The organism is Luteimonas vadosa, from assembly GCF_039543545.1.
Classification (GTDB): domain Bacteria; phylum Pseudomonadota; class Gammaproteobacteria; order Xanthomonadales; family Xanthomonadaceae; genus Luteimonas; species Luteimonas vadosa.
In genome coordinates this window covers 57,672-113,029 of record NZ_BAABJY010000003.1, presented here as the reverse complement: position 1 = coordinate 113,029, position 55,358 = coordinate 57,672, and the positions used below count along the sequence as shown (strand labels likewise).

Below are 55,358 nucleotides of genomic sequence, written 5' to 3'. Positions count from 1 at the left end.
GCCACCGAACTTCTCCGCGCCGATCTTCGTCAGCGCCGCCGTCAGCGTCGTCTTGCCGTGATCCACGTGACCGATCGTTCCCACGTTCACGTGGGGCTTGGTGCGCTCGAATTTTCCCTTGGCCATGGCTGCTAAGTCTCTTTTGAACTGTGGGTGGCGGTGGTTGCTTGCTGTTTGCCCGGATCGAGACGCTGGATCCAATCCGTCTCGGCCCAGGCCTGGTTGGTGCTCACGAATGGAATCGAACCATCGACCTCCTCCTTACCAAGGAGGTGCTCTACCGACTGAGCTACGTGAGCGGCGTTACATGTTGTCCGGAACGACCGCGCTCCAGCGCGGCGGCCCGATGCCCCGGAGGCCAGGCCTCCGTTCGCTGCCGCGCGCCGCCTTCGCGTCGCGCGACCGGCGCGTCCTGCGCCGGTGACAGCATTCGAGTTGTTGCCGGGCCTGAAGCGAGTTGTTGCCGGGCCTGAAGCATTTCAATGGAGCGGGAGACGGGAATCGAACCCGCACCATCAGCTTGGAAGGCTGAGGTTCTACCGTTGAACTACTCCCGCACCGTGCGGAACCGTTGGTGCCTTTCGGCGTCGTCGCAATTCAGTGACGCAATGCAAAGTGGTGGAGGGAGGTGGATTCGAACCACCGAAGGCGTAAGCCAGCAGATTTACAGTCTGCCCCCGTTGGCCGCTTGGGTATCCCTCCGGTGTGCCTGATCTTGCCCGAATCCGTGAAACAGCCCGCGATTTTGACCTGCGCGGGATTTCCTGTCAACGCGGCGTGCCGCCGGGATTGCCCTGCCAGGGGCCTTCGCGGGGCGGCAACGCATGTTCCCGGAGCGCAGCCCGGCCAAGCGCGGCCGGACGCTCCCCGGTGGGAGGATTGACCGCCGGGCCACCCGCAAACGCCCCAATCCGGCCTAGACGTTGAACCGGAAATGCAGGACGTCTCCTTCCTGAACGCGATACTCCTTGCCTTCCAGGCGCAGCCGCCCCGCGTCCCGGGCGCCGGATTCCCCCTGGTAGCGGAGGAAATCGTCGTACCCGATGGTCTCCGCGCGGATGAAGCCCTTCTCGAAGTCGGTGTGGATCACCGCGGCGGCCTGGGGCGCGGTCGAGCCCGCCCGCACCGTCCACGCCCTGACTTCCTTCGGCCCGGCGGTGAAGTAGGTCTGCAGGCCCAGCAACTTGTAGGCCGCCCGGATCACCCGGTTCAGGCCCGGCTCCTCGAGGCCCAGGCTGGCCAGGAACTCGTCGCGGTCCGCATCGTCGAGCTGGGACAGCTCTTCCTCGATGGCGGCCGAGACCGGGACCACCTCGGCCCCTTCGGCGACCGCACGCGCGCGCACCGCATCCAGGTGGAGATTGCCCTCAAACCCGTCCTCGAGCACGTTGGCCACGTACATGACCGGTTTCAGGGTCAGCAGGAACAGGTCGCGCAGCTCGCCCCGATCCTCGTCCGATAGCCCCAGGGCGCGGGCCGGCTTGCCGGCGTCCAGGCCTTCGCGGACCCGGGCCAGCACCTCGGCCCGCGCCTTGGCGTCCTTGTCCCCGGTCTTGGCCGAGCGCTGGGCCCGGTCGAGGGCGCGTTCGACGGAGTCCAGGTCCGCCAGCGCCAACTCCGTGTCGATGGTCTCGATGTCGGCGATCGGATCGACCCGGTTGTTGACGTGGACCACGTCCGCGTCCTCGAAGCAGCGCACCACGTGCGTGATCGCATCGACCTCGCGGATGTGGGCCAGGAACTTGTTGCCCAGGCCCTCCCCGCTGGCCGCGCCGGCCACCAGGCCGGCGATGTCGACGAACTCCACCGCCGTCGGGATGACCTTCTGCGGCTTGACGATCGCCGACAGGGCCCCGAGGCGGGGATCGGGCACCGGAACCACGCCGACGTTCGGCTCGATGGTGCAGAAGGGAAAGTTGGCCGCGGCGATGCCCGCCTTGGTCAGCGCGTTGAACAGGGTCGACTTGCCGACGTTGGGCAGGCCGACGATGCCGCATTTGATGCCCATGTGTACTCCGGTTGCGGGGATGGGGCAGGCGGGGGTCGGATCGGCGATCCCGCCGCCTCCCCGTTCCGGGTCACTGCCTGCCGGTCACCCGGCGCGTTGTGTGTGCAGCCGCTTCATGGCCTCGTCGAAGTTGCCTTCGACCGCCAGCGGCAGGACATCGATCGCGTCGTCGATGGCGCGATCGATGAGGATGTCGTCCGCGGCACAGGCCCGTCCCAGCACCCATCCCGTGACCCGGTCCTTGTGCCCGGGGTGTCCGATCCCGATGCGCAGGCGATGGAACCGCCCATGGCCGAGCAGGCGCATGGTGTCGCGCAGCCCGTTCTGGCCGCCGTGCCCGCCATCGAATTTCAGGCGGGCAACGCCCGGGGTCAGGTCGAGCTCGTCGTGGGCCAGCAGCGCCTGCTCGGGTTCGACCTTCCAGAACCGGAGCGCGGCGGTCACCGACTTGCCACTGAGGTTCATGAACGTCGACGGCTTCAGCAATCGGACCGCCTGCCCGCCCAACTGGACCTGGGTGGTTTCGCCGAACAGCTTGGCATCCACCTTGAACCGCTCGCCCGCCTGCGCGGCGAGCGCATCCACCACGCGAAACCCGGCGTTGTGCCGGGTGTGCGCGTGCTCGGCGCCGGGATTGCCCAGCCCGACGATGAGGCGCAGACCGTCCATCCCGGAACCCATGACGACACGCCCCGGCGCGACCTGGCTGGCCGCGCCGGGACGCCGGCGTCACTTGTCCTCGCCGGTCCCTTCTTCGCCTTCGGCTGCCGCCGAATCCCCGGTGTCCTCGTCGTCGTCGGACACCTTGGTCGCCGGGACGTCGGCATCCAGCTCGCCCTCTTCCGCGGCCGGCTCTTCCTCGACGCGGCCGTGGCGCGCGACCACGATCGCGACGTCGTGCTCCTTGCCCAGCTTCAGCTCCGGGATCTCGACGCCTGCGGGCAGCTTGATCTCGGACAGGTGGACGGTGTCGCCCAGCGACAGCTCGCCCAGGTCGACCTCCAGGTACTCCGGCAGGTCCTTGGGCAGGCAGCTCACCTCGACCTCGTTGTGCTCGTGGCTCACCACCACGTCGGCGGCCTTGCCGGCGGGCGAGGCGTCCTCGTTGAGGAAGTGCAGCGGCACCGAGACGCGGATCTTCTCGCCGGCGCGGACGCGCTGGAAGTCCAGGTGCATGATCTGCTGCCGGTAGGGGTGGCGCTGCATGTCGCGCAGCAGGACCTGTTCGGCCTTGCCGTCGACGTCGAGCGAGAGGATCGACGAGTAGAACCACTCGTTCTGGCTGGCGAGCCAGGTCTTCTCGTGCTCAAGCTGGATGCTCTGCGGCTCGGCGCCGCCGCCATAGATGATGGCCGGGACCTGGCCGGCATGACGCAGGCGGCGGCTCGCACCCTTCCCCTCGTCCGTGCGGCTGGTCGCCGTGATCTTGTGTTCGGTTGCCATGGTTGTTTTGCTCACTGTGCTGCTTGTTGCGATGGACCGCCTCGCGGCGGCGTTGGTGACTCCCCCGCGACCAGGGGAGCCGGTGTTCCCGGGAATCGGGAATGGGGACCCGGCGGCCGGAAGAGCCTGTCTGCTCGACCGGAGCCGGTTCCGGCACACGGATGCGCCGGGGCGGCGGGCGCCAGCCCGTCGCGGCACCGGACTGCGGCGGTGCCGCTGGCCGGTGCTTGCGGGGCGGGCAGGATGCCCGATCCGCGGTAGAACGCCTAATCCACGTAGAGCGAACTGACCGATTCGCCGAACGCGATCCGGCGGATCGTCTCCGCCAGCAGTTCCGCGACGCTCAGCTGGCGGATCTTGGAGCAGGCCTGCGCCGCGTCCGACAGCGGGATGGTGTCGGTCACCACCAGCTCGTCGAGCTGCGACTTCGCGATGTTGTCGATCGCCGCGCCCGACAGCACCGGGTGCGTGCAGTAGGCGACCACCTTGGTGGCCCCCTGCGACTTCAGCGCCGCCGCCGCCGCGCACAAGGTGCCCGCGGTGTCGACGATGTCGTCGACCAGCACGCACGTCTTGCCCGCCACGTCGCCGATGATGTTCATCACCGTCGCCACGTTGGCCTTCGGGCGGCGCTTGTCGATGATCGCCAGTTCGGCGTCGTCGAGCCGCTTGGCGATCGCCCTGGCCCGGACCACGCCGCCGACGTCGGGCGAGACCACGATCAGGTTGTCCGTGCCGTGCGCGCGCCAGATGTCGGCGAGCAGCAGTGGCGAGGCGTAGACATTGTCCACCGGGATGTCGAAGAACCCCTGGATCTGGTCGGCGTGCAGGTCGACGGTCAGCACGTTGTCGGCCCCCGCCGCCGTGAACATCTTCGCGGCCACCTTGGCCGTGATCGCCACCCGGGACGACCGGGGACGCCGGTCCTGTCGCGCATAACCGAAGTACGGCACCACCGCGGTGATGCTGGAGGCCGAGGCGCGCTTGAGCGCGTCGATCAGCACCATCAGCTCCATGAAGTTCACCGCCGTCGGCGCGCAGGTGGACTGGACCACGAACACGTCCTGGCGGCGCACGTTCTCCTCGATCTCTACCTGCACCTCGCCGTCGGAGAACGTCGACACCAGCGCCTTGCCGAGCCGGATCCCGAGTTCGCCGCAAACCGCCTCTGCCAGCGGTTTGTTGGCGTTACCCGAGAAGATCAGCAGGTTTTGATCTTCCTTCATGGTGTCTCCGCGTCGCTCTGACTTCTGCGGTGGGGCGCTGCAATGGGAGGGAGCCCGAGGACGGCGCGTCCGGATTGGCAGGGGCGGCAGGATTCGAACCTGCGAATGCCAGGATCAAAACCTGGTGCCTTAGGCCTCTTGGCGACGCCCCTACGTAAGACCGCGGCGGTCGGGCTTCGGCGCTCCATCGGCTGCCGTCGTCCCGCTGCCATGTACGCATTGCGGCCAGGCCGCAATGCACCCTCTAACCACGAGGGCTGGTGGATCCCGTTTCGCTCCACGCGTCCAGCGCATCCAGCAACGGCGATCGCGGCGCGCCGCCCGCCACCCAGGCTGCGATCCCGGCCGGCAGCGCCGATCGCGCGGCTTCGGCGGCCCCGCGCTCGGCGAACTCGACGAAGCAGCCGCTGCCCGATCCGGTCAAGCGCGGCGAGCCGAAGCGCGACAGCGCGGCGAAGGCGGCCTCCACGGCCGGTTCGCGGCGGCGCAGCACCGGTTCGAAGGCATTGCCGAGCGGAGCACCTGAAACGAAGTCGGATATTGTCGCGGGCGCGGCATTACGCGTCAATTCCGCATCCTGGAAGAGCTCCCCGGTGGGCGCGCGCACTCCCGGGTCGACCAGCAGGTACCAGGCGGGCGGCAGGTCCAGCGGTGCCAACTGCTCGCCGATGCCCTCGGCCCATGCGTTCCGGCCATGGACGAACACGGGGACGTCGGCTCCCAACCCCGCCCCGAGCTCCGCAAGCCGGCTGGTACCCAGGGACAGCCCCCACAATGCGTCGAGTGCGCACAGGACGGTTGCGGCATCGGAAGACCCGCCGCCCATGCCGCCGCCCTTTGGAATGCGTTTTTCGACGCAGATGTCTGCACCTTGCGTGCAATTTGATTCTTTTCGAAGCAGATGGGCCGCGGAGAGGCTCAGGTCACCTGCTTCGGGGATCGCCTCAAGGTCGCTGCCGTGGCGCACGATCAATCCGTCCGCCCGCGGGCGCAGGTGCACGGTATCCCCCCAGTCCAGCAGGCGGAAGACCGTTTGCAGCAGGTGGTACCCGTCCTCCCGGCGCCCGGTGATGCGAAGGAACAGGTTCAGCTTCGCCGGCGCCGGCCAGGTCGACCAGCCCGTGTCCCCGGTCACCGGTCCTCCGCCCCGTCCGCCGCCGCCTGGGCCGGCGGGCCGCCACCCTCCGTGTTCCAGGCGTCGACGATCAGGCGGACCCGGGCATCGCCCCGCGCTGCGTCCAGGCGCGTCGGCAAGCTGGGGATGGCGCCTTGCCCGCCTTGCCATGCCAGGTAGTCGATGGTCCAGCCACCCTGCACGAGCCGGGCCAGGCGCCGCTCGGCATCGAAATGCAGGCGCGCCGGACCGAAGCGGTCCTCGTCGGCCCGCGCGCCCCGCGCCCAGGAGGCGAGCGCCGCCACCGGGATCTCCAGGCCGGTGGCCTCCAGCAAGAGCTGCGAGGCATCGGCGCCCTCGCGCGGACCACCGTCCAGGCCTTCGATGCGCGCATGGCTGGCGTCGCCGACCAGCCTCCAGCTTTGCCGCGTCACCGGCGCACTCAGTGCAAGCCGATACGACTGCCCCTCCTGCCGCCAGTCGATGCGGCCGCTGCCGCCCTTGTCCCCGCGCGAGATCGCGGCGCGACCCTGCAAGGTCCACCGCGCCTGCCCGGCAAGCGCGGCCTCGCGCGCCACCTGCGCCTGCTCGGCCTCCGCGCGCTGGCCCTGCGGCAGATCGGCGATCGGCGCGCGCACCGGCCGCGGGACGCAGGCCGGCAGCGAAGCCACGCAGGCCACGGCCAGCACCCACGCACGCAGCCTCATGCCTCCGGCTCCGCCGCGCCGGTTTCGGCCAAGGCGCGCTTGAGCGAACGATTCTCCGGATCGAGCTTGCGCGCCTGCTCGAAGTACTCCCTGGCCTCCTGCTTGCGCCCCATTCGCCACAACACCTCGCCCAGGTGCGCACCGATCTCGGGGTCCTTCTGCATCGTGAATGCCCGCTTGAGCTCGACCAGGGCTTCGTCCAGCCGCCCCAGGCGGAACAGGACCCAGCCGTAGCTGTCGATGATCGCGGCGTTGTCGGGTTCGGCCGCGCGCGCGCGATCGATCAATTCCAGGGCCTCGGCGTAACGCGAGGTGCGATCGGCCAAGGTGTACCCAAGCGCATTGAGGGCGGCCACGTTCTCGGGGTCGGCGACCAGGATGCGGCGCAGGTCCGCCTCCGCCCGCGGGATGTCGTCGCGCCGTTCCCACATTAGGCCGCGGGCATACAGCAGCGCCGGCTCGTCGGAGAACGCGGCCAGGCCGCGCGCGTAGGCGTCCAGTTCGCCCTGGAAGTCGTCGTCGTCCTTGTGCAACTCGGCCTCGAGCAGGTAGGCGTCGCGGCGGGTTTCGTCGCTGGCGGAGGCATCCTGCTGCAACTGGCGGACGGCCTCGAAGGCTTCCTGCCTGCTGCCGAGCTTGTGGAGCACCGTGATGGCACGCATGCGGGCTTGCCAGCGCGCTTCCCCGCCGGGGACGCTTCGATACCATTCCAGCGCCTCGGCATGGCGTTCCAGGAATTCCGCCGTCTGGCCCAGCAGCAGGCGGCGCGACGGATCCGGGTCGGCCGAATCGCGCTTGAGGTCCTGGTAGAGGGAGGTCAGCGCGGCCTTGTCCTCTGCCTTGGCGAGCATCGCCGCCCGCATGCGATAGCTCTGTTCGTCCTGCGGCCCGCGCGACATCACTTCCGCGGCGGAAGGAAAGTCGCCCAGGGCATCGTATTCGGCGGCGACCGCCAGCCGAAGGTCCTGCCCCAGTCCGGGGCGGGCTGCGATTTCCGCCAGCACCCCGCGGGCCCGCTCGCGGTCGCCCGACTCACGGAGCTGGCTGGCGTGGAGCAGCGCGACGCGCGGTTCGCCGGGAAAACGCTCGACCACGTCATCGACGATGCGTTTGGCGAGCGCGTCTTCGCCCAGGCGCTGCGCCAGCCCGCCGAACGCCAGCCACGGTTGCAGCTGGTCGGGGATCGCCCCGGCGTCGACGAGTTCGCCCAGCACGCGCGCCGACAGCGCCTGGTCCTTGCCACCGCCGGCCAGGACGCTGAGCGCGTGCCGCCATCCCCGGGGGTCCGGGTCACGCAGCAATGCCTCGAGCCGGGCCCGGGCCTTCGGGGCATCGCCATCGCGCATGGCCAGCGTGGCTTCAGCGGCCCGCATGGCCAGCGACCGCGGCGCCCGCTCGTGCCAGAGCGCAAGCGCCTGCCGGCTGCGTTTGTCGTCGCTTGCCAGGAGGCCGATCCGGGTCGCCCGTTCGGCCAGGCCGGCATCGCCCTCGGCGGCCTGCGCGGCCTTCAGGTACCAGGTCGCGGCTTCGTCCAGGCGGCCCGCCTGCAGGGCATATTCCCCGGCAAGGGTGGCTTCCATGGCGTCGGGCGTGCGGGCCGGCGCCGCCGCGTGGACCGGCGCCCACGACGGGCCGACGACGCAGGCTGCGAGAACGGCAAGGCCGGCCGCCAAGCGCATCGCGCGACGCTCGTGCCGGCAGCACGCGGATCGTGCGGGCAGCGTTCGCCGCGGGGCCGTAAAATGTCGGATTGCCATGCCCGAAGCTTATCGCAAGCACCTGAACGGATGACGCCCGAATGAGTCTGCTGGCCATCGGCATCAACCACCAGACCGCGCCGGTCGCCGTGCGTGAACGGGTAGCGTTTGCCGAACCCGCCGTGTCCGCTGCGCTGGCCACCCTGCACGCCATGCCGCAGGTCAGTGAAGTCGCGTTGCTTTCCACCTGCAACCGAACCGAGCTGTACGCCGTCGCCGATGACGGGGGCGACGCGTTGGCGCACTGGCTGGCGACGCACCCGGGGGCTGGCGATGAATCGTTGCATGCCTACCTGTACCGGCACCGCGACGGCGAGGCGGTCCGCCATCTCTTCCGGGTCGCCAGCGGCCTGGACTCGCTGGTGCTCGGCGAACCGCAGATCCTGGGCCAGGTGAAGCAGGCCTGGGCCGCTGCCCGCAGCGCCGGCACCCTGGGGGGGCGCCTCGACCGGTTGTTCCAGCACGCTTTCGTGACCGCCAAGCGCGCCCGCAGTGAAACGCGCATCGGCAACAGCCCGGTCTCCGTGGCCTCGATGGCCGTGCGCCTGGCGCAGGAATCCTTCGCGCGTCCCGCGGACTCGGTCGCCTTGCTGATCGGCGCGGGCGAAACCATCGAGCTGGCCGCGCGCCATCTGGCGCAGGCCAAGGTCAAGCGCCTGCTGGTCGCCAACCGGACCCTGGCCCACGCCCAGGACCTCGCCTCCCGCCACGGCGGCGTGGCGCTGCCGCTGGACGAACTCGAACACCACCTTTACCTCGCCGACGTGGTGTTCTCCGCCACCGCCAGCCGCGAGCCCGTGCTGGCGCGCGCGCAGGTGGCCGACGCGCTGGCCCGGCGCAAGCATCGGCCGATGCTGTTGCTGGACCTCGCCGTCCCGAGGGACGTCGCGCCCGACGTCGCCGAGCTCGACGACGCCTACGTGTACACCGTCGACGACCTCGAACGCAGCGTGGAGGACAATCGCCGGGGACGGCGCGAGGCGGCGGCCGGCGCCGAGGACATCATCGACCTGCAGGTCGCGCATTTCGTCAGGCGCATGGCCGCCGGGACTCGCGATGCACCGTTGAAACGGCTGCGCGCCCACGGCGAGCGCCTGCGCATCGACACGCTGCGCAGTGCTCGGCGGCAACTGGCAGCGGGACGATCGCCGGACGCGGTGCTTGACTACCTTGCCCATACGCTCACCAACCGGCTGCTGCACGCACCGACCGCGGTATTGCGCGACGCCGTCGTCGCCGGCGACGCGGAACTGATGCGGGCGATCGAGCGGCTGTTGCCGCTGCAAGAGGTGGACACCCGCCTGGATCCCGACGCGGGGGACGACGATGCTGCCGACCCTGCGCCGTAAGCTCGAGGCGCTGGCCGAACGCCGCGAGGAACTGGAACGCCTGCTCGCCGATCCCGCGGTGGCCGGCGACCAGGACCGCTTCCGCGCGTTTTCACGCGAGTTCTCGCAACTCGAACCGGTGGCGACTGCGCTGGCCGAGGAGCGCCGCGCACGCGACGACCTCGCCACCGCCGACGCGATGCGCGCCGACCCGGAGCTGCGGGCCCTGGCCGAGGAGGAGATCGCGGCCGCGCAGGCACGCCTGGACACCATCGAACGCACGCTGATGGCCCTGCTGGTGCCGCGCGACGCACGCGACGACGGCGGATTCTACCTGGAGATCCGCGCCGGCACCGGCGGCGACGAGGCGGCGATCTTCGCCGGCGACCTGTTCCGGATGTATTCGCGCTACGCCGAGCGGCAGGGCTGGCGGGTCGAGGTCGAATCCGCCAATCCCGGGGAGCATGGCGGTTACCGCGAGGTCGTGGCGCGCGTCGACGGCCGCGGTGCGTACGCCCAGCTCAAGTTCGAATCCGGGACGCACCGCGTGCAGCGCGTGCCCGAGACCGAGTCGCAGGGCCGCATCCACACCTCCGCGGCCACGGTCGCGATCATCCCGGTCGAGGAGGACGGTCCGCCGATCGAGGTCAACCCCGCCGACCTGAAGGTCGACACCTTCCGTTCCTCCGGGGCCGGCGGACAACACGTCAACAAGACCGACTCGGCGATCCGCATCACCCACCTGCCCAGCGGCGTGGTCGTCGAATCCCAGAGCGAGCGCAGCCAGCACGCGAATCGCGACAAGGCGATGAAGCGCCTCAAGGCCATGCTGGCCGAGGCGCGGGCCGAGAAGCAGGCGGCGGCCACCGCGGCGGAACGCAAGCTGCAGGTCGGCAGCGGCGACCGCAGCCAGCGCATCCGCACCTACAACTATCCGCAGGGCCGGATCACCGACCATCGCGTCGACGGACTCACGCTCTACGACCTGCCCAACGTGATGGAGGGCGCCCTGGAGCCGCTGGTCGAGCGCCTCTCGCGCGAGCACGAGGCCGACGCGCTCGCCCGGCTGACGGAGGCGGCGTGAGCCTTGCCGTCCGCCGTGCCGGCGTGGACGATGCCGAAGCGATCGCGCCGCTGTTCGATGCCTACCGCGTGTTCTACGGGCAGCGCAGCGATCGGGCTGCCGCGCGCACCTTCCTGTCCGCGCGACTGCAGCGCGACGAATCGGTGATCCTGCTCGCGCGGCACGGCGACGACATCGCCGGCTTCACCCAGCTGTACCCGATGTTCTCCTCGGTCGCGCTGGCGCGGACCTGGATCCTCAACGACCTGTTCGTCGCCGCCACCTGCCGCCGCGCGGGTGTTGCCCGCGCCCTGCTGGGCGCCGCCGCCGAGTTCGCGCGGGCGGACGGTGCCCTGCGGCTGGAACTGGAAACCACGCCCGACAATGCCGGCGCGCAGGCGTTGTACCGGTCCGCCGGGTGGCAGGACTACGACGGCACGATGCGCTTCCACCTTCCGCTGGCGCCGGGTTGACCGTGCAGCGCGGCCCGGCGGGACACGACCCGCGCAACGACGCCCGCGAAGCGACGGCGCGCGATCCCGACAATGCCATGGCCTGGATCGTGTTGGCCGAATGCGAACTCGACGCCGGCGATGCCAGCGCCGGCGAGGCGGCCGCGCGACGTGCGCTGGCCCTCGCACCCGGTCACCCGGAGGCCCTGGCTCGACTGGGACGCGCGCAGTGGATGTCGGGCGACCATGCCGAGGCGGCCGGGAGCCTGCGCGCTGCGGCGCGCCATGCGCCCGACCACCCCGGGATCGCGGTCTGGCTCGGGCACGTCCTGGAAGACATCGGCGAAGCGGAAGCGGCGAGCGACGCCTACGCACGCGCGTATGCGCTGGCGCCGGGCGAGCCGCAGCTGGCCGCGTACCTGCTGGCGTGGCGACGCAAGCTGTGCGATTGGCGCGATCTCGATGCGCTTTCGACCCAGGTCCGCGCGGCGGTCCGCGAAGGCCACGCCGCCGTCGAGCCGTTCGCCTTCCTCAGCGAGGACGCCACCGCCGCCGAGCAGTTGCGATGCGCGCGCGTGAGCGCGGCGCAGGTAGCGCGGCAGGTGCGGCCGATGCCGCCCACGACGGTCCAGGGCGAAGGCTCGCCCTTGCGCGCGGGATTCCTTTCCAACGGCTTCGGGGCGCATCCCACCGGATTGCTGACCGTCGCTTTCTTCGAGGCGCTGCGCGGCCACGGCGGCGTCGATGCGCACCTGTTCGCGTTGAACGGCGACGACGGCAGCGTGGTGCGCCGGCGTCTTGGGCAGGCGACCACGCTGCACGACGTCGCCACCCTGCCCCACGCCCAGGTCGCCGCGCGCATCCGGGACGCGCGGATCGACGTGCTGTTCGACCTGCGCGGCTGGGGCGGCGGCGGCGTGCCGGCCGTGCTCGCCATGCGGCCGGCCCCGGTGCAGGTCAACTGGCTGGCCTACCCCGGGACGTCGGGCGCGCCCTGGATCGACTACGTGCTGGCCGATGCCTTCGTACTGCCCGAATCGCTGGCACCGCACTTCTCCGAGCACGTCGCCCGGCTCCCGCGCTGCTTCCAGCCTTCGGACACCGCCCGCGCCCTGCCCGCGCCACCGACGCGCGCGGAATGCGGGCTGCCGGAGCGTGCGGTCGTGTTCTGCTGTTTCAACAACAGCTACAAGACCAACCCGGCGACGTTCCGGCGCGCGCTGGACGTCCTGCATCGCGTGCCGGACGGCGTGCTGTGGCTGTTGTCGGGCCCCGGCCACGCCGACGATCGCCTGCGACAGGCGGCACGCGACGCAGGGATCGAGCCGCGCCGGCTGGTGTTCATGGCCAAGCAACCCCACGCCGCCTACCTGGCACGCCTCCAGCTTGCCGACCTGTTCCTGGACAGCAATCCCTACAACGCGCACACCACGGCGTCGGACGCGCTGTGGGCGGGCTGCCCGGTGCTCACCCGACCGGGCGACACGTTCGCCGCGCGCGTGGCCGGAAGCCTCAACCACCACTTGGGCCTCGGTGAGCTCAATGCCGGGGACGACCGTGCCTACGTGGAACTCGCGGCCAGACTGGGCAACGATCGGCCCGCGCTGGCGGCCTTGCGACGGCGACTGCTGGACCGCAAGGCCGACGCCGGCCTGTTCGACATGCACGGCTTCGCGCGCGACTTCGCCGAGATCGTCGGACGCATGGCCGCGCGCCAGCGCCAGGGACTGCCGCCAGCCCCGTTCGATTCCTGACGGGCGTTAGACTGCCTGCATGAGCCACGCGCCCGCTTTCATCCCGCTCTCGCTCTGCGTGCTGACCGTGTCGGATACGCGCGGCCCAGGCGACGACAGCTCCGGCAACTACCTCGCCGACGCCCTGCGGGCCGAGGGCCATCGCCTGCATGGCCGTGCGCTGTTGCCCGACGACAAGTACCGGCTGCGGGCGCAGGTCTCCGCGTGGATCGCAGACGACGGCGTCGACGGCATCCTGGTCACCGGCGGCACGGGATTCACCGGGCGCGACTCCACCCCCGAGGCCTTGTCCCCGCTGCTCGACAAGGCCATGCCCGGGTTCGGCGAGATCTTCCGCGCGCTGTCGTTCGAGGAAATCGGGACCTCGTCGTTGCAGTCGCGCGCCTTCGCGGGGCTCGCCAACGCCACCTTCGTGTTCTGCCTGCCGGGTTCGACCTCGGCCTGCCGCACCGCTTGGGAGCGGATCATCCGCGCCCAGCTGGATGCGCGCACCCGGCCCTGCAACCTCGCCGCGCTGCGCCCCCGGCTCGAGGAGTGACGCCATGGCCATCGACCAGACCTTGCGCCTGCTGGCCAGGGCCCGCGGCCTGACCACCGCCGAGATTGCGACGGCCATCCCGCGCGCCGGCGTGGCGACGGTCGCGGCGTGGATGCGCGGCGAAAAGACGCCGGCGCGCGAACAGCTCGATGCCCTCGCGCGCACTTTCGGCGTGCCCGTCGGCGCACTGCTCGCCGAACTGGCCAGCACCTTCGACCCCGCCCGCACCAAGGGCGAGCACGACCTGCTCGAGGCCTACCGCAGGCTCGGGACGCGCCAGCAGGGCGCCCTGCTGGAAGTGGCGCGTGCGATGGCCGCCGGCAAGCGCGGCGGGAAATAGCGCACCGCACCCCCTGCAAAGGCACCCCGCCGTGGAGGAACCCGGATCGATGGCCAAGCTCAAGCGCAAGGACTACGAAGAACGGCTCGAACCGATGCAGCTGGAACTCGTCGCCATGGCGCGCTGGGCGCGGCGCACCGGCCAGCGCATCGCGGTGCTGCTGGAGGGCCGCGACACCGCCGGCAAGGGCGGCACGATCAATGCGATCACCGAGCACCTGGACACCCGCCAGGTCCGCGTTGTCGCCCTGCCCAAGCCCAGCGAGCGCGAGCAGGGGCAATGGTATTTCCAGCGTTACGTCGCGCACCTGCCCGGCGAGGGCGAGATCGTGCTGTTCGACCGCAGCTGGTACAACCGCGCCGGCGTCGAGCAGGTCATGGGCTTCGCCGACGCGGCGCAGGTCGCCGCCTTCCTCGCGCAGGCGCCGGTCTTCGAGAAGCTGCTCGTCGACGACGGCATCCTGCTGTGCAAGTACTGGCTGGCCACCGACCAGGAACGACAGGAGGAACGCTTCGCCGAGCGCCTGCACGACCCGCTCAAGGCCTGGAAGCTCTCGCCCATCGACGTGGCCGCTCGCCAGAAATACGACGAATACACCCGCGCGCGCGAAACCATGCTCGCCGCCACGCACACGCCCCACGCGCCATGGACCCTGGTCGACTTCAACGACCAGAAACGGGGCCGGCTCACCCTGATCCGGCACCTGCTGGACCGGTTGCCGGACGTGCACGTGCCCGACGAGAAGCCCCGCTTCCCCAGGCTTAGCGGCAAACCGCGCAAGGAAACCTTCGCGGTCCTGCCGCCGATCCCTTCCTTCGGTGCTTCGAAGCGCGGCTGAGCGCGCCGACCGCGCCGTGCCCCGGTCTCGCCGGGCACGGGCGGAACGAGTCTGCCGGCACCCCTACAAGGGCAGCAGCGCGACCAGCAACGCCGTGACTGCGTAGATCAACAGGAACGGCACGACGAGGTAGCCCATCACGTCCCGGGCCTGGATCGAAACGCCGGCGCCCATCACCGGCAGGATCACCAGCAGGAAGAACGGCTGCAGCAGGTTGGTCGAGGTTTCGCCATAGGCCGCGGCGAGCGCGGTGCGCGCGACCAGCGCCTGGCGTTCGGCCTCCGGCAGTCCGCTGCCCAGGTCGAGCGCGGCCTGCGTCAACGACGGCCCGATGACGGCCCATTCCCCGCCCGCCGAGGGGATCGCGAAGTTCACCAGCGCCCCGCTGAACTGCGCGACCAGTGGCAAGGTCTGCACCGTCGCCTGCGACACCAGCCACTCCGAAATCATGGCGCCGAGGCCCGAGAACATCATCATGCCCATGATCCCGGCATAGAACGGGTACTGGAAGACGATGCCGGAGATGTTGGAACAGGCGCGCTTCATCGCGACCACGAACCGCATCGGCGTGCGGTGCGCCAGCAACCCCAGCGCCAGGAACAGGAAGATCATGATGTTCAGGTCAAGCGCGAAGCCGTTGGTCGCGAAATGGCGGACGACGACCCAGGTCGCGGCGATGGCCACGATGCCCTGGACCCAGGCGTCGTGGTTGAGGCGGTCCGACAGGCAGGCGGCGTCCAGTCGCGTGCGCTCGGCCTCCTCCTCGACGCTCCGCGGGACCTGCTCGTCGTCGTCGCGCAGGTCGTCGAAGCCTTTCGCCGCCGCTGCCGCGGGACGCAACCACAACATCAGCAGGGGCACGGGCAGCAGGTAGAGCGCGACGTAGCCGGCGTTCACCCAGGTGCCGAGCGTGGCCGACGTCGGCACCACGCCGTCGATCACCCCGGACTCGATCAGGAAGTTGCCTTCGGTCCCGATGAGCAACGGGATCGTGCTGGACAATCCACCGGCCCAGGACCCGCTGGACAGGTAGACGCATGCGACCAGGTACGCGTAGTCGACGCCAGACGTGCGCCGCGCCAGTTCCCGCGCCAGCACCGCCGTGAGCACGGCCCAGCCCCAGCTGACCAGGCCGAACAGGGCGCCCGCGACCAGCACGAGCGCGTACACCGCGCCCGGTGTCCTGGCTAGGCGGGCGAGGCGGTCGATCAATCCACCCGCCACCGGCGACAGCGCGATGGCATAGCCGGTCGCCAGCAACAGCACCATCTGCATGCCGAATTCCAGCAGCCGCCAGAACCCGTCGTACCAGTGTCCCAGGACATCGCCCAAGCCGGCATCGGTCAGGCCCATCGCCAGCGCCGCGACCAGCAAGGTCAGCACCAGCGCGAACACGAACGGATCGGGGATCCAGCGCGGCAGGTGCCTGGACAGGAATTCGTTCAAGGAAGACGATCCATGCCCGGACGCCTCGGCTCGGGCAGCCGGAGAGCGCGGGCCGGCACGGGAATCACGACGCATCACTTACCCCCTTTCGGCGTCCTGCCCGCGGGGCCGCGGGCACTTGCCACCAGTTCGAAACCATACATGCTGCCTCTGGCTGACAGGGTGGCTGCTTTTCCCACACGCAGACCCCTTCAAGCGATCGAGAACCCCTCGCCCACCGCATGGCCCGTCGCCTCCTCCCGCAGCACGCGATCCACGCGCGCCCTGGGCGACCCTTCGTGCAACCAGCGTTCCAGCGCATCGAGCGAGTCCGCATCCCCCACCGCGACGACTTCGACGCGGCCATCCGCCAGGTTCCTGGCAAGTCCGCGCAAGCCTAGCTGCTGCGCCTGCGCGCGGGTGCTCGCGCGGAAGAACACGCCCTGCACCCGGCCACTGACGAAGAAGCGCGCGGCGCTCATGCCTTGGGCGCCTCCGGGCCTCCGGCGGCGGCGATGGCGGTCTCGATCTCGATGGCCGTGACCGGCCCGAGGAATTTCTTCGCGACCCTGCCGTCGGGCGCGATCAGGTAGGTCATCGGCAGGCCGCGAGGGCTCGCGAAGTCGGCCGGCGGGTCGTACACGTCGAGCAGCACGATCGGGTAGACCACCGGGTGCTTCTCGAGGAACGCGCGCATCGCCTCCGGATCGATGTCCTCGTACGCCAGGCCGACGACCTCGACGTGTTCGCGCATGGCGTCGAGCGCGGATAGTTCGGGCATCTCCTTGAGGCAGGGCGCGCACCAGGTCGCCCAGAAGTTCACCACCACCCATTTTCCCCGGCGCGCGGCCAGGTCATACGTGCTGCCATCCAGCGCGGTCAGCTCGAGCGTCGGGATCTCCGCTTCGACGATCTTTCCCGAGTCCTGTCGCGGCGACGCGGCGGGGTCCGGCTCCGCTTTCGTCGTTGCTGTTTCCAGGTTCGCGACGGAGGCATCGGGCACCGGCGGCGCGTCATCGCGCTGGCACGCGGCGAGCATCATGGGCAAGAGGATGAGGCAGAGCAGGCGAAGCGGCATGTTCATTCCTTGGTCGGTTCGTAAAGGGTCCCGACGCGGCGCTTGAGCAGCTCGCGCAGCGGGATGCGCAATTCATCCAGCACCTCGGTGGCGACCTTGCCCAGGGCATCGTCGCGACAGGGTAGGTGCGCCTCCGAGATGGGGATGCGCAGGCCGCCGCTTTGGTAGATCTCCGCCAGCGTCACCTCGTCGAGGTCGCGGGCGAGCAGCCACTCGCCGGTCTCCGCGCGACGCACCAGGTCGATGGACTCGAACTGGGCGAGCAGCTGTTGCACCAGCGCGTCGGTCAGCATCGGCTCCATGGACTCGATGTCGTCGCTGTGCAGCCCCTTGCCGGCGCGGCGCGCCTCGGCGAAGCGGCCGAGCATGCGCACGATGCCGTACAGCTCGTAGCCTTCCGGCAGGCGCATGTTCGCGGGCTGGTACCGGAACGCGGACATGGAGGCCGCGAACGACGCACCGAGCAGGATCGCCACCCAGCTGAAGTAGACCCACAACAGGAAGATCGGCGCCATCGCCAGCTGGCCGTAGATCTTCTGGTAGGCGTTGAAGCTGCCCAGGTACAGGCCGATCGCCCACTTCGCCAGCTCCAGCATGAACACCGCGAGGAAGGCACCGGCGAACACGTGCCGCCAGTGCACGGTGCGGTGCGGCACCACGCGGTAGATGGCGGCGAAGGCCAGCAATTCGATCGCGATCGGCGCCATGCGCAGCATCACGTCCTGCAGCCACTGGCCGGACACGCTCTGGAAGATCCCAAGGGCGAAGAAGCGCGCGGACACCGCGAAGCTGGCGGCGGCCATCAGCGTGCCCAGCGTCAGCACCGTCCAGTACACCAGGAAGCGCGACAGCCTGGGCCGCGCCGATTTCACCCGCCAGATGCGGTTGAAGGTGGTCTCCACGCTGACCAGGGTGACTAGCAGGGACACCACCAGGGCGATCACGCCGACCGCGGTCAGCTGGCCGGTGTTCCGGGAGAACTCGAGCAGGTAGCCCTGGATCGCACTGGCCGAGCTCGGCACGAAGTTGGCGAAGATGTAGTCGCTGAGCGTGTCGCTGAGTCGGCCGAACACGGGAAACGCCGACAGCACGCCGAACACCACCATCGACAGTGGCACCAGCGCGAACACGGTGGTGAACGACAGCGCACCGGCCGCCTCGAACAGCCGGTCGGCGACGAAGCGCTTCCACAGGAAGCGGGCGAAGGTGGACGCACGCGCGCGATCGCGCGCGCGCTCGGTCCATCGGTAAAGGCTGTCCAATGGCTCCATCGCCGCGAGGGTAACCCATTGGCCGTCTTCGACCGCGAGGCCCGGCCCACCCCCTCCCCGGGCGACGCGCGTCGCCACCGAAGTTGGTGCCGGGCTATCCTGTGACTCCAGGAGACCGCATGCCCGACATCCTCGTCCTTTATTACAGCCGCGGCGGTTCGGTGGCCCGCCTTGCACGCCAGGTCGCGCGCGGCATCGGCGAGGTCGATGGCATGTCGGCGCGCCTGCGCACCGTGCCCCCGGTCTCCGCGGTCACGCAGGCCGCCGCCCCCCAGGTGCCGGAGGACGGATCCCCCTACGTGGAACGCCGGGACCTCGCCGAGTGCGCCGGCCTGCTGCTGGGCAGTCCCACCCGGTTCGGCAACATGGCCGCGCCGTTGAAGCACTTCATCGACGGCCTCGGCGCCGAATGGGCCAGCGGCACGCTCGTCGGCAAGCCGGCCGCGGTCTTCACCTCCACCGCGACCATGCATGGGGGGCAGGAATCGACCTTGCTGTCGATGATGCTGCCGCTGCTGCACCACGGTTGCGTGATCGCCGGGATCCCGTACACCGAACCGGCGCTGAGCAGCACCCGCAGTGGCGGGACGCCCTATGGCGCGAGCCATGTCGCCGGCGGCGACGACGATCCGCAACCGACCGAGGACGAGGCCGTGCTGGCACGCGTCCTGGGCCGCCGCGTGGCCAACCTCGCGGTCCTGCTGTCGCGATGACACCGCGATGACCCGCCGGCGTTCGGAGCGGCTGCTTGCAGCGGGGCTGGCCGCTTTGATCGCCCTGTTCACCGCCTGGTTCCATGACGCCACCCAACCCCTGGCGGCGATCGCCGTGTTCGCGGGCCCACCCCTCCTCCTGCTGGCAGGTGTCCTGCGCGGCAGTCGCACGGCGGTGTTCTGGAGCGGCGTGCTGGGCCTGTTCTGGTTCTCGCACGGCGTGATGCTGGCCTACGACCGCCCCGGCGAACGCGCGCTTGCGCTGGGCGAAGTGGCACTTTCGTTGCTGGTGATCGTCGCGGCCAGCTGGCCGGGACTCCACGCGCGCTTCGGGCGACGCGACCGATAGCGAGCGGATTCCGTCAGCCGTGGGACGCGCCAAGGGCCCGCGGCGCCACCGCGGCCGTTCGGGTGCAGGCAGGGCACGCCAGCCGCCCTCCCCACTGGGCTCCGCCGGCCAGCTCTTACAATGGCGTCCCGCAGCGGCAAGACCGCTCCAAGGAGACCGCGATGCCTCAACGCGCCATGGAAGAACTGCTGGTCATCACCACCGGCGGGACCATCGACAAGGTCTATTTCGACGACAAGTCCGATTACCAGGTCGGCGAACCCCAGATCGGCCGCATCCTCGAGGAGCTGGGCGTCGCGTTCCGCTTCCGGGTGATCCCGATCCTGCGCAAGGACTCGCTGCACATCACCGCCGAGGACCGCGAGCTGGTCCGGGCGACGATCGCCTCCCAGGAGGCGAGGCACGTGCTGGTCACCCACGGCACCGACAGCATGGTCGACACCGCCCGCGCCCTGGCGGCGATCGATGGCATGACCATCGTGCTCACCGGCGCCCTCAACCCGGCGCGCTTCCGCGGCTCGGACGCCGAGTTCAACATCGGCACCGCCGTCGGTGCGGTGCAGTCGCTTCCGCCGGGGGTCTACATCGCCATGAACGGCCGCATCTGGGACCCCGGCAAGGTCCGCAAGAACGTCGACGCCAACCGCTTCGAACCGGCCGGTTGAGGAACCCGCGGCGCCTGGACGGGCCGAAAAAAAACCCCGGCCGGAGCCGGGGTTCATGCAACGGCATGCAGCCCTTGCGTCTTACATGGTGATCGACCAGCTGTTGATGTAACCCACGTCGGCCGCGGCCAGGTCCTTGACGCGCAGCTTCCAGGCGCCGTTGATGGCCTCGCTCGACAGGTTCACCGTATAGGTCTGGTTGATGTTGTCGGCACTGCCGCCGCTGCGGTTGTGCAGGTTGTACACCGAACCGTCCGGTGCCAGCAGGTCCACCACCAGGTCGCCCTTGTAGGTGTGCACGATGTTGACGTACACCTGCGTGTTGCTGGGGGCATTGCCGCTACGGCCGCTGACGCTGATCGTGCTGGTCACGCCGGTGCTGTTGTTGTCCGGGATGTTGACGTCGGTCCCGTTGCTGTAGACCTGCGAGCCGCCACCCGTGGCGTAGTCGCCCACCAGGCTGACCCCGGAGAAGGTCGAGTAGGCCTTGAGCCGGACGTGCCAGGTGCCGGCCTGCGGGCTGGCGAAGGTGCAGCTTTCGTTGTTCCCGTTCAGGTAGGGACGGCAGTCGTAGGACGTGTCGGTCGGGGCGCTGCCGAATTTCACGTACATGTCCGAGTCGCCCGTGCCGCCCGACGAGTTGAACGTCAGGTTGGTCGAGCCGGCGGGCACCGTCATCGTGTAGTTGAGCGAGTTGCCCGTGGATGCAGTCAGTCCGGTGACCGCCACGCCCTTGGTCAGGGTGTTGCCGGTGGGCGGCGGCGTGCCGCCGCTGACGGCCGCGACCGCCGCGTTGGCATCGACGATGCCCGCACCGCAACCGCCCGAGCAGGTGCCCGGCAGCGCGCGCGCGGTGGACTTGAGCAGGGACTCGATCTCCGCAGGCGTCTTGGGGGTCGTCGCCTTCGACTGCATCAGCGCGACCACGCCGGCCACGTGCGGTGCCGCCATCGAGGTGCCATTGTAGGACGCGTAGCTCTCGGAACCGGGCGTGGTGCTGCCGGTGTTGAGGGTCGACATGATCCCCACGCCGGGTCCCGAGACGTCGATGCCGGTCCCGTAGTTGGAGAAGCTGGCACGCGACCCGTTGCTGTCGGTGGCCGCCACCGCGACGACGTTCGGGCAGTTGGCCGGCACCGCGCCGGAGACGTTGACGTTGCTGTTGCCTGCCGCGACCACCACCGTGCTTCCGCGGCCGACCGCGCCGTTGATGGCGTTCTGGTAGGTGCTGGAGCAGGTGCCCGAGCCGCCCAGGCTCATGTTGATCACTTCGGCGGGGTTGGCATTGGCGGGCACGCCGCTGACGGTTCCGCCGGACGACCAGATGATGGCGTCGGCGATATCGGAGGTGTAGCCGCCGCATTTGCCGAGCACGCGCACGGGAACGACCTTGGCGTTGAACGCGGTACCCGCAACGCCCTTCGCGTTGTTGGTTACCGCGGCCACGGTGCCGGCGACGTGGGTGCCGTGCCAGCTGGAGCCGGAGGCAGGACCGCACTCGCCCGTGGTCCAGTCGCCTTCGTCGTTCGGGTTGGAGTCGCGCCCGTTGCCGTCGCGCGCCATCGCCGCGTCGCTGATGAAGTCGTAGCCGGGCAGCATGTTGGCGTTGAGGTCGCTGTGGTTGGTGCTGCCGGTGTCGATCACGGCGACCACCACGCCCGTGCCCGTGGCCGAATCCCAGGCCTGGGTGGCGCGAATGCCGCCGGCACCGGTGCCGTAACCGTACTGCTGGCTGAAGTTGGTGTCGTTGGGGGTGAAGACCGGCCGCATCAGCTGGTCGACCTCGACGTATTCGACGCTCGGATCCGCGCCGAGCTCGCGCATCAGGGATTCTGCCTCGGCCCGGTCCAGCTTCCGGTTGGTCTCCACGACGTCCGCGCCGGTGGCGATGCGCCGCAGGCGCTGGACATCCAATGCCTTCTGCGAAGCACGCGCCGGCAGCGCGCGCGCGGCCTGCTTCAGCTTCGCCGCCAATGCCGCCTCGCTGGCGTGTGCGTCGCTGCCGTCGCGGTACTTCACGATGAACCGGTCGTACTGCCCCGACGACTCGAGCGCCGTCAGGTTGATGCGCTCTGCCGCGGATGCGGAGAGGACGAACATGGACGACAGCGCGACCGCGGTCGCCGCGGCGAGCGCATGCATGCGCAGCCCGCGATTGGATGGATCGGACATCGAGAATTACCCCCAGAGGTTGTGGCCGCAAAGGCGGCAAATACCTGCCCCCGACGAACCAGGTGGGGGACCGGCTCGCGCTTCGTCAGGCTGGATTACGGCGTGACGGATCACGCCGCAAAGCGACGCTAGTCGACCGGGCCGAATTCACGCAATAGGTTCTGCGGACCAATCGCGGTCCAACGCGTGCGCACTGTCACAGATCGCGCAGCCGCATCCGTATGGTCGACGTGGGTCCTGGCCGGTTCGTCGCCCAGCACGGGGTCGCGACACGTTGGCGATGCCCGCCGAATGTCCCATGGACCCCGGGGCCGCCTACAACATGCCGGTTTCCAGGCGGGCAGCCTCGGACATCATCGTGCGGTTCCAGGGCGGGTCGAAGACCAGCTCGACGTCGGCCTCGGCCACGGTGGGGATCATCTCAAGCTTGCTCCGGACGTCGTCGACCAGGATGTCGCCCATGCCGCAACCGGGCGCGGTCAGGGTCATCTTGACCTCGACCTCGCGGTCGCCGTCGTCCCGATGCTTGACCACCGCCTCGTAGACCAGGCCGAGATCGACCACGTTGATCGGGATTTCAGGGTCGAAGCACGTGCGCAGCTGCTTCCACACCAGCTGTTCGACCGCCTCGTCGTCGGCACCGGGCGCCAGCTCCAGCGGCGCCGGCGGTTCCTTGCCGATGGCGTCGGCGTCGCGCCCGGCGATGCGGAACAGGTTTCCCTCCAGGAACACCGTATAGCTGCCGCCCAGTGCCTGGGTGATGTAGCCGATGCTTCCCGCAGGCAGGGTCACCTCCTCGCCCTGGGGGACGAGGACGGCGGCGCAGTCGCGTTCGAAGCGGACGGGTTCGCTGTTGCGGGAGTACATGCAGGAGACGTGGTGCCGGGCGGGCGGGCGCGCAAGGTCGTCATTGTACCGGGGCGCCAACGGTATCCTGTGCGACCCTGGACACGGTGCCCGCCGGATGAGCGTTGATTCGACCCGCCAGGCCGCATGGTTCGCGCCCTGGCTGCTGGTGCTCGGCTGTGTCGGCTTCGCCTCGGCCTGGATCCTGCTGGCCTACGCGCGCGGGGCGACCTTCGCGTGGCTGGGCATCGTGGCGGCGCTGGACATCGCGCTGCTGCTGCGCCTGGGCCGGGTGCGCCGTGGCTGGCGACGGGCGCTGGCGGGCGTCCTGGTCACCGCGCTGACCATCGTGGCGACGGCGTGGGGCACGCTGGCGGCCCTCACCGGGGCACCACTGGGACTGCTGCCGTGGGAATCGATGTCGCACCTGGGCCCCCACCTGGCCCGCACCCTGTTCCCCCTGGTCTACGACGGCATCGACCTGGCGTGGTTCGGCGCGTCGCTGGTGGTCGCGGCGGTGGTCTCGCGCTGAGCGTCGGGGGCGCCGGTGCGCGCCTCAGTGGCCGCCGCCATCCAGGGCCTTGAGTTCGCTCACCAGCGCATTGGCCATCTCGCTGCCGTCGCCGTAGAGCATGCGGGTATTGTCGGCATAGAACAGGGCGTTCTCGATGCCGGCGAAGCCGGTGCCCTTGCCGCGCTTGATGACGATCGCGTTCTTCGCCTTCACCACGTCGAGGATCGGCATGCCGTAGATCGGCGAGGCCGGGTCGGTCTTCGCCACCGGATTGACGACGTCGTTGGCGCCGATCACCAGGGCGACGTCGGTGTTGGGGAACTCCGGGTTGACGTCGTCCATGTCCGCGATCAGGTCGTACGGCACGCCCGCCTCGGCCAGCAGCACGTTCATGTGCCCGGGCATGCGGCCGGCAACGGGATGGATGGCGAATTTCACCTTGACCCCGCGGTCGATCAGCTTCTGCGACAGCTCCCAGATCTTGTGCTGCGCCTGCGCCACGGCCATGCCGTAGCCGGGGACGATGACCACCCGCTCGGCGAAGGCCATCATCGCGGCGACGTCGCCGGCCTCGATCGGCTTCTGCGACCCTTCGATCGCCTGCGCCTCGCCGCCGCCGCCGAAGCTGGAGAACAGCACGCTTCGGATCGAGCGGTTCATCGCCTTGGCCATTAGCCGCGTCAGCAGCATGCCCGCCGCGCCGACCATCATGCCGGCGATGATCAGGGCCTCGTTGCCGAGTACGTAGCCCTCGAACGCCACCGCCAGGCCAGTGAGCGCGTTGTACAGGGAGATCACCACCGGCATGTCGGCGCCGCCGATAGGCAGCGTCATCAGGATGCCCAGCGCCAGCGCCGCCACGAAGAACGCGACGATCATCGGTACGCCGAGCGACTGGATCGCCAGGCCGCCCAGCACGACTGCCGCCAGGGCCACCCCGGCGTTGAAGACCTGCTGCCCGGGGAAGGTGTAGCGCTTGTCCATGCGGCCGTCGAGCTTGGCCCAGGCGATGACCGAGCCCGAGAGCGACACCGAGCCGATCAGCGCACCCAGCGTGCCCAGCACCAGGGTTACCATCGACGGCGCCGCGCCGGCGGCGGAGAACTTCAGCAGCTCGACACCGCCGATCGCGGCCGCCGAACCGCCGCCCATGCCGTTGAACAGCGCCACCATCTGCGGCATGTCGGTGATCGCCACCTTCTTGCCCCACAGCCATGCCACCACGGTGCCAACACCGGCGGCGACGAGGATCAACCCGATGTTGTGCAAACCGGGCAGCAGGAAAGTGGCGACGATCGCGATCACCATGCCGAGACCGGCCCAGCGGATGCCGCTGCGCGCCGTCATCGGCGAGGCCATGCGTTGCAGCCCGAGCAGGAACAGCGCCGCGGCGACCAGGTAGCTGGTCTTGACCAGCAGCATCAGCAGCTCCGGCATCGCCAGGCTCACGATGCGGTCTCCTTCCCGGTGGGTTTCTTCGAGGACTTGAACATGTCCAGCATGCGCTCGGTCACGACGTAGCCGCCGGCGGCGTTCCCCGCGCCCAGCAGCACCGCGATGAACCCGATCACCTTCTCCAGCGGGGTGTCGGCGTGTCCAAGCACCACCATGGCCCCGATCAGCACGATCCCGTGGATGAAGTTGCTGCCCGACATCAGCGGCGTATGCAGGATCACCGGCACCCGGGAAATGATCACGTTGCCGGCGATGGCCGCCAGCATGAAGATGTAGAGCGCCACGAATCCGTCAGCCATTGCCATCCTCCCGCGCAGTGCCCGCATCATAACCGGCCCTGAATACGTCGCCACTCCGGTCAACCCCGGGCTTTGCGGGACGTTTTCCTGCCACGGGACCGACAAGCAATCCCACGGAGGATCCAATGAAACAGACCCACCCGACCCGCACCCCCTTGGCGGCGCTCGCCTTGCTGCTGTTCGCCTCCACGGCGGGCGCCCACGACCCGGGAATCCACGTCGAGCAACGCCTGGACCGCCAGGGCGATCGCATCGACCACCGCCTGGATCGCCGCGGCGACCGCATCGAGCATCGACTCGACCGGCGCGGCGACCGCATCGATCGGCGCTACGACTGGTTGAGTGACCGCGCCGAGGCCGCCGGCAGGCACCGCCAGGCCGCTCGGCTGGATCGCAAGGGCGACCGCATCGAGCGGCGCCTCGGCCTGCGCGGGGATCGCATCGATGCCCGGCTGGACCGGCGGGGGGATCGCATCGACCGTCGCCTGGATCGGCTCGGCACGCGCCTCGACCGGCACCGGAAGCACCGGCGTCCAGGGGCGTGGTGACGCGCGCATCCGTCGCGGTGGCACCGCGTTAAGCTGCGACACGTGAGTGCCGCCGCCCTGCCATCGCACGCGCCCGTGGCGGACGCCCCTGGCTCCCTGCCCGGAGCGCGCACGCTGGAGCAGTTCCTGGACGCGATCGCCCCGCGCGCATTCCGCTTCGCCGAAGCTGGTTTGCGCCACCGCGCCGATGCCCAGGACGCGGTCCAGGATGCAATGGTCGCGATGCTCGGTTACCGCGACCGCCCGTCCGCGGAATGGCCACCGCTGTTCTGGGCCGTGCTGCGCAGCCGGATCATCGACGTCCAGCGCCGGCGCACGTTCCGCCTGGGGTGGCTGGCCAGCGACGGCGACGGTCGCCACGAGGGCATCGAGTGGGCCGACATGGCAGCCGGCCCATCGCGTCGGAACGATAGCCGCGAGGCGTACGCGACCCTGGTGGAGGCCTTGCGAGACCTGCCGCGCCGGCAACGCGAAGCCTTCGGGCTGCGGGTGCTGGAGGAACTCGACGTGGCCACCACCGCACGCGTGATGGGCTGCAGCGAAGGCTCGGTGAAGACCCACCTGTCCCGTGCCCGCGATGCGCTGAAGAAACGACTGGAGCCATTCCGATGACCACCCCTGCCCACCCCGACCATGAAATCGACCGCTACGCGCGCCGGCTCCACGCCGAGGCCGTGGCGCGCGTGCCGGCACGCACGCTGGCGCAGCTGCGGGTTCGCCGCGCGGTCTCCACGAACGGCACCACGCGCCCCGCACGTCCCTCCTTCGGCTGGGCGCTGGCCGCAGCGGGCGCAGCGGTGCTCGCGATCGCGATCGGCTTGTCTCCCGCGGTGCGCGCACCCGGCGACGCGCAGCCGGACCGCATCGCCGCGGCCCCCGACGCAAACGGCAACGCCTACGACGAGGCCGTCGCCACGCTCGAGGAAGATCCGGATTTCTATCTCTGGCTGGGCACGACTGACGTCCAGCCACTGGCCATGGAGTAAGGACATGCAACCATCCCGCCTACGATCGTTCTGCGCACCAATCTTCCTGTCGATGCTGGTGCTGGCTTCGCACGGCGCGCTCGCGCAGGCCACCGGCGAAGCCTCGCTCCCGGAATGGGACCGCCTGAGCCCGCAGCAGCGGGAATTGCTGGTCGCGCCCATCCGCGAGCGCTGGAACGCCCGCCCCGAACACCGGCAGCACATGCTGGATCGCGCACGCGACCTGCAGCGGATGACCCCGGAACAGCGCCGCGACGCGCGACAGGGCGTCAAGCGATGGCGCCACATGACCCCGGAACAAAGGGCCGGGATGCGCGCGCTCTACGGCCGGATGCGGTCGCTGGACGAGGCAGGGCGCCGCGAACTGCGCGAACGCTGGCGGGCCATGACGCCGGAACAGCGGCGTGCCTGGGTCCGGGAAAACGCGCCCCCGCCGCGCGACGAGGACCGCTGAGGGGCGGGATCAGCCCGCCTCGCCCTCCGCCACCGGCGGCGCTGCGCCCGCGTCCCGGGTTTCGGCGGCGTCTCGCTCCGGCCAGACGGTCTTCGACAGCAGCTCGTCGTCCCAGTCGAACACGAGCTCGCCCTCCCGGAGCAGCAGAGACACGAAGTTGTACACGTTGCGCGCATACATCTCGCTGGCATGCAGCGCACCGCTGCTGGCCAGGTTCAAGGGGCCGGCGATGGCCACCCCGCCGTGCTCGATGGTTTCGCCGGGCCGGGTCAGTTCGCAATTGCCACCGGTCTCGGCGGCCAGGTCCACCACGACGCTGCCGGGTTTCATGCCGTCGACCATGGCGGCGCTGATGATCCTGGGTGCGGGACGCCCCGGCACCGCGGCGGTGCAGACGATGACGTCGATGTTCCTGAGATGTTCCGCCAGTCGCGCCTGCTGCTCGGCGCGCTCCTCGTCGGTGAGCTGGCGCGCATAACCGCCCTCGCCCGCGGCACTCACGCCCAGGTCGAGGAACTTGCCGCCCAGGGATTCGATCTGCTCGCGGGTCTCGGGCCGCACGTCGAAGCATTCGACCTGCGCCCCCAGCCGCCGGGCGGTCGCCACCGCCTGCAACCCCGCGACGCCGGCACCGACCACCAGCACCTTGGTCGGCCGGATGGTTCCCGCCGCCGTGGTCAGCATCGGGAAGAAACGTGGCGCGAGCTGCGCGGCGATCAGCACCGACTTGTAGCCGGCCATCCCGGCCTGCGAACTGAGGACGTCCATCGCCTGCGCGCGGGTGGTGCGCGGTAGCCGCTCGAGCGGGAATGCAAGCAGCCCACGGGCCGCGATCGCCTCGCCGCGCGCGGCATCGGCCTGTGGCTGGAGGATGCCGACGATGGTCGCGCCCTGCCTGAGCCGGGCGAGCGCGTCGGGTGCCGGAGGCTGCACGCAAAGCACGAGATCCGCGTCGCCCACCGCGGCCGCCGCATCCTCGACCAGGGTCGCGCCGGCGTCCGCATAGGCCTGGTCGGGGAAATGGGCCAACGCACCCGCGCCACGCTCCACGTCCAGCCTCGCGCCGGCAGCCACCAGCTTCCTGCAGGTTTCGGGCGTCAGCGCCACGCGCCGTTCGCCCGCCGCCGTTTCCCGCGCGACCCCGATCTTCACCGCCATGTCCCGCTCCAACGCCTCGACGCCTGCATCCTAACCAATGCAGGAGACGAAGTGGCTCAGGCAGCCTGGGCGGTTCCGCCGGTGGCGGCCAGGCGGTGGCGGACCTGGTGCAAGGCATCGTCGAACGGCATGTGGTCCGCATCCGTCGACAGCCGCCCCAGCTTGGCCAATGCCGCGAGTTCCGCGGGCGAGGCGACGAGCCTGCGGACCCCGCGCCGGTTGACCAGCAAGAGGCGCGAGGTCAGTGGACTGATCCACGCGACCTTGACGCCGGTTTCGTTGCCGGCTTCGTCGGTCAGCCGCAGCCAGGTCCCTGGCTCGAGCGCACGCATGCGATCCAGCGTGTCCTGATCGAAATCCAGCGCGCCATGGCCGCCGACCGCCTTCAGCAGGCGGGTATCGTCGCCGTCGTCGTCCAGCTTGGGCACCGCCGGCAGGCTGCGCGCCACGCGGCTGGCATCCGGGAACGCCAGGGCCCGCGCGAGGCTGGCCATCCACTCGTTGGCGCCGTCGGCGTCGATGCCGGCGCTGGACAGGCACTCGACGAGGCGCGGACGCACCGCGACCACCTTGGTCACGACCTCGCCGCGCCCGCAGCGCGCGGCGGCCTGGTCGATCGCGATCAACTCGTCCGCCAGCTCCAGCGCCACGACATGACGGCCGCAGCCGAACCCGTCGCGGAGGATCACCTGCACCACGTGGTGCGACCATTGCTGCTCGAGGAATTCGAACACCGTCGCCGAAAGGGGCACGCCCGATGCGCGCTGCGCGAGCGCCGCGGCCGCCTGCAGGCGCGCCTGCAACAGGCGCTCGCGGCCATTCACGGTTTCCACCGAACGCCGCTCCACCACCTCGGCGCGGCGCCGGTTCTGTTCCAGCAGGTCCTGCAACTCGCGCGTGGCCACCTCGAAGATCGCCAGGTCCTCGTTGTAGCCGGCGACCACCCGGTCGACCGCCGCGGATGCCCGCTGCAGCAGTTCGGCATGCTGCGGCGATTCCTCGCCCCAGTCCTCGCAACTCAGCGCCACCGCATCGACGAACCGGCGCGCGGGATGCGAGGCCTGCATGAAGAGCTTGAAGTCGCCCAGGGCGATCCGTGCGTAGGGCACCATCAGGCGCGCCAGCAGCCGCTGGCCTTCGGCGGCGAGGCCTTCGCTGCGGACCAGGGATTCGAACAGCAGGCCGACCAGGTCGATGGCGTCCTCCTCGTCCTCGCCCAGCCGCATCCTGTCGGGATCCAGGCCGAAGCGGCGCGTCCCTTCGAGCAGGCAATGCCGGAGCGCCAGGCGCAGGGAGCCCCCATCCGCCACGGCCCGGCTGAGTTCGGGATGGGTGTCGCGCTGGATCAGCATCGCGACGCTGCTGAGTTCGGCCGCACGCAGGCGCGGGCCGTCGCCCGCCGCGGGGGAATCACCCTGGCTGCCGCCGGCATCGTCGTTCGCGGCGCGCCAGCGGTGCATGAGCGCACGCAGCTCCTGTTGCTTGCCCTGGGTGTCGCCCGCGGGCGGCGACTCGGCCCCCGTCGCCTCGGGCGCGCGCTGGGCTTCCTGCGCCGCTTCGGAACTTCCGAACGCGGGCCGCCTGCGCTCCGCGAGATAGCCATGGATGGCCAGGCGGCTGTTGAGCCGCTGGTAGAGCTCGGCGAGGACCTTGGAGAGCTCTTCGTCGTACTGCCGGAACATCAGCGGCTGCAGGCTGTCCGACACCCCCGCGTCCTGGAAGGTGCGCAGGAACACGCTGGTGAGCTGCACCGGACCGACCGGATTGGTGGCCGCCGGCAGGCCGAGCGCGGTCGACAGCGCATCCAGGCGGCGTTCCAGCAGCTCCAGGGGTTTCTGGTAACGGCGGGCGATGCCCTCGGCCAGTCGCTGGCCTGCAAGGTGGAATTCGAGTTCGCTTTCGTTGACCAGGCCCAGGGGCAGACCCGAGCCCATGGCCGTGTTGCGGTCGCGGAAGTCGTCGAACCCGCGCGCCACCAGTTCGCGGTAGCGCATCACGTACTTGGCGTTGTGCTGGCGCATCGCGAGCACGAGTTTCAGGTCGTTGCGTGGCGTGAGCTGGGTGCCCAGGCGCAAGGCCTCGTTGAGCTGGCGCTCGATCGGTTCGTACAGGCCGCCCGGCACCGCCGCCAGGCGCTCGACGGACAGCGTCTTGAGCTCGCCCAGCAAACGCTCGGCGGCGGCCGGGCTGGTGTTCGCAGGCTGCATGAAGGGGTTAGGCATGTCGGGGGATCGCCTTGCACGCGGCTTCACGCCGCGCTCACCCCACTCTATGCCCGACAGGCACCGTGTCCAGTGCGCAGCGCGTATTCTGTGATGGCGTTCCCCCCGAAAACGGAGCCATGACGCCAACCCTCGAATGCCTGGACACCCGCCGGTCGATACCGGCCAAATCCCTCGGTGAACCCGGACCCGACGCCGCCACGCTGCGACGCATGCTGCAATCGGCGGTACGCGTGCCCGACCATGGCAAGCGCGTTCCGTTCCGATTCGTGCGCATCGCCGGCGATGCGCGGCACGCGCTTGGCGACGCCCTCGCCGCCCGGACGCTGGAACGCGACCCGGACGCCGGGCAGGCCGTGGTCGACAAGGATCGAGCGCGGTTCACCCATGCGCCGCTGGTGCTGGTCGTGGTCGCCGTGCTCGACCCCGGCGACGACAAGATCCCCGGGCAGGAGCGCCTGCTGTCCGCCGGCTGCGTCTGCTTCGCCCTGCTGCAGGCGGCGCAGGCGCTGGGCTTCGGCGCCAACTGGCTCACCGGATGGCCGGCCTACGACGAGGCCGTCCATCGGCTACTGGGCTTGACGGCGAACGAGCGCGTGGCGGGATTCATCCACGTCGGCACCCCGCAGCGCGAGGTTCCCGAGCGCGATCGGCCGGATCCCGCGGCATTGCTGACCGACCTGGCGCTGTAAGCGCGGTCGCGTGCCGTTCCTACAATAGCCCGATGGCCACGCCGCTCTACCTCGTCGATGCCAGCCTTTACGTGTTCCGCGCCTGGCATTCGATGCCGCCGGACCAGTTCCACGACGGCGACGGCTGGCCGACCAATGCCGTGCACGGGTTCGCGCGGTTCATCCTCGACCTGCTGGAGCGCGAGCGCCCCCGCCACATCGTCATCGCCTTCGACGAGGCGCTGGACTCGTGCTTCCGCAATGCGCTGTACCCGGAATACAAGGCCAACCGGGATCCGGCACCGCAGGAACTCAAGCGCCAGTTCGCCTACTGCAAGGCGCTGTGCGCGACGCTCGGGCTGGTGGTCCTGTCCCATTCGGAATACGAGGCCGACGACCTGATCGGCAGCGCGCTGCACGTGGCGCGCCTGCAGGGCTATCGCGGCGTCATCGTGTCCGCCGACAAGGACCTCTCGCAACTGCTGGCCGGCGCGGACGAACAGTGGGACTTCGCGCGCGGGCTGCGCTGGGGCGCGAAGGGCGTCAAGGCGCGGCACGGCGTGGAGCCGGGGCAGATCGCGGACTACCTGGCGCTGTGCGGCGACGCCATCGACAACATCCCGGGCGTGCCCGGCATCGGCGCCAAGACGGCGGCCATCCTGCTGGCACACTTCGGCAGCCTGGACGCGCTGCTGGAGCGGATCGACGAGGTGCCCTTCCTGCGGTTCCGCGGCGCGGCACAGGCCGCGGCCCGCCTGCGCGCGCACCGCGAACAGGCGCTGCTGTGCAGGCAACTGGCCACCATCGCGCTGGACGCCCCGCTGGAACCGGCCACGGCCCCGTTTGCGCGTGGCGATGCCGAGGCCGACACGCTGCATGCCCTGTGCGAGGCGCTGCACTTCGGCCCGTTGACGCGGCGCCGGTTGCACGCGGCGGCCGGACTGGAATTCACGCCGGCGCCCGGGAACGCTTAGCATCCACCCATGGCCGACGCGAACGACGACTGCAAGGACGAATGCACGGTCCTCCACGAAGGCGACTGGCTGCGGCTGGTCAAGCGCGGCAAGTGGGAATCCTGCGAACGTACCCACGGCAAGGATGGCCTCGCCGTGCTGGTGATCGCGGTGACCCCCGACGACCACGTGCTGTTCGTCGAGCAGTACCGCGTGCCGCTGGGTGCGCGCACCATCGAGATGCCCGCCGGGCTGGTAGGCGACGACTACGACGAGGACACCCTGGAGTCGGCCGCGCGCCGCGAACTGATCGAGGAAACGGGCTGGGAGCCCGGCCGCGTCGACGTGCTGCTGATCGGGCCCACCTCGTCCGGCATGAGCAACGAGCGCATCGCGTTCGCCCGTGCGCTGGACCTGCGGAAGGTCGGCGACGGCGGGGGTGTGGGCGCCGAGGACATCACCGTGCACGCCGTGCCGCGTGCCACGGCGCCGGCCTGGCTGATGCGGAAGCATGCCGAAGGCTACGAACTCGACCTCAAGCTCTGGGCGGGCCTGTGGATGATCGAGCACGACCCGGACGGGACCAAGGTCGTTCCCTGATCCACCGGAGCCCGGGATCCTGCCTGCGAAAGCCCCTCTCCCGCTTGCGGGCGAGGGGTAGGGGAAAGTGTCTGCAGGAGCCTGATCGGAGATTGCCGCCAGAATCCTGCCCCATCCGGCGCTTCGCGCCACTTTCTCCCGCGTGCGGGGAAAGGGAACCGAAATCCGTCGTCGGTTGACCGAGCGTTCCGGCAGCGGCGACCGGGGCTGCGAGACGGCTCAGGCGAACCGGTCGGTCGCCTCGACCAGCGCGTTGACGTTCTCCGCCTCGAACGCCGAATGGCCGGCGGTCGGCGTGATGCGCAGCTCCGCCTTCGGCCAGGCCTGGTGCAGGTCCCAGGCATTCTGCAGCGGGCAGACCACGTCGTAGCGTCCGTGCACGATGACGCCGGGGATGTCGGCGATGCGCTCGGCATCGCGCAGCAGCTGGTCCTCGGTCTCGAAGAACCCGCCGTTGACGAAGTAGTGGTTCTCGATGCGGGCGAAGGCGAGCGCGAACTTCGCGTCCTCGTGCCCGCTGACGAAATCCTCGTCCACGCGCAGGAAGCTGGTCGCGCCCTCCCAGACGCTCCAGGCGCGCGCGGCGGCGAGGCGCGTGGCTTCGTCCGCGGACGTCAGCCGGCGATGGAAGGCGGAGATCAGGTCGTGGCGCTCGACCGGCGGGATCGCCTTGACGTAGTGCTGCCAGGCGTCCGGGAACAGCCTCGATGCGCCCTCCTGGTAGAACCACTCCAGTTCCCAGCGGCGCAACATGAAGATGCCGCGCAGCACCAGTTCGGTCACCTTGCCCGGGTGCGTCTCGGCGTAGGCCAAGGCCAGCGTCGAACCCCAGGAGCCGCCGAACACCTGCCACGCCTCGATGTCCACGTGGTGGCGCAGCTTCTCGATGTCGTCGACCAGGTGCCAGGTGGTGTTGTCCTCCAGGCTGGCGTGCGGGGTCGAGCGGCCCGCGCCGCGCTGGTCGAACAGCACGATGCGGTACTTCTCCGGGTCGTGGAAGCGCCGCATCTTGGCGCTGCAGCCGCCGCCCGGACCGCCGTGCAGCAGCACCACCGGCTTGCCTTCTGGATTGCCGCATTGCTCGTAGTACAGGGTGTGCGTCGCGTCCACCTCCAGCGAACCGGTGTCATAGGGATCGATCTCGGGGTACAGGGTGCGCATCGCGGGCCTCGCGGCAAACAGAAGCTTGCAGTCTAGCCTTCCGCCGCCCTGCGCCCCAGCGTGACGCGGTCGCGCGCCTCCAGGTCCTGCAGGGTCTCGACCTCGGTCAAACCTGCCGCGGCCAGCAACGCGCGCACCGATGCGCCCTGCTCCCAGCCATGCTCGAGCAGCAGCCAGCCGCCGGCGGCCAGGTGTGCGGGCGCGGCGGCGGCGATCGCGCGGAGGGCGTCCAGGCCGTCGTCGCCCGACGCGAGCGCGGATGCTGGCTCGAAGCGCAGGTCGCCTTGCGAAAGATGCGCATCGTCGCTGGCGATGTAAGGCGGATTGCTGGCGACCAGGTCGAAGACCTCGCCTGCCAGCGGTGCCCACCAGTCGCCCTGGCGGAACTCGACGTTGGCGATGCCGTGGGCGGTGGCGTTCCGGCGCGCCACGGCCAGTGCCGCGTCGCTTGCGTCGGTCGCGACGACGCGGGCGCGCGGGCGGTCGCGCGCGATGGCCAGCGCGATCGCGCCACTCCCGGTGCCGAGGTCGGCGACCCGCGCGTGGCCGTCGGCGGGAATGCGCTGCAATGCGGCCTCGACCAGCCCTTCGGTCTCGGCGCGCGGGATCAGCGTGTCGGCGGTGACTTCCAGGTCGAGGCTCCAGAATCCGCGCCGCCCCGTCAGGTAGGCGACCGGCTCCCCGGCCTGGCGGCGCGCCAGCAGCCCTGCGAAGCGTTCCGCGGCTTCCGCGCCGACGCCGTCGTCACCATGGGCGTACAACCACCCGCGCGGCTTGCCCAGCGCGTGGGCCAGCAACAGTTCGGCGTCGACGCCGTCGACGCGGAGCCGCGCCGCGCGCAGCAATGCATCCACCCGCGGCGGATCGTTCGTATCCATGCGCGCATGCTAACTGCCTGCCGCCACGCGACGCTCACCCTCGACCACCCACGCTGACGCAATGAAACAAACCTCCAACCGCACCCTTACCGCCCTGCTGGTGGCAACCGCCGCGCTGCTCACCGCCGGCTGCGAGCGGGTCATCTTCGGCGTCGCCAACCGCGGCACGCTGCCGCCCACGGCCCGCGTGGTCTACGCCGAAGACACGGGCCTGTCGCTGGACGTCTACCGCCCGCGCGACGCATCGACGGCGGCCCCGGTCGTGGTGTTCTTCTACGGCGGATCGTGGAAACGCGGCAGCCGCGACCAGTACCGCTTCGTCGGCAGCCGGCTGGCCGAACACGGCGTGCTGGCGATCGTCGCCGACTACAGGACCTTCCCGCGCGCGGGCTTCCCCGCGTTCATGGACGACGCCGCCGCCGCGGTCGCCTGGGCGAAGCGGAACGCCGCGGGGCATGGCGGCGATCCCGGGCGCCTCTTCATCGCCGGCCATTCGGCGGGTGCGCAGATCGCGGGGTTGCTCGGCACCGACAAGAGCTACCTCCGGCGCGCCGGCGTGGCGATCGGCGACATCGCCGGGGTGATCGGACTCGCGGGCCCCTACGACTTCAACGTCGGGACCGAGTACGCACCCATCTTCGGCCCACCCCGGCAATGGCCCAAGGCGCAGGCGGTGAACTACGTCGATGGCGACGAACCGCCGTTCCTGCTGGTCCACGGCGGCAAGGACCGCATCGTCGAAGCCCGCGACAGCATCGACCTCGACCGCAAGCTTCGCGCCAAGGGCGGCGAATCGACCTTGCTCCTGTTGCCCGATGCCGGGCACTTCGCCCCGATCGCCGGCTTCTACGAACCGGCCCGCGCCCCGGGCGTGGTCGCGGCGGTCCTGCGCTTCGTCGGTGCCGCGCCAGGAGGCCCGGCGGGCGCCGCGCCGTAGAACCGTTGGGCCAGCGCCATCGCGGGTGGAAGCAGGCCGGCGTGCGTCGCGCGCGCTGAGACCCGGCAAGCGCACGCTCGCGCCATGCCAGGCCAACTGCAGCTGGGGCTCCACGGCCCCGCGTCTCACCCGGCCTCCGGGCGGCGGGATAATGGGCGGATGACAGCCTGCGCCACATCGCGACGAGGATCGACGACGCTCCCGGAGGGATTCCATCCGGCGGTGGCCGCCTGGTTCGATCGCGCCTTCCCGGGCCCGACCGAGGCCCAGGCGATGGCCTGGCCGGCGATCCGCTCCGGCCGCAACACCCTGGTCGCCGCGCCGACCGGCTCGGGCAAGACGCTGACCGCGTTCCTGGCCGCGATCGATGCCCTGGTGCGCGAGGGCCTGGCCGACGGCCTGCGCGACGCCACCACCGTGGTCTACGTGTCGCCGCTCAAGGCGCTGTCCAACGACATCCACCTCAACCTGGAGGCGCCGCTGGCCGGCATCCGCGAGGAACTGGCGCGGATGCAGCTGCCCGACGTCGCCATCCGCACCGCCGTGCGCACCGGCGACACGCCGCAATCCGAGCGCGCCGCGCTGCGCAAGCGGCCGCCGCACATCCTGGTCACCACGCCCGAGTCGCTGTACGTGCTGCTGGGTTCGGACTCCGGGCGCGCGATGCTGGGAAGCACGCGCACGGTGATCGTCGACGAGATCCATTCCGTGGCCGCCAGCAAGCGCGGCAGCCATCTCGCGCTTTCGCTGGAACGCCTGGAAGCGCTGTGCGGGACGCGGCTGGCCCGCATCGGCCTGTCGGCCACGCAGAAGCCCATCGACGAGGTCGCGCGCTTCCTGGTCGGCGCGCCGGCAGTCGGGCACGACGGCATCCCGGACTGCGCCATCGTCGACATCGGCTATGCCAAGCAGCGCGACCTCGCGCTGGAGTTGCCGCCGGTGCCGTTGCAGGCGGTGTTGTCGAACGAGCAATGGGAACTGGTCTACGCGCGCCTGGCGGAACTGGTCGAGGCGCACCGGACCACGCTGGTCTTCGTCAACACCCGGCGCATGGCCGAGCGCGCGGCGCGCCAGCTCGGGGAGCGGCTCGGCGACGGGCACGTCGCGGCGCACCACGGCAGCCTGTCCAAGGAATTGCGCCTGGACGCCGAGCAGCGGCTCAAGCGCGGCGAACTGAAGGTCCTCGTCGCCACCGCCTCCCTCGAACTGGGCATCGACATCGGCGACGTCGACTTGGTCTGCCAGCTGTCCTCGCCGCGCTCGATCGCGTCCTTCCTGCAACGCGCCGGGCGTTCGTCCCACCACGTCGGCGGCATCCCGAAGGCACGGTTGTTCCCGGTGTCGCGGGACGACCTGGTGGAATGCGCGGCCCTGCTCGACTGCGTGCGCCGCGGCGAACTCGACGCGCTGGTGATGCCCAAGGCGCCGCTGGACGTGCTGGCGCAGCAGATCGTGGCCGAAGTCGCCACGACCCAGTGGGACGAGGACGCGCTCTACGACTGGATGCGGCGCGCGTGGCCGTACAGGGACTTGCCGCGCTCCGATTTCGATGCCGTCGTGCGGATGTTGTCGGAGGGCTTCAGCACGCAACGCGGCTCGCGCGGCGGCTACGTGCACCGCGACGCCGTCCACAAGCGGCTGCGCGGCAAGCAGGGCGGGCGGATGACCGCGGTGATGTCGGGCGGCACGATTCCCGACACCGGCGACTACGCGGTGGTCATGGAGCCGCAGGCCCTGGTGATCGGCACGGTCAACGAGGATTTCGCCATCGAAAGCATGGCCGGCGACATCTTCCAGCTCGGCAACGCCAGCTACCGCGTCCTGCGCGTGGAGTCCGGGCGGGTACGGGTCGAGGATGCGCAGGGCCTGCCGCCGAGCATCCCCTTCTGGCTGGGCGAAGCGCCCGGCCGGACGGACGAGCTGTCCGCCGGCGTGTCGCGCTTGCGCGGCGAGATCGCCGCCCGGCTCACGACCTGCGCCGGCGGCGACGCGTCGCCCGGCACGGCCGACGGCGGCGACGCGCTGTCGTGGCTAGTCGGCGAGGTCGGCATGTCACGCGAGGCGGCACGACAGCTGGTCGACTACATGGCCGCGCAACAGGCGGCGCTCGGCGTGATGCCGACGCAGCGCACGCTGGCGATGGAACGCTTCTTCGACGAATCCGGCAGCACCCACCTCGTCATCCATTCCCCCTTCGGCAGCCGCGTCAACCGCGCATGGGGCCTGGCGCTGCGCAAGCGCTTCTGCCGCAAGTTCAACTTCGAGCTGCAGGCCGCCGCCACGGAGGACACGATCGTGCTGTCGCTGTCGACCAGCCACAGCTTCCCGCTGATCGAGGTCGCCGGCTACCTGCATTCGGCGTCCGCGGAGCACGTGCTGGTGCAGGCGCTGCTGGACGCGCCGCTGTTCGGCGCGCGCTGGCGCTGGAACGCGACCACCGCGTTGGCCCTTCCCCGCTTCCTCGGCGGCAGGAAGGTCGCCCCCCAGCTGCAGCGGATGAAGTCGGAGGACCTGCTGGCCTCGGTGTTCCCCGACCAGGTGGCCTGCGCGGAGAATCTGGTCGGCGAGCGCGAGGTGCCCGACCATCCGCTGGTCGCGCAGACGCTGGATGACTGCCTGCACGAGGCGATGGACGCCGAGGGATGGCTGGCGTTGCTGCGGAAGCTGGAGGACGGCGATATCGACATCGTTGCGCGCGACCTGACCGCGCCCTCCCCCTTCGCCGCCGAAGCGATCAACGCACGTCCCTACGCCTTCCTCGACGATGCCCCGCTGGAGGAACGCCGCACCCGTGCGGTGACGGCGCGTCGCTACGACCCGCAGGACGCCAGCGACCTCGGGCGCCTGGACGGGCGGGCGATCGAATCGGTGCGCGAACAGGCGTGGCCCGACGCCCGGAACGCCGACGAGATGCACGAGGCGCTGCTCGGGTTGGGTTGCATCACAGCGCAGGATGCGCTGGCTCGGGGCCATTGGCCGGCGATGCTCGCCACGCTTGCCCGGGACCACCGCGCCACCCGCCTCGGCATCGGCGCCAGCCTCTGGTTCGCCGCCGAACGCCTGCCGCTTGCGCAGGCGCTGTATCCGGGCGCGAAGCACGTCCCCGCGATCGAACCGCCCGCCGAGTTCGCGCAAGCGACCTGGACGCGCGAAGCGGCACTGGTCGAATTGCTGCGCGCGCGCCTGTCCGGCCTGGGCCCGACGCCTGCGTTCGCCCTGGCCGAAAGCCTCGCCCTGCCCCAGTTCGACATCGACATGGCGCTGGCGGCCCTGGAGTCGGAGGGCTACGCCATGCGCGGCCAGTTCACGCCCGGGACCACCGTCGAGGAATGGTGCGAACGCCACCTGCTGGCGCGCATCCACCGCCAGACCCTCGGCGGGCTGCGCCGCGAGATCGAGCCGGTGGAGCGCCACGACTTCATGCGCTTCCTGCTCGACTGGCAGCGCGCGACGCCCGAGGCGCGCGCCAGCGGCCCCGATGCGCTGGCCGCGATCCTTGCGCAGCTGGAGGGCTTCGAGGCGCCGGCCGGTGCCTGGGAAACCGAATTGCTGCCGGCACGCATCGCCGACTATTCGATCTCCTGGCTGGACGAACTATGCACGGCGGGCCGGATCGCCTGGAGCCGCCTGCGCGAGCCGGTGCGCGAGGGGACCGCCGGCGGCAATGGCCCCGTCCGGGCAACGCCGATCACGCTGCTGCCACGACGACAGCTGGCGGCATGGACCGCACTGGCCTGCACGCAACAGGCCGACGAACCGCCACTGTCCTCGCGCGCTCAGCGCGTTGCCGACCACCTGCAGGCTCATGGCGCCTCGTTCTTCGACGAACTGGTGACAGGCGCGCACTTGCTGCGCACCGAGCTGGAGGACGCGCTGGGCGAGCTGGTCGCGCGCGGGCGCGTTCACTGCGACAGCTTCGCAGGCCTGCGCGCGCTGCTGGTGCCGCAGGCCAAGCGCGCTTCGCGGCACGGCCGCCATCGCCGGCGCGTCGCCCTGATGGGCATCGAGGATGCCGGTCGGTGGACGCTGGCGCGTCGCACGAACCCTGCCGAATCCGGGCCGGGCGCGCACGAGGGCGATCGCCGCACGCAGGCCAGCGATCCGGAGATGGTCGAACACGTCGCCCGCATCCTGCTGCGGCGCTACGGCGTGGTCTGCTGGCGCATGCTCGAACGCGAGGCACCGTGGCTGCCGCCGTGGCGCGAGCTGCTCCGCGTGTACCACCGGCTGGAAGCGCGGGGCGAAATCCGCGGCGGCCGTTTCGTCGCCGGCCTGAGCGGCGAGCAGTTCGCCTTGCCGGAGGCCGTCGCCAGCCTGCGCGCCATCCGCAAGCGCCCGCCCGACGGCGCGCTGGTCGCGGTGTCGGCCCGCGACCCGCTCAACCTGGTCGGCACCGTCCTGCCCGGCGAGAAGGTGCCGAGGATCGCAGGCGCACGGGTGTTGTTCCGCGACGGGATCACGGTCGCGCGCCTGGTCTCCGGCGAAGTCGAACTCCTCGCGGCACTGTCGCCTGACGACGCGCGCACGGCGCGCCGGCGCCTGCTGCGCGAACCGGAACCGCTTTCACCCGCGTCTTCCGCAATGCCGGCGTCAGGCGGCGCCTGAGCGGAGCGTCCGCGACACCGCGCAGGGGGAGGTGCACGGCGCCGCGGATCGAAGTCCGAAACCCGGTCCCCGCTTGCATTTCCAGCGCGCTGCCGGCCTGCGGTCAATGCGCGTCGCGTGGGTTCGCTGCATTTCCACGGAATCGACTCCCGCCATCGACGCGTCCACCGGCTCCCGCGGCGATCGGCAAGTCCTTCAGGCCACCGCCGGCGACTGCTCCAGCGTCACCGCGACCGCGTGCACGACCGCGGCGATCTTCAGCGCGCTCTGCACGCCCTGCGCGCCGACGCCGTGCTGGCGCAGGATCTTCTCGTGCGAGGCCATGCAGGCGCCGCAGCCGTTGATCGCCGAGACCGCCAGCGATGCCAGTTCGAAACCGGCCTTGTCCAGGCCGGGGTTGGCCATGACGTTCATCCTCAGGCCGGTGCGCAATTGCCCGTACTCGTCGTTCCCGATCAGGTGCGTGGCCCGGTAGTACACGTTGTTCATCGCCATGATCGCCGCGGCGGCCCGGGCGCCGGCGATCTGCTCTTCGGTCAGTTCATCGGCCGCGAATGCCTCGATGGCGGCAACCAGCGGCGCATGGCGCGACGCGATGGCCGACGCGATGCCGACGGCACGGATCTGCTTGCCGTCCAGCCCCGGCGAGCCGCCGGTCGACAGCACGCTGTCGAGGTTGAGCTTGAGGTCCTTGGCGTAATCGGGCAGGGAGTTGCGCAGTTCGGTCAATGTCATCGCGGTTTCCTTGCGGTGGGACGCAGTGGTCCAGGACTGGAAAAAGACAAAGGCGGCCGAAGCCGCCTTTGCGCCCGCGCGACCACGGGGAGGGAGCGCCGGGGAACGGCTGCCGCGCGGAAGGTCGGTGCCGGTCAGGCCACCTTGAGCACATCGTCGCCCTGCTTCCAGTTGCACGGGCAAAGCTCGTCGGTCTGCAGCGCGTCGAGCACGCGCAGCACTTCCTCGGGGCTGCGGCCCACCGACAGGTCGGTCACGTAGACGAAGCGGATGATGCCGTCGGGATCGACGATGAAGGTCGCGCGCTGGGCGACGCCCTCTTCCTTGTCCAGGATGCCGAGCGCCGAGGTGAACTCGCGCTTGATGTCGGCCAGCATCGGGAACGGCAGTTCGGCCAGGTCGCGGTGGTGGGTGCGCCAGGCGTGGTGCACGAACTCGCTGTCGGTCGATCCGGTCAGCAGCTGGGCATCGCGGTCCAGGAACGCTTGGTTGTGCGCCGCGAACCCGGCGATCTCGGTCGGGCAGACGAAGGTGAAATCCTTCGGATAGAAGAAGAGCACCAGCCACTTGCCCTTGTAGGTATCGTTGTCGATGTCCGCGAATGCCTTGTTCAGGTCCGTGGACACCGTGGCCTTGAGCTTGAACGGGGGGAGCTTGTCTCCGACGCTGAGCATGGTTGCCTCCTGGCATTTGGTGATAAAGGGTGGAATTGGCAGCGACACGCGGGAGATCGACGAAGATAGCGACAGACCGCATTGCTGCAACGCGGTAATTATTGCGGTGCAGCAAGAATAGATCAAGCCCATGGCGCCTATCGAAGCGATAGCGTTAACCTATCGCCATGAACTTGCGCGACCTTCGCTACCTCGTCGCCCTCGCCGAAGCGAAACATTTCGGTCGGGCGGCCGCGGCCTGTTTCGTCAGCCAGCCCACCCTGTCGACGCAGATCCGCAAGCTCGAGGAAGAACTGGGCGTCCCGCTGGTGGAGCGCGCCCCGCGGAAGGTGATGCTCACCCCCGCCGGACGCGAAATCGCCGAGCGCGCGCGCCGCATCGTCGATGACGTCGAGCAGTTGGGCGAGGCGGCCCGGCGCAGCCAGGACCCGGAAGCGGGGACGGTGCGCCTCGGGCTGTTCCCGACCCTGGGCCCCTACCTGCTGCCGCACGTCGTGCCGCGGATCCGCCGGCGCTTTCCCCGCCTGGAACTGCTGCTGGTGGAGGAGAAAAGCGACGTCATTCTGTCCCGGCTGCGAGAAGGCAAGCTCGATGCCGCACTGCTCGCGCTGCCGCTGCACGCCGACCAGCTGCACGTGGAGGTCCTGTTCGAGGAACCGTTCCTGCTCGCCGTGCCCGAAGGCCACCCGCTCGCAGGCCGCGACACGCTGGCACTTAACGAGTTGTCGCAGCACAAACTGCTCCTGCTGGAGGACGGCCATTGCCTGCGCGACCAGGCGCTGGATGTCTGCCAGCTCGCGGGAGCCGGCGAGCAGGGCGAGTTCCGGGCCACCAGCCTGGAGACGCTGCGGCAGATGGTCGCCGCCCAGGTGGGCGTGACGCTCTTGCCCACGCTCGCGGTCAAGCCTCCGGTCGCGTGCTCGCCCGACATCCGCTTGCTGTCCTTCCACGATTCGCAGCCCAGCCGCACCATCGCCATGGCCTGGCGCAGGAGTTCCGCCATGCACGGCTTCCTCCTGCAGCTCGCCGGGATCTTCCGGGACCTGCCTGCGGAACTGTTCGAGCCGACGCCCGGCGGGCCCCGGTCGTCGCGCCAGCCCCGGACGCGCCGTCCCACCGCGCCGCCTCGGGCAGCCTGACGACAGGCCGCGCTGGGACCCGGGCGTAGGCACGGCCTCATTCGATAGCGGCAACCTATCGATTTCATCTACATAAACGATTTCTTCTATTGCCATGGCTGCGTCATGCTCGGGTGGACGCCGACCCACGCCCAGGAGGAACCACCATGCCCAGCGAATCCAAGTGCCCCATGAAACACGCCGCAGGCGGCGGGACGACCAACCGCGACTGGTGGCCCAACCGCTTGCCGTTGGAGATCCTCCACCAGCATTCGGACAAATCCGATCCCATGGGCGAGGATTTCGACTATGCCGAGGCCTTCAATAGCCTGGACCTGGCGGCGGTGAAGCAGGACCTGCACGCCTTGATGACCGACTCGCAGGACTGGTGGCCGGCGGACTTCGGACATTACGGCGGCCTGTTCATCCGGCTGGCTTGGCACAGCGCCGGCACCTACCGCATCGGCGATGGACGCGGCGGCGGCGGGCGCGGGCAACAGCGCTTCGCGCCGCTCAACAGCTGGCCGGACAACGTCAGCCTGGACAAGGCGCGCCGCTTGCTGTGGCCGATCAAGCAGAAGTACGGCCGCAAGCTCTCCTGGGCCGACCTCATGATCCTCGTGGGCAACGTCGCGCTGGAGTCCATGGGCTTCAAGACCTTTGGGTTCGCGGGCGGCCGCGAGGACGTCTGGGAGCCCGACCAGGACGTGTACTGGGGCGCCGAGGACGAGTGGCTGGGCGGCGATGTCCGTTACACCCATGGTTCCGAAGGCGTGGAGAAAGGCGGCGACCACGGCGTGCTGGTATCCGATGACGACGCCGACGGCGACATCCACTCGCGCGACCTGGAGAATCCGCTCGCCGCCGTGCAGATGGGCCTGATCTACGTCAACCCGGAAGGCCCGGACGGCAACCCCGATCCGCTCGCCGCGGCACGCGACATCCGCGAGACTTTCGGCCGCATGGCGATGGACGACGAGGAGACCGTCGCCCTCATCGCCGGCGGGCACAGCTTCGGCAAGACCCACGGCGCGGCGTCCGCCGAGCACGTCGGCGACGAACCCGAGGCCGACGGCCTCGAGGCGCAAGGCTTCGGCTGGCACAACCGTTACGGCACCGGCAAGGGTCCGGACACCATCACCAGCGGCCTGGAAGTGACCTGGACGAAGACGCCGACGCGGTGGAGCAACGATTACTTCGAACACCTGTTCGGCTTCGAGTGGGAGCTGTCCAAGAGCCCGGCCGGCGCCCAGCAGTGGGTGGCGAAGGGTGCCGAACCCAGCATCCCGCATGCCTACGATCCGTCGAAGAAGCTGGTGCCGACGATGCTCACCACCGACCTCTCGCTGCGCATGGATCCGGCCTACGAAAAGATCTCGCGCCGCTTCCTGGAAAACCCCGACCAGTTCGCCGACGCCTTCGCCCGCGCCTGGTTCAAGCTCACCCACCGCGACATGGGCCCGCGCGCCCGCTACCTCGGCCCGGAAGTGCCCGCCGAGGAACTGATCTGGCAGGACCCCGTCCCCGCCGTCGACCACGACCTGGTCGATGCCGACGACATCAAGGCGCTGAAGAAGCGAATCCTGGAGACGGGCCTTTCCGTGCCGCAGCTGGTGTCGACCGCCTGGGCGTCGGCATCGACCTTCCGTGGCGGCGACAAGCGTGGCGGGGCCAACGGCGCGCGCATCCGCCTGGCGCCGCAGAAGGACTGGGCCGTCAACCAGCCGGCGGAGCTGTCCAAGGTGCTCGACGCGCTGGAAGGGATCCGTTCGGACTTCAACGGCGCGCAGTCCGGCGGCAAGAAAGTGTCGCTGGCCGACCTGATCGTGCTCGGCGGCTGCGCTGCCGTGGAGAAGGCCGCGCGGGACGCCGGTGTTTCCGTCGACGTGCCATTTGCGCCCGGCCGCACCGACGCGTCGCAGGAACAGACCGACGTGGACTCCTTCGCCCCGCTGGAACCGCGGGCCGACGGTTTCCGCAACTATCTCAAGGCGCGGTATCCGGTCCCGGCCGAACGCCTCCTGGTCGATCGCGCGCAACTGCTCACACTCACCGCGCCCGAGATGACGGTCCTCGTCGGCGGGCTGCGGGTGCTGGGCGCCACCGTCGACGGTTCCCGCCATGGTGTGTTCACCGACAGGCCCGGGGTGCTCAGCAACGAATTCTTCGTCAACCTGCTCGACATGTCCACGGAATGGGCGGCCGACCCGAACGACGACAATGTCTTCGCGGGACGGGCGCGCGGCAACGGCAAGACCCGATGGACGGCCACCCGCGCGGACCTCGTATTCGGCTCCAACTCCCAGCTGCGCGCACTGTCCGAGGTCTACGCCTGTGCCGATGCCCAGGCAAAGTTCGCCAGGGACTTCGTGGCCGCGTGGAACAAGGTGATGAACCTGGATCGTTTCGACCTGAAGTGATGCGCGGGACGCTTCGCTCGGGCGGCTTGCCGCCCGCCGCCATCGGGCAGGCAAGGTGCGCCTGCGCGGCTGGCTGACGCTTGCCGTCCTGATCGCGGCGGTCGGCTGGTGGTTCTCGCCAGCTTCGCCACGCGTGCCTGCGATGGCTCGCGCGGCCACGCCCGGCCAGGTGCACTGCCCGCTACCGCCGCGCGTCGCCGTGGGCGCGGTGCCGCTGCAGAGCGCGCCACCGTCGTCGCTGCCTGCGTTCCAACTCCAGGCAGCCACCCTGCAGCCGCTGGCGGGAATGAGCATCGAGGCACGGGTGCTGGCACGCCGGGACTACCGCTTCGACCGCGAAGCCCGGCTCTCGCCGACGGACCTGGCGCTGGGATGGCAGCGGATGGGCGATCCTGCGGTGCTGTCGCGCCTGCACGTCTCGCAGGCCGCACGCTGGTATCGCTACCGCTGGGAGGGGACCCCGCCGTTGCCGCCTGCCGAGATCGCCGGCAGCAGCGCGAACATGCACATGATTCCGTCCGATGACGCCACCGCGCGGGCGTTGAGCCGCCTGCGCGAAGGCGACCGAGTCCGCATCGATGGCTGGCTGGTGGAGGCCGCCGCGCCGGACGGCTGGCGTTGGCGCAGTTCGCTGTCCCGCGACGATGAGGGGAGCGGCGCCTGCGAAGTGGTCTACGTCTGCGCGATCACGCCGTTGTAGGCCCGGCGATGCGAATCGCCACGCGGCCGCGACGGCTCGACGGTCCCGTCGGCGCTGACGGTCCTAGGCGCCCGCCCCGACCGGACAGCTGACGCCGGTCCCGCCCAGACCGCAGTACCCGTCCGGATGCTTGGAGAGGTATTGCTGGTGCTCGTCCTCGGCGTAGTAGAAGGTCGGCGCGGGAAACACGATCTCGGTGCTGATATCCCCGCGCCTCGCCTCTCGCAATCGTTGCTGGTAGGCATCCCGGCTGGCGAGGGCGGCGTCGTACTGGTCGCGGGTGTGGCAATGGATGGCCGAGCGGTACTGGGTGCCGGTGTCGTTGCCCTGGCGCATGCCCTGCGTCGGGTCGTGTCCTTCCCAGAAAACCTTCAACAGCCGATCGAACGGGATCCGTGCCTCGTCGAAGACGACGAGGACCGCTTCGGTGTGGCCGGTCTGGCCGCTGCAGACTTCCCGGTACGTGGGATTGGCGGTGTAGCCGCCCGCGTAGCCGACGGCCGTGGTCTCGACCCCCGGCAGCGACCAGAACAGCCGCTCGGCGCCCCAGAAGCACCCCATCGCAAACTGCACCCGCTGCAAGCCCGGGTATTGGCCGCGCAACGGCCGGCCATGGACATGGTGGGCATCGCGCAGCTCGACCTCGGTGGCTCGACCCGGCAAGGCGTCCTCCGGGCGAGGCAGCCGCTGCTTGAAGGCACCGATTCCCAGCATGTCCGTTTCCCTGCAGGCACCCGCGGGGTGCGTCGCGCTTCAATATGCGTACAGCACCGTCGCGCCGCAAGCCGGCCAGTGCGGCGCGTTCAGGCGGTTCCGCCGGTGCGTCCCTCGAACACCGCCGGTGCCACCCGCACGCAGTTGCGACCTTCGCGCTTCGCGGCGTACAGCGCCTTGTCGGCACGATCGACCGTCGAGGCGGGTTTCTCGTCCGGACCCAGGCGCGTGGCCAGGCCGATGCTGACGGTGACCTCCAGGGTGCGGCCCTCGCACTCGATACGCAGGTCCTGGATCGCCTGCCGAAGGCGCTCGCCCGCCACGCGTGCCGCGGCGCCGCCTCGCCCCGGCAGGATGACGATGAATTCCTCGCCACCGTAGCGACCCAGCAGGTCGCCGGCGGACAGGCTCTGGTGCAGGGTGGCAGCGACCCGCCGCAGGCATTGGTCGCCGCAGGCGTGGCCGTAGTCGTCGTTGATCCGCTTGAAGTGATCCAGGTCGACGAACAGGACCGAGACCGCCTGATCGTTCCGCTCGGCATCGGTGAAGCAGCGTTGCAGCCACTGGTCGATCGTGCGCCGGTTGAACGTACCCGTGAGCGCATCGAGTTCCGCCGACCGGCGCAGGTTGATCGCCGACAGCGCCTGCTCGACGTTCACCATCACCAGGCGCACCATCTCTTCCGCCAGCGCGAGCTCTTCGTCCAGGAAGCGCTGCTCGCCCGAACGCCTGAGCATCAGCATGCCCCAGCCCGGGGCGTGGATCGGCAACGGCACCAGCGCTTCCGTCGCGATGATGCCGTCCCGGTCGGGGGCCGTGACCGGCTGCTGAAGCGACAGGCGCTTGACGGCCTCCCGCTTGAGCTGCAAGCGGCGCGTCGCCACCAGCGAGTCGACCTCCGCCTGCGCCGACCGGGGCATCACCATGCAGATGTCGTGGCCCTGGAAACCATGCGCCACCGCGGCGGCGAACTCGACCGGCACGTGGGGAAGCAGGTGTTCGAGCAGCAGGCGCAACGCGGTCCATTCCACGTCGCCAGGACCGAGCGTCTGCAGGTTCGATTGAAGTGCGTCGCTGAGGCTCGCGCGCGCGGTCTCGTGCCGCATCCGCATTTCGGAATCCGCGCGCGCCTGGCGATCCTCGTCGCGCTGGTTGCGGTACACGCCGACGCGGTCGACCATCCCGACCGCCAGCGTCGCGGCGAACACGACGAGCACCATCTGGTAGCCATAATGCAGCCAGATCGGGTCCGTGCCAGGAGCGAAGAAGCCGATTTCGCCCCCATACAGCGCCACGGCGACGAGGAGGAGCGTTATCGCAATCGGGCCCGCCAGGCGCACGCGCCGCCGGGCCGCCTCGGCGGCCAGCAAGACGCCGCATCCCAGGGTGAACAGGACCAGCCACGGACCTGCCGTCACGATCCACTGCAGCGTCCCTTCCCACCCGAGGAGGCAAACCGCCGCAAGCAATCCCAGCAACAGGCAGTAGCCGTCCACCCATCGCGCGACGCGCGGGTGGCGTTCCTGCGTCGAGGCATAGCGCGACAGGAGCTGCAAGGCCGCCCCGGCTGCCAGCAGGCCCAGCGCCCAGAGGCCCTGTCCCCGCCACCAAGCCATGGCCCGCAGCAAGGGCACCTGGTACAGGTGTCCGTTGATCGCCGCCAACGCGAGCAAGGCCAGGACGTTCGCGCTGCAGAAGACCAGGAAGATGCGGTCCCGCGCCGCGCTGTACAGGGCCAGCATCAACAGCGTCAGCATCAACAGCGATCCGTAGATGAAGGCGGCGATGACCGCCCCGCGTTGCTCCAGCCTGAGGGCCGCCCCCTCCCGCAAGACCCGGACCCGGACCGAGCCCGGCATGGCGCCGCGCATTTCCAGCCGCAGCTGGACGTCGCCCGACCAGTCGCCCGGCAGCGGGAAGACGTAACCCGAGGCGAGCACGCCCGCCGTTGGTGCGGGATGGAAGAAATCCCGCGTCGGGCTGCGCCAGTCAGCGCCTTCTAGCGCGATCGTGTCGGCCACCCCACGACTGACCCACACTACCCAGCGCGCATCGCTTTCGCCCGAGGGTGGCAGCTTGAACGACAGCGGCGTCGCCATGACTTCCCCACCGGGGTGTACAGGCACGTGCAGCGCCTGCGAACCAGCTCCCGGGTCCACCGGGGTGCCGTCGTCCGCCGTCGTGGCCTGGATGCTGACGGGGACCTCAGGCTGCGCCGCCTTGAAGGCGAGCGCCATGCCGGCCGCGAACAGCGCCAGCAACAGCACCAGGCCGACGACGTACAGCCAGTCGGCTCCGTCGGTGCGGGTCGGCGTCATTGCGGCCACGGCGCCAACCGGTCGCACGGGCTGCCGCCACGCACCCGCTGGTGGCCGGGCGTCCATGGCGGAGACACCGCCCGGGCGTCGACGCGCGGCGACCGGTGCCACGCACCTTGCGAATGCAATGTTGCCTTCCCCTTCCCCATATCGCCTCCTTTCGTCATCAATCGGAGCACGACCCGTGCCATCAAAATAGCATCCCCGTCACAATTCGACCCTCCGGGAAGCGCGGGGACTGGCGAGCGCGCCGCGACGTCGAAGGCAAGCGCAATCGGCCTGCTCGGCTAGACTCCTACTTTTGGCCTTCCCAGTCGCATGACCCGACCCGCCCCCCCGGTGCAAGAAAAGCAGGACTTCATCCGCCAGATCGTCCGCAAGGACCTGTCCGGCGGCAAGCACGACACCGTGCGCACCCGGTTCCCGCCGGAACCCAATGGTTACCTGCACATCGGCCATGCGAAGGCGATCTGCCTCGATTTCAGCCTGGCCAACGAGTTCGGGGGGCGCTGCAACCTGCGCCTGGACGACACCAATCCTGCCAAGGAGGATCCCGAGTTCGTCGCGGCGATCCAGGAGGACGTGCGCTGGCTCGGCTTCGACTGGGCCGAACTGCGCCATGCCTCGGACTACTTCGACGTGCTCTACCTGGCCGCGGAGAAGCTCATCGCGCAAGGGGACGCCTTCGTCTGCGACCTGAGCGCGGAACAGGTGCGTGAATACCGCGGCACCCTGACCGAACCCGGGCGCGATTCGCCGTACCGCGAACGAAGCGTCGAGGAGAACCTGGACCTGTTCCGTCGCATGCGCGCCGGGGAGTTCGCCGACGGCAGCCGCACGCTGCGCGCGAAGATCGACATGACCGCCGGCAACATCAACCTGCGCGACCCGGCCTTGTACCGCATCAAGAAGGTTCCGCACCAGAACACCGGCGATGCCTGGCCGATCTACCCGATGTACGACTTCGCCCACGCGCTGGGCGACGCCATCGAGGGCATCACCCATTCGCTGTGCACGCTCGAGTTCGAGGACCACCGCCCGTTGTACGACTGGTGCGTGGACAGGGTCGACCTTGCCCATTCGCCGGAGCTGCTGGCGCCCCTGTTGGCGAAAGGCCTGCCGAACGAGGCTTCCAAACCCCGCCAGATCGAATTTTCGCGGCTCAACATCAATTACACGGTGATGAGCAAGCGCAAGTTGTCCGCGCTGGTCGCCGAAGGGCTGGTCGACGGCTGGGACGACCCGCGCATGTACACCTTGCAGGGCCTGCGCCGCCGCGGATACACGCCGGCGTCCCTGCGGCTGCTGGTCGACCGCGTGGGCATCAGCAAGCAGAACTCGGTGATCGACTTCTCGGTGCTCGAAGGCGCCCTGCGCGACGACCTCGACGCCAGCGCCCCCCGCCGCATGGCGGTGGTCGAACCCCTCAAGCTGGTGCTGGCGAACCTGCCGGAAGACCACGCGGAGTCGCTGGCGTTCGCCAACCATCCCAAGGACGCCTCGCAAGGCGAGCGCCAAGTGCCGTTTTCCCGCGAGATCTGGATCGAGCGCGACGACTTCGCCGAAGTGCCGCCCCCGGGATGGCGCCGCCTGGTGCCTGGTGGAGAGGTTCGCCTGCGCGGCGCGGGCATCGTGCGCTGCGACGAAGTGGTCAAGGACGAGGGCGGCACGATCCAGGAATTGCGCGGCACGCTGGATCCGGAGTCGCGCCCGGGGATGGAGGGCGCCAACCGGAAGATCAAGGGAACCATCCACTGGGTGAGCGCGGCGCATGGCGTCCCGGCGGAGATCCGTCTGTACGACAGGCTGTTCTCCGTCGCGGATCCCGACGACGACGCCGACGGCAAGAGCTATCGCGACCACCTCAACCCGGACTCCATCCGCAGCGTGCGCGGGTACGTGGAACCCGCCGCCGCGCAAGCCGCTCCCGAGCAGTCGCTGCAGTTCGAGCGATTGGGGTATTTTGTCGCCGACCGCCACGACCATCGCAACGATGCCCCGGTGTTCAACCGCAGCGTCACCCTGCGCGACACCTGGGCCACCAAGGGACCCTGATCATGCCCCACGCCATCGGAACCCGAGTGCTGCCAGGTTGCCTGTGCCTCTTCCTCGCACTCACCGGCTGCACCGCGCCGTCGCCCGACGACACCCGGATGTCGAGCGAGGCCCCGACACCCACCACGACCGAACGCGCGCCGGTCGCCACGGCGCCTGCGCCGGGTCCCGCTCCAGCCCCGCCGCCTGCGCGCACCGCGCCGCCGCCTCCAGCGAAGGCGCCGCGCATGAGCGATCCGATGCCAGCGGTGGAAGTGCCTTCGCCGGTAGCCATCGATTACAGCTGCAGGACCGATTCCGATTGCACCGTCAAGAACGTCGGCAACTGCTGCGGCATGATGCCGGCATGCGTCAACAAGGGCAGTCCCACTGATCCTGCCGCGGTCCAGGCCGAATGCAACAAGCAGGGCGTGGCCTCGGTCTGCGGCTTTCGCGAAATCTCTGCCTGCAGTTGCGTGAGCAATCGCTGCCAGGACCAGTCTTCGGCGCCGGTCACGCGCTGATGCTGCGCGCGCAAGTCCGGCTTGCGTTGCCCGAATGGATCCACGAGGTGGTGGAGCAGGCGGACGTCTGCGCGACCGACGCGGACAAGGTCGCCTTCGCGATCGAGTTGTCGCGGCGCAATATCCACGCGCAGACCGGTGGACCATTCGGGGCCGCCGTGTTCGGTCCCGACGACCACCTGGTGGCCGTTGGCGTGAACCGCGTGCTGCCGCAGTCGACATCGGTCGCGCACGCCGAGATCATGGCGTACCTGCTGGCGCAGCAGGGATTGGGCCGGGCACGCCTCAACGAACGTGCCGACGGCAGCCACTTCGGACCCTATGTCCTGGCGACCTCGTCGCAACCCTGCTGCCAATGCTACGGCGCGACCATCTGGGCTGGGATCGATCGGCTGCTGATCGGCGCCCGCTCCTCGGACGTCGAATCCTTGACCGAATTCGACGAGGGGCCCCTGCCCGAGGACTGGATCGGCGAGCTTGGGAAACGTGGCATCGAGGTCGTCCAGGACCTGCACCGGCAGCGCGCCTGCGCCGTGCTGTCCGAATACGGTGCCCATGGCGGCAAGCGATACTGATTCGCGCCGCGCCGCGGCAAGCCGCGCCTGACCGCGGCCGGATGGCAGCCGACCCGGTGCGATGCGCACCTGCGGACGCCTGAAGGGGGATTTCGATGCGAGTGACCGGGCTGCTCTGCTATTGCCGCGCCGGCTTCGAGCCCGAACTCGCGGCCGAGCTGGCTGCGCGCAGCCTGGCCGCGGGATTTCCCGGCTACGCCCGTACCGAGCGTGGCTCGGGGTTCGTGGTGTTTTTCGCGGAAGACGCCGGGGCACTGTCTCGGGCACTGCCCTGGCGCGAGCTCGTCTTCGCGCGGCAGAAACTGCTGCTGATGGCCGATCTGCCCGGCCTTGACCCGAAGGACCGCATCACGCCCATCCTTGGCGCGCTGGCCCTCGCCGGCCCGGACGAACGGCCTGCTTACGGCACCCTGCTGGTCGAGCATCCCGACAGCGACCACGCAAAACCGCTCTCGGGCCTGGCGCGCGCCTTCGGCAACGCCTTGCGGCCGGCCTTGCGTGCGGCGGGTCTGTTGAGCGTCCGCGACGACAACCGGCTTCCGCGCCTGCATGTGTGCCTGGTCGAAGGCGACCATCTGCTGCTGGCCTGCAGCCTCATCGGCGACAGCGCGCCCTGGGCGATGGGCGTTCCGCGCCTGAAGTTGCATCGCGACGCGCCTTCCCGATCCGCCCTCAAGCTCGAGGAAGCCCTGATGGTGCTGCTAGACGCGGACGAGCGTGCCCGCTTGCTGCGCCCGGGCATGCACGCGGCCGACCTGGGCGCCGCGCCCGGGGGATGGACCTGGGTACTCACGCGCCACGGCCTGCACGTCGTCGCGGTGGACAACGGCCCGCTGCGGCAGCACGTCCTGGACAGCGGGCTGGTCGAGCACCTGCGCGCGGACGGCTTCCGCTGGCAGCCGGCGCAATCCCTGGACTGGATGGTCTGCGACATGGTCGAACAACCGCGCCGCGTCGCCGCCCGGATGGGGGAATGGTTCCGGCAGGGCTGGTGCCGGCAGGCAGTGTTCAACCTTAAGTTGCCGATGAAGAAGCGCTGGGACGAGACCGTCCTGTGCCTCGACCTCTTCCGTACCTCGGCCGGCGTTCCCCTGCGCATCCGCGCGCGCCAGCTCTACCACGACCGCGAGGAAATCACCGTCCTGGCCATGCCCGAAGTCGTCTCCTGAACGGGCTGCTTCTTGCTGTTCAGGAGTGGTTCCGCCGGTTGACGCCCGCTTCATGGGAGCGTCCCTACTGTCGCCGGGGTAAGCACGACCCCCCGTCGAACGAGGATTCCCCACATGAAAACGAAGCACCAGAAACAGTTGCTGACCGTCGCGCTCGCCGCCCTGCTGGGGACCGGCGGCGCTGCATTCGCCCAGTCGAAGACCGGCTCCGCAGAGGCCAAGGTCCGGACCGACGTGACCTCCGAAGCGGCCATGGAAGATGCCGAAGCGGCGCGTGACGACGCCGAGGACGCGATGGAAGCCGTGCAGGACGCGGTCGCCGCCGATGAAGGCGGGGCGCTGACCGTCGAAGGCGCCGTGTCCGCCGACGCGAATGCCGACATGGCGAAGGATGCCTCGGTCAAGGCCCAGGCTGCCGCGATGGCGGCGTCGAACGCCGCCGACGAAGCCAATTCGGCGAAGGATGCCGCCCAGGGTGGCACCGCATTGCCGGAGGAGGCATCCACTCGCGCGCAACAGGCCGCGTCCAAGGCCCACGCCGCCATGCACGAGGCGGATCGCGCGGCCGCGAACGCGGAAGTGTCCGCCAACGTTGCCGAGCAGGCCGCTGCGATGCCGTCGGCACCGCCGCCGGTCGCGGCGCCCATGCCCGCGCCGGCAGCGACCGCCACGGCAGCCGTGAACGTGACCTCGTCACCGAACGATCCGATCCGTACCAACTTCGTCGCCACCGACGCCAATGGCGATGCCGCGATCGACAGCGGTGAGGCCAGCGTCGACGCGCAGCTGGCGGCGGTCTTCGACCGCTACGACAGCGACGACAGCGGCAGCCTGACCCTGGCCGAGTACAAGGCCTGGCGCGACGACAAGTAAGCGCCAGCGTCGCCAATGGCCCGTGGTGCCGGTGTTCCGTGTGCCGGCCCTCCCGGAAACGCCCGCATCCCCGATGCGGGCGTTTTTTCGTGCCTACAGGCCTGCCGCCTTCCGCCACAAACCGCGGGACAGCGGTGGGAGGCGCCCGGCCAGCCCCAGCAGGGGACCACGCAAGGCCGTCGGCAGCAGGGCATCGTTGCTGAAGAACCGGTTGATCGCGTCGAAGGCATGCGCCGCGACGGCCGCCTCGCTCCGCCGACCCCGCGCCCAGCGCTCCAGTTTTTCCCCGGACCGCCAGTCCTGGCGGGAGCCGCGGGCCTTCCCGACCCAGGCCACCAGCGACGACACGTCGCGCAGCCCCAGGTTGACGCCCTGTCCCGCCAGCGGATGCACCACGTGGGCCGCATCCCCCAGCACCAGCACGCGACCCCGGGCATGCGTGTCGGCGAGCTGCCGACGCAACGGGAACGCGACCCGGCGCGACCGCGGCGCAACCTCGCCCAGCCGGGCGTCGAAGGCCCGCGTCAGCACCGCTCCGAAGGCCTGGTCATCCAGGACGAGCACCCGTTCGGCTTCGTCCTCCGGCAGGGTCCACACGATCGAGCTGCTGCCATCCGCGCAAGGCAGGAAGGCCAGGGGTCCGGTCGGCAGGAACCGTTGCCAGGCCGTCGCCTGGTGCGGCAGGTCGGTCTGGACATAGGCCACCAGGCCACGCTGCGCGTAGTCGTGCACGGAGACGTCGATTCCCGCCAGCCGGCGCACGGCCGACTGCGCGCCATCGGCGGCGATGGCCACGGTCGCGGCCACGCGCGTTCCGTCGTCCAGCCGCAGTTCCACGCCGGCGTCGTCCTGCTGCAGCGCTTCCACGGCCGCGGGGCAAAGCAGGCGAACGTTGCTGCGTGCGATCGCTTGCCACAGCACGTCGACGAGGAGGCCATGCTCGACGATCCAGCCCAGTTCGGGCCGACCCAGCGCA

Annotated in this window: 52 protein-coding genes, 4 tRNA genes and 2 pseudogenes (1 of these 58 only partly in view); 28 read left to right on the top strand and 30 right to left on the bottom strand. The window is 69.9% G+C overall.

Annotated elements, in window-relative coordinates; all coding sequences use genetic code 11:
* From ABD970_RS12300 to ABD970_RS12245, 12 genes are all read right to left on the bottom strand, one after another.
* On the bottom strand, positions 1–126 hold a 126-nt coding region (locus ABD970_RS12300), incomplete at its 3' end, for a GTP-binding protein (RefSeq protein ID WP_345295823.1).
* 97 nt (positions 127–223) lie between these two features.
* A tRNA-Thr gene (locus ABD970_RS12295) sits at positions 224–299 on the bottom strand.
* 184 nt (positions 300–483) lie between these two features.
* Positions 484–557: transfer RNA gene (locus ABD970_RS12290), tRNA-Gly, on the bottom strand.
* Positions 558–616: 59 nt separating this feature from the next.
* A tRNA-Tyr gene (locus ABD970_RS12285) sits at positions 617–702 on the bottom strand.
* A gap of 214 nt (positions 703–916) precedes the next feature.
* The gene (ychF, locus tag ABD970_RS12280; RefSeq protein WP_345295811.1) at positions 917–2,008 is read right to left on the bottom strand and encodes a redox-regulated ATPase YchF; all 1,092 of its coding nucleotides are present in this window, start codon (positions 2,006–2,008) and stop codon (positions 917–919) included.
* A gap of 84 nt (positions 2,009–2,092) precedes the next feature.
* The gene (gene pth / locus ABD970_RS12275) at positions 2,093–2,677 is read right to left on the bottom strand and encodes an aminoacyl-tRNA hydrolase (RefSeq protein WP_345295810.1); all 585 of its coding nucleotides are present in this window, start codon (positions 2,675–2,677) and stop codon (positions 2,093–2,095) included.
* Positions 2,678–2,737: 60 nt separating this feature from the next.
* Positions 2,738–3,451 carry a 50S ribosomal protein L25/general stress protein Ctc gene (locus ABD970_RS12270; protein WP_345295809.1) on the bottom strand — a complete coding sequence of 238 codons (714 nt, stop codon included), beginning with the start codon at positions 3,449–3,451 and terminating at the stop codon, positions 2,738–2,740.
* Between the two features lie 266 nt (positions 3,452–3,717).
* Positions 3,718–4,677 carry a ribose-phosphate diphosphokinase gene (locus tag ABD970_RS12265; RefSeq protein ID WP_345295808.1) on the bottom strand — a complete coding sequence of 320 codons (960 nt, stop codon included), beginning with the start codon at positions 4,675–4,677 and terminating at the stop codon, positions 3,718–3,720.
* Between the two features lie 75 nt (positions 4,678–4,752).
* Positions 4,753–4,829, bottom strand: a tRNA-Gln gene (locus tag ABD970_RS12260).
* 92 nt (positions 4,830–4,921) lie between these two features.
* Complete coding sequence (gene ispE, locus ABD970_RS12255; RefSeq protein ID WP_345295807.1) at positions 4,922–5,812, bottom strand: 4-(cytidine 5'-diphospho)-2-C-methyl-D-erythritol kinase; 891 nt, start codon at positions 5,810–5,812, stop codon at positions 4,922–4,924.
* On the bottom strand, positions 5,809–6,498 hold the full coding sequence (gene lolB / locus ABD970_RS12250; protein ID WP_345295806.1) for a lipoprotein insertase outer membrane protein LolB: 690 nt from the start codon (positions 6,496–6,498) through the stop codon (positions 5,809–5,811). The genes ispE and lolB overlap by 4 nt, the downstream gene beginning before the upstream one ends.
* Positions 6,495–8,177: a tetratricopeptide repeat protein gene (locus ABD970_RS12245; RefSeq protein ID WP_345295805.1), complete on the bottom strand. Its 1,683-nt coding sequence runs from the start codon at positions 8,175–8,177 to the stop codon at positions 6,495–6,497. Before ABD970_RS12245 ends, lolB begins: the two co-directional genes overlap by 4 nt.
* 119 nt (positions 8,178–8,296) lie before the next feature.
* Between ABD970_RS12245 and hemA the strand changes: the two genes are divergently transcribed.
* From hemA to ppk2, 7 genes are read left to right on the top strand one after another with little or no spacing between them, the layout of a single operon-like run.
* Positions 8,297–9,604 (top strand): glutamyl-tRNA reductase, encoded by a 1,308-nt coding sequence (gene hemA / locus ABD970_RS12240; RefSeq protein WP_345295804.1) that lies wholly within the window; start codon positions 8,297–8,299, stop codon positions 9,602–9,604.
* The gene (gene prfA / locus ABD970_RS12235; protein WP_345295803.1) at positions 9,582–10,667 is read left to right on the top strand and encodes a peptide chain release factor 1; all 1,086 of its coding nucleotides are present in this window, start codon (positions 9,582–9,584) and stop codon (positions 10,665–10,667) included. Before hemA ends, prfA begins: the two co-directional genes overlap by 23 nt.
* Positions 10,664–11,119 (top strand): GNAT family N-acetyltransferase, encoded by a 456-nt coding sequence (locus ABD970_RS12230; protein WP_345295802.1) that lies wholly within the window; start codon positions 10,664–10,666, stop codon positions 11,117–11,119. The genes prfA and ABD970_RS12230 overlap by 4 nt, the downstream gene beginning before the upstream one ends.
* Positions 11,120–11,121: 2 nt before the next feature.
* Entirely contained in the window at positions 11,122–12,852 is a 1,731-nt protein-coding gene (locus tag ABD970_RS12225) for an O-linked N-acetylglucosamine transferase, SPINDLY family protein (RefSeq protein ID WP_345295822.1), read from the top strand.
* 19 nt (positions 12,853–12,871) lie between these two features.
* Positions 12,872–13,390 (top strand): molybdenum cofactor biosynthesis protein B, encoded by a 519-nt coding sequence (gene moaB / locus ABD970_RS12220; RefSeq protein WP_345295801.1) that lies wholly within the window; start codon positions 12,872–12,874, stop codon positions 13,388–13,390.
* Positions 13,391–13,394: 4 nt separating this feature from the next.
* Positions 13,395–13,730 carry a helix-turn-helix domain-containing protein gene (locus tag ABD970_RS12215; RefSeq protein ID WP_345295800.1) on the top strand — a complete coding sequence of 112 codons (336 nt, stop codon included), beginning with the start codon at positions 13,395–13,397 and terminating at the stop codon, positions 13,728–13,730.
* Positions 13,731–13,779: 49 nt separating this feature from the next.
* A complete protein-coding gene (gene ppk2 / locus ABD970_RS12210) occupies positions 13,780–14,568 on the top strand; it encodes a polyphosphate kinase 2 (protein WP_345295799.1) in 789 nt (262 codons plus the stop codon).
* Between the two features lie 63 nt (positions 14,569–14,631).
* Here ppk2 and ABD970_RS12205 read toward each other — a convergent pair whose 3' ends face one another.
* The 4 genes from ABD970_RS12205 to ABD970_RS12190 all read right to left on the bottom strand — a co-directional run bounded on the left by ABD970_RS12205 (position 14,632) and on the right by ABD970_RS12190 (position 18,342).
* A complete protein-coding gene (locus ABD970_RS12205; protein WP_345295798.1) occupies positions 14,632–16,014 on the bottom strand; it encodes a short-chain fatty acid transporter in 1,383 nt (460 codons plus the stop codon).
* A gap of 191 nt (positions 16,015–16,205) precedes the next feature.
* A complete protein-coding gene (locus ABD970_RS12200; RefSeq protein ID WP_345295797.1) occupies positions 16,206–16,475 on the bottom strand; it encodes an acylphosphatase in 270 nt (89 codons plus the stop codon).
* Positions 16,472–17,071 (bottom strand): TlpA family protein disulfide reductase, encoded by a 600-nt coding sequence (locus ABD970_RS12195; RefSeq protein ID WP_345295796.1) that lies wholly within the window; start codon positions 17,069–17,071, stop codon positions 16,472–16,474. Before ABD970_RS12195 ends, ABD970_RS12200 begins: the two co-directional genes overlap by 4 nt.
* Positions 17,072–17,073: 2 nt before the next feature.
* Positions 17,074–18,342, bottom strand: a complete 1,269-nt coding sequence (locus ABD970_RS12190; protein WP_345295795.1) for a YihY family inner membrane protein — start codon at positions 18,340–18,342, stop codon at positions 17,074–17,076.
* A 119-nt stretch (positions 18,343–18,461) separates the two neighbouring features.
* On the opposite strand from ABD970_RS12190, the gene wrbA reads away from it, so the two are divergent.
* The 3 genes from wrbA (at position 18,462) to ABD970_RS12175 (ending at position 20,069) form a co-directional block, all read left to right on the top strand.
* Positions 18,462–19,055 (top strand): NAD(P)H:quinone oxidoreductase, encoded by a 594-nt coding sequence (gene wrbA / locus ABD970_RS12185; protein ID WP_345295794.1) that lies wholly within the window; start codon positions 18,462–18,464, stop codon positions 19,053–19,055.
* A gap of 7 nt (positions 19,056–19,062) precedes the next feature.
* Positions 19,063–19,404, top strand: a complete 342-nt coding sequence (locus tag ABD970_RS12180; protein ID WP_345295793.1) for a DUF2069 domain-containing protein — start codon at positions 19,063–19,065, stop codon at positions 19,402–19,404.
* A 176-nt stretch (positions 19,405–19,580) separates the two neighbouring features.
* The gene (locus ABD970_RS12175; protein ID WP_345295821.1) at positions 19,581–20,069 is read left to right on the top strand and encodes an asparaginase domain-containing protein; all 489 of its coding nucleotides are present in this window, start codon (positions 19,581–19,583) and stop codon (positions 20,067–20,069) included.
* 81 nt (positions 20,070–20,150) lie between these two features.
* Here ABD970_RS12175 and ABD970_RS12170 read toward each other — a convergent pair.
* The 3 genes and pseudogenes from ABD970_RS12170 to sufT form a co-directional block, all read right to left on the bottom strand.
* Positions 20,151–20,381 (bottom strand): annotated as a pseudogene (locus tag ABD970_RS12170) (proprotein convertase P-domain-containing protein); the annotation flags it as partial.
* Positions 20,382–20,513: 132 nt separating this feature from the next.
* Positions 20,514–22,241 (bottom strand): annotated as a pseudogene (locus ABD970_RS12165) (S8 family peptidase); the annotation flags it as partial.
* 315 nt (positions 22,242–22,556) lie between these two features.
* Positions 22,557–23,108 carry a putative Fe-S cluster assembly protein SufT gene (sufT, locus tag ABD970_RS12160; protein ID WP_345295792.1) on the bottom strand — a complete coding sequence of 184 codons (552 nt, stop codon included), beginning with the start codon at positions 23,106–23,108 and terminating at the stop codon, positions 22,557–22,559.
* Between the two features lie 97 nt (positions 23,109–23,205).
* Between sufT and ABD970_RS12155 the strand changes: the two genes are divergently transcribed.
* Positions 23,206–23,619: a hypothetical protein gene (locus tag ABD970_RS12155; protein WP_345295791.1), complete on the top strand. Its 414-nt coding sequence runs from the start codon at positions 23,206–23,208 to the stop codon at positions 23,617–23,619.
* A gap of 24 nt (positions 23,620–23,643) precedes the next feature.
* Here ABD970_RS12155 and ABD970_RS12150 read toward each other — a convergent pair whose 3' ends face one another.
* Both ABD970_RS12150 and ABD970_RS12145 read right to left on the bottom strand, forming a co-directional pair.
* Entirely contained in the window at positions 23,644–25,038 is a 1,395-nt protein-coding gene (locus tag ABD970_RS12150) for an NAD(P)(+) transhydrogenase (Re/Si-specific) subunit beta (protein ID WP_425563112.1), read from the bottom strand.
* 8 nt (positions 25,039–25,046) lie between these two features.
* Positions 25,047–25,355, bottom strand: coding sequence for an NAD(P) transhydrogenase subunit alpha part 2 (locus tag ABD970_RS12145; RefSeq protein WP_345295789.1), 309 nt, complete (start codon positions 25,353–25,355; stop codon positions 25,047–25,049).
* 125 nt (positions 25,356–25,480) lie between these two features.
* On the opposite strand from ABD970_RS12145, the gene ABD970_RS12140 reads away from it, so the two are divergent.
* Genes ABD970_RS12140 through ABD970_RS12125 form a run of 4 tightly spaced genes read left to right on the top strand, consistent with a single transcriptional unit; the run spans position 25,481 to position 27,343 of the window.
* On the top strand, positions 25,481–25,903 hold the full coding sequence (locus ABD970_RS12140; protein WP_345295788.1) for a hypothetical protein: 423 nt from the start codon (positions 25,481–25,483) through the stop codon (positions 25,901–25,903).
* Between the two features lie 42 nt (positions 25,904–25,945).
* Complete coding sequence (locus ABD970_RS12135) at positions 25,946–26,515, top strand: RNA polymerase sigma factor (protein ID WP_425563111.1); 570 nt, start codon at positions 25,946–25,948, stop codon at positions 26,513–26,515.
* Entirely contained in the window at positions 26,512–26,889 is a 378-nt protein-coding gene (locus ABD970_RS12130; RefSeq protein ID WP_345295787.1) for a hypothetical protein, read from the top strand. Before ABD970_RS12135 ends, ABD970_RS12130 begins: the two co-directional genes overlap by 4 nt.
* A 4-nt stretch (positions 26,890–26,893) precedes the next feature.
* Positions 26,894–27,343: a DUF3106 domain-containing protein gene (locus ABD970_RS12125; protein ID WP_345295786.1), complete on the top strand. Its 450-nt coding sequence runs from the start codon at positions 26,894–26,896 to the stop codon at positions 27,341–27,343.
* Positions 27,344–27,352: 9 nt separating this feature from the next.
* Here ABD970_RS12125 and ABD970_RS12120 read toward each other — a convergent pair whose 3' ends face one another.
* Both ABD970_RS12120 and ABD970_RS12115 read right to left on the bottom strand, forming a co-directional pair.
* Positions 27,353–28,501: an NAD(P) transhydrogenase subunit alpha gene (locus tag ABD970_RS12120; RefSeq protein ID WP_345295785.1), complete on the bottom strand. Its 1,149-nt coding sequence runs from the start codon at positions 28,499–28,501 to the stop codon at positions 27,353–27,355.
* 56 nt (positions 28,502–28,557) lie between these two features.
* On the bottom strand, positions 28,558–30,723 hold the full coding sequence (locus tag ABD970_RS12115) for a DUF1631 family protein (protein ID WP_345295784.1): 2,166 nt from the start codon (positions 30,721–30,723) through the stop codon (positions 28,558–28,560).
* Positions 30,724–30,842: 119 nt separating this feature from the next.
* On the opposite strand from ABD970_RS12115, the gene ABD970_RS12110 reads away from it, so the two are divergent.
* From ABD970_RS12110 to ABD970_RS12100, 3 genes are read left to right on the top strand one after another with little or no spacing between them, the layout of a single operon-like run.
* Complete coding sequence (locus tag ABD970_RS12110; protein WP_345295783.1) at positions 30,843–31,415, top strand: nitroreductase family protein; 573 nt, start codon at positions 30,843–30,845, stop codon at positions 31,413–31,415.
* Between the two features lie 32 nt (positions 31,416–31,447).
* Positions 31,448–32,368 carry a 5'-3' exonuclease gene (locus tag ABD970_RS12105; protein ID WP_345295782.1) on the top strand — a complete coding sequence of 307 codons (921 nt, stop codon included), beginning with the start codon at positions 31,448–31,450 and terminating at the stop codon, positions 32,366–32,368.
* Between the two features lie 9 nt (positions 32,369–32,377).
* Positions 32,378–32,947, top strand: coding sequence for an NUDIX hydrolase (locus tag ABD970_RS12100; protein ID WP_345295781.1), 570 nt, complete (start codon positions 32,378–32,380; stop codon positions 32,945–32,947).
* A gap of 219 nt (positions 32,948–33,166) precedes the next feature.
* Here ABD970_RS12100 and pip read toward each other — a convergent pair whose 3' ends face one another.
* Complete coding sequence (gene pip, locus ABD970_RS12095; protein WP_345295780.1) at positions 33,167–34,108, bottom strand: prolyl aminopeptidase; 942 nt, start codon at positions 34,106–34,108, stop codon at positions 33,167–33,169.
* A gap of 32 nt (positions 34,109–34,140) precedes the next feature.
* Entirely contained in the window at positions 34,141–34,986 is an 846-nt protein-coding gene (gene prmC / locus ABD970_RS12090) for a peptide chain release factor N(5)-glutamine methyltransferase (protein WP_345295779.1), read from the bottom strand.
* 61 nt (positions 34,987–35,047) lie between these two features.
* On the opposite strand from prmC, the gene ABD970_RS12085 reads away from it, so the two are divergent.
* Both ABD970_RS12085 and ABD970_RS12080 read left to right on the top strand, forming a co-directional pair.
* Positions 35,048–35,923 carry an alpha/beta hydrolase gene (locus ABD970_RS12085; RefSeq protein ID WP_345295778.1) on the top strand — a complete coding sequence of 292 codons (876 nt, stop codon included), beginning with the start codon at positions 35,048–35,050 and terminating at the stop codon, positions 35,921–35,923.
* A gap of 159 nt (positions 35,924–36,082) precedes the next feature.
* Entirely contained in the window at positions 36,083–40,528 is a 4,446-nt protein-coding gene (locus ABD970_RS12080; protein ID WP_345295777.1) for a DEAD/DEAH box helicase, read from the top strand.
* Between the two features lie 195 nt (positions 40,529–40,723).
* On the opposite strand, the gene ahpD is transcribed toward ABD970_RS12080, so the two are convergent.
* Both ahpD and ABD970_RS12070 read right to left on the bottom strand, forming a co-directional pair.
* Positions 40,724–41,263 carry an alkylhydroperoxidase, AhpD family gene (gene ahpD, locus ABD970_RS12075; RefSeq protein WP_345295776.1) on the bottom strand — a complete coding sequence of 180 codons (540 nt, stop codon included), beginning with the start codon at positions 41,261–41,263 and terminating at the stop codon, positions 40,724–40,726.
* Positions 41,264–41,397: 134 nt separating this feature from the next.
* A complete protein-coding gene (locus ABD970_RS12070) occupies positions 41,398–41,937 on the bottom strand; it encodes a peroxiredoxin (RefSeq protein ID WP_345295775.1) in 540 nt (179 codons plus the stop codon).
* Positions 41,938–42,104: 167 nt separating this feature from the next.
* On the opposite strand from ABD970_RS12070, the gene ABD970_RS12065 reads away from it, so the two are divergent.
* From ABD970_RS12065 to ABD970_RS12055, 3 genes are all read left to right on the top strand, one after another.
* Positions 42,105–43,076, top strand: a complete 972-nt coding sequence (locus ABD970_RS12065; RefSeq protein ID WP_345295774.1) for a LysR substrate-binding domain-containing protein — start codon at positions 42,105–42,107, stop codon at positions 43,074–43,076.
* A gap of 146 nt (positions 43,077–43,222) precedes the next feature.
* Positions 43,223–45,475 (top strand): catalase/peroxidase HPI, encoded by a 2,253-nt coding sequence (katG, locus tag ABD970_RS12060; RefSeq protein ID WP_345295773.1) that lies wholly within the window; start codon positions 43,223–43,225, stop codon positions 45,473–45,475.
* 55 nt (positions 45,476–45,530) lie between these two features.
* Positions 45,531–46,175, top strand: a complete 645-nt coding sequence (locus ABD970_RS12055) for a hypothetical protein (RefSeq protein ID WP_345295772.1) — start codon at positions 45,531–45,533, stop codon at positions 46,173–46,175.
* Between the two features lie 63 nt (positions 46,176–46,238).
* On the opposite strand, the gene msrA is transcribed toward ABD970_RS12055, so the two are convergent.
* Together msrA and ABD970_RS12045 are read right to left on the bottom strand one after the other, a co-directional pair.
* A complete protein-coding gene (msrA, locus tag ABD970_RS12050; RefSeq protein WP_345295771.1) occupies positions 46,239–46,889 on the bottom strand; it encodes a peptide-methionine (S)-S-oxide reductase MsrA in 651 nt (216 codons plus the stop codon).
* 89 nt (positions 46,890–46,978) lie between these two features.
* Positions 46,979–49,207 (bottom strand): GGDEF domain-containing protein, encoded by a 2,229-nt coding sequence (locus tag ABD970_RS12045; protein WP_345295770.1) that lies wholly within the window; start codon positions 49,205–49,207, stop codon positions 46,979–46,981.
* Positions 49,208–49,525: 318 nt separating this feature from the next.
* Here ABD970_RS12045 and ABD970_RS12040 point away from each other — a divergent pair, with 318 nt between their 5' ends.
* From ABD970_RS12040 to ABD970_RS12020, 5 genes are all read left to right on the top strand, one after another.
* Positions 49,526–51,262, top strand: a complete 1,737-nt coding sequence (locus tag ABD970_RS12040; RefSeq protein WP_345295769.1) for a glutamine--tRNA ligase/YqeY domain fusion protein — start codon at positions 49,526–49,528, stop codon at positions 51,260–51,262.
* 227 nt (positions 51,263–51,489) lie between these two features.
* Positions 51,490–51,765, top strand: coding sequence for a hypothetical protein (locus ABD970_RS12035; RefSeq protein WP_425563110.1), 276 nt, complete (start codon positions 51,490–51,492; stop codon positions 51,763–51,765).
* Positions 51,765–52,340, top strand: coding sequence for a nucleoside deaminase (locus ABD970_RS12030; protein WP_345295768.1), 576 nt, complete (start codon positions 51,765–51,767; stop codon positions 52,338–52,340). Before ABD970_RS12035 ends, ABD970_RS12030 begins: the two co-directional genes overlap by 1 nt.
* Before the next feature lie 101 nt (positions 52,341–52,441).
* A complete protein-coding gene (rlmM, locus tag ABD970_RS12025) occupies positions 52,442–53,509 on the top strand; it encodes a 23S rRNA (cytidine(2498)-2'-O)-methyltransferase RlmM (RefSeq protein WP_345295819.1) in 1,068 nt (355 codons plus the stop codon).
* Between the two features lie 114 nt (positions 53,510–53,623).
* Complete coding sequence (locus tag ABD970_RS12020) at positions 53,624–54,382, top strand: hypothetical protein (protein ID WP_345295767.1); 759 nt, start codon at positions 53,624–53,626, stop codon at positions 54,380–54,382.
* 93 nt (positions 54,383–54,475) lie between these two features.
* Here ABD970_RS12020 and ABD970_RS12015 read toward each other — a convergent pair whose 3' ends face one another.
* A protein-coding gene (locus tag ABD970_RS12015; RefSeq protein WP_345295766.1) for an FAD-dependent oxidoreductase crosses the window boundary here: on the bottom strand, positions 54,476–55,358 show its 3' portion. 293 nt of this gene lie beyond the right edge of the window; 883 of the gene's 1,176 nt are visible here — the last part of the coding sequence; its start codon lies off the right edge, out of view; its stop codon occupies positions 54,476–54,478.

Bases quoted from the DNA above. Each gene is read 5' to 3' on its own strand.
- ychF (WP_345295811.1), bottom strand. From the start codon at position 2,008: ATGGGCATCAAATGCGGCATCGTCGGCCTGCCCAACGTCGGCAAGTCG.
- pth (WP_345295810.1), bottom strand. From the start codon at position 2,677: ATGGACGGTCTGCGCCTCATCGTCGGGCTGGGCAATCCCGGCGCCGAG.
- ABD970_RS12270 (WP_345295809.1), bottom strand. From the start codon at position 3,451: ATGGCAACCGAACACAAGATCACGGCGACCAGCCGCACGGACGAGGGG.
- ABD970_RS12265 (WP_345295808.1), bottom strand. From the start codon at position 4,677: ATGAAGGAAGATCAAAACCTGCTGATCTTCTCGGGTAACGCCAACAAA.
- lolB (WP_345295806.1), bottom strand. From the start codon at position 6,498: ATGAGGCTGCGTGCGTGGGTGCTGGCCGTGGCCTGCGTGGCTTCGCTG.
- ABD970_RS12245 (WP_345295805.1), bottom strand. From the start codon at position 8,177: ATGCGCTTGGCGGCCGGCCTTGCCGTTCTCGCAGCCTGCGTCGTCGGC.
- hemA (WP_345295804.1), top strand. From the start codon at position 8,297: ATGAGTCTGCTGGCCATCGGCATCAACCACCAGACCGCGCCGGTCGCC.
- prfA (WP_345295803.1), top strand. From the start codon at position 9,582: ATGCTGCCGACCCTGCGCCGTAAGCTCGAGGCGCTGGCCGAACGCCGC.
- moaB (WP_345295801.1), top strand. From the start codon at position 12,872: ATGAGCCACGCGCCCGCTTTCATCCCGCTCTCGCTCTGCGTGCTGACC.
- ABD970_RS12215 (WP_345295800.1), top strand. From the start codon at position 13,395: ATGGCCATCGACCAGACCTTGCGCCTGCTGGCCAGGGCCCGCGGCCTG.
- ppk2 (WP_345295799.1), top strand. From the start codon at position 13,780: ATGGCCAAGCTCAAGCGCAAGGACTACGAAGAACGGCTCGAACCGATG.
- ABD970_RS12200 (WP_345295797.1), bottom strand. From the start codon at position 16,475: ATGAGCGCCGCGCGCTTCTTCGTCAGTGGCCGGGTGCAGGGCGTGTTC.
- ABD970_RS12195 (WP_345295796.1), bottom strand. From the start codon at position 17,071: ATGCCGCTTCGCCTGCTCTGCCTCATCCTCTTGCCCATGATGCTCGCC.
- ABD970_RS12190 (WP_345295795.1), bottom strand. From the start codon at position 18,342: ATGGAGCCATTGGACAGCCTTTACCGATGGACCGAGCGCGCGCGCGAT.
- wrbA (WP_345295794.1), top strand. From the start codon at position 18,462: ATGCCCGACATCCTCGTCCTTTATTACAGCCGCGGCGGTTCGGTGGCC.
- ABD970_RS12180 (WP_345295793.1), top strand. From the start codon at position 19,063: ATGACCCGCCGGCGTTCGGAGCGGCTGCTTGCAGCGGGGCTGGCCGCT.
- ABD970_RS12175 (WP_345295821.1), top strand. From the start codon at position 19,581: ATGGAAGAACTGCTGGTCATCACCACCGGCGGGACCATCGACAAGGTC.
- sufT (WP_345295792.1), bottom strand. From the start codon at position 23,108: ATGTACTCCCGCAACAGCGAACCCGTCCGCTTCGAACGCGACTGCGCC.
- ABD970_RS12155 (WP_345295791.1), top strand. From the start codon at position 23,206: ATGAGCGTTGATTCGACCCGCCAGGCCGCATGGTTCGCGCCCTGGCTG.
- ABD970_RS12150 (WP_425563112.1), bottom strand. From the start codon at position 25,038: ATGCCGGAGCTGCTGATGCTGCTGGTCAAGACCAGCTACCTGGTCGCC.
- ABD970_RS12145 (WP_345295789.1), bottom strand. From the start codon at position 25,355: ATGGCTGACGGATTCGTGGCGCTCTACATCTTCATGCTGGCGGCCATC.
- ABD970_RS12140 (WP_345295788.1), top strand. From the start codon at position 25,481: ATGAAACAGACCCACCCGACCCGCACCCCCTTGGCGGCGCTCGCCTTG.
- ABD970_RS12130 (WP_345295787.1), top strand. From the start codon at position 26,512: ATGACCACCCCTGCCCACCCCGACCATGAAATCGACCGCTACGCGCGC.
- ABD970_RS12125 (WP_345295786.1), top strand. From the start codon at position 26,894: ATGCAACCATCCCGCCTACGATCGTTCTGCGCACCAATCTTCCTGTCG.
- ABD970_RS12120 (WP_345295785.1), bottom strand. From the start codon at position 28,501: ATGGCGGTGAAGATCGGGGTCGCGCGGGAAACGGCGGCGGGCGAACGG.
- ABD970_RS12115 (WP_345295784.1), bottom strand. From the start codon at position 30,723: ATGCCTAACCCCTTCATGCAGCCTGCGAACACCAGCCCGGCCGCCGCC.
- ABD970_RS12110 (WP_345295783.1), top strand. From the start codon at position 30,843: ATGACGCCAACCCTCGAATGCCTGGACACCCGCCGGTCGATACCGGCC.
- ABD970_RS12105 (WP_345295782.1), top strand. From the start codon at position 31,448: ATGGCCACGCCGCTCTACCTCGTCGATGCCAGCCTTTACGTGTTCCGC.
- ABD970_RS12100 (WP_345295781.1), top strand. From the start codon at position 32,378: ATGGCCGACGCGAACGACGACTGCAAGGACGAATGCACGGTCCTCCAC.
- pip (WP_345295780.1), bottom strand. From the start codon at position 34,108: ATGCGCACCCTGTACCCCGAGATCGATCCCTATGACACCGGTTCGCTG.
- prmC (WP_345295779.1), bottom strand. From the start codon at position 34,986: ATGGATACGAACGATCCGCCGCGGGTGGATGCATTGCTGCGCGCGGCG.
- ABD970_RS12085 (WP_345295778.1), top strand. From the start codon at position 35,048: ATGAAACAAACCTCCAACCGCACCCTTACCGCCCTGCTGGTGGCAACC.
- ABD970_RS12080 (WP_345295777.1), top strand. From the start codon at position 36,083: ATGACAGCCTGCGCCACATCGCGACGAGGATCGACGACGCTCCCGGAG.
- ahpD (WP_345295776.1), bottom strand. From the start codon at position 41,263: ATGACATTGACCGAACTGCGCAACTCCCTGCCCGATTACGCCAAGGAC.
- ABD970_RS12070 (WP_345295775.1), bottom strand. From the start codon at position 41,937: ATGCTCAGCGTCGGAGACAAGCTCCCCCCGTTCAAGCTCAAGGCCACG.
- ABD970_RS12065 (WP_345295774.1), top strand. From the start codon at position 42,105: ATGAACTTGCGCGACCTTCGCTACCTCGTCGCCCTCGCCGAAGCGAAA.
- katG (WP_345295773.1), top strand. From the start codon at position 43,223: ATGCCCAGCGAATCCAAGTGCCCCATGAAACACGCCGCAGGCGGCGGG.
- msrA (WP_345295771.1), bottom strand. From the start codon at position 46,889: ATGCTGGGAATCGGTGCCTTCAAGCAGCGGCTGCCTCGCCCGGAGGAC.
- ABD970_RS12045 (WP_345295770.1), bottom strand. From the start codon at position 49,207: ATGACGCCGACCCGCACCGACGGAGCCGACTGGCTGTACGTCGTCGGC.
- ABD970_RS12040 (WP_345295769.1), top strand. From the start codon at position 49,526: ATGACCCGACCCGCCCCCCCGGTGCAAGAAAAGCAGGACTTCATCCGC.
- ABD970_RS12035 (WP_425563110.1), top strand. From the start codon at position 51,490: ATGAGCGATCCGATGCCAGCGGTGGAAGTGCCTTCGCCGGTAGCCATC.
- ABD970_RS12030 (WP_345295768.1), top strand. From the start codon at position 51,765: ATGCTGCGCGCGCAAGTCCGGCTTGCGTTGCCCGAATGGATCCACGAG.
- ABD970_RS12020 (WP_345295767.1), top strand. From the start codon at position 53,624: ATGAAAACGAAGCACCAGAAACAGTTGCTGACCGTCGCGCTCGCCGCC.